The sequence below is a fragment of the Allomuricauda sp. NFXS6 genome, assembly GCF_040148835.1.
Taxonomy (GTDB): Bacteria; Bacteroidota; Bacteroidia; order Flavobacteriales; family Flavobacteriaceae; genus Flagellimonas.
This window is the reverse complement of sequence record NZ_JAGEMG010000005.1, coordinates 230,687-288,357: the sequence shown is the minus strand read 5'-3', so window position 1 is coordinate 288,357 and position 57,671 is coordinate 230,687. Positions and strand designations below refer to the sequence as shown.

Sequence of the window (57,671 nt, the reverse complement as noted above, 5' to 3'; positions counted from 1 at the left end):
ATTGTAATTGATCAAGCAGAATCAGCACTCTACGATTTACAGCAAGAGTTGAAACAGGCAGGATTTTTCAATTTTGTTGCTATTGTAGGAGACATAAGGGATAAAAATAAAATGAGGATTTTGTTTGATCAATATAGGCCGGACCGAATTTTCCATGCAGCGGCCTATAAGCATGTACCGTTGATGGAGCAGAATCCATATGAGGCTGTGAAAATCAATGTGGCGGGAACCAAAACAATTGCAGATCTTGCCCTTGAATATGAAGTTGAAAAGTTCGTTTTTGTTTCTACCGATAAGGCGGTGAACCCTACCAATATAATGGGAGCTACCAAACGTATTGCGGAAATGTATATAAGCTGTAAGCAACAAAACGGTGGAACCAAGTTTATTACAACTAGATTTGGAAATGTGCTTGGGTCTAATGGGTCGGTAATACCCTTGTTCAGAAAACAAATTGAAAAAGGAGGCCCATTAACAGTGACCCATAAAGATATAACAAGGTATTTTATGACTATACCAGAAGCATCTCAATTGGTTCTAGAAGCTGGAGCTATGGGTAAAGGGGGGGAGATTTTCATATTCGATATGGGTGAGTCGGTAAAAATCATGGATTTGGCCAAAAATATGATTCGTCTTTCTGGACTACAATATCCTGATGATATTGATATTGAGATAACTGGTTTAAGGCCAGGTGAAAAGTTATATGAAGAGCTTTTAGCCAATGGTGAAAACACGCTTCCTACGTACCATGATAAAATTATGATTAGCAAAGTTAGGGAGATCAATTATACCAAGATTCGAACTATGATCGACGAGCTTTGCATATCTAATCTTTTCTTTAAGGATAATGTGGTTCAATTGATGAAGAACATTGTTCCGGAATACATTTCCAACAATTCAGATTTTTGCAAATTAGATAAGAATGAAAACACTACTTTTAAAGACAAAGTCATAATTAAGGAAAAGCAACCCCACAGTACATTAAATTAAATAGCTTAACACTCATTTTCTCATGATAAAAAATAATTCGAAATTATTCGTTAGGGCAATATTTGTTTGTATTTTGACTCTGCTTTCATCCTGTGCTTCCAGAAAAGATGTGGTCTACTTTCAAGATACTGGAAATTTTGAAACTTTGGTGAATGATAATACATTTGTTTCAAGGTTTAAAGTTGATGATTTAGTGTCCATTCATGTATCTTCGTTGAATCCAGAAGCTAGTACCCCTTTTAATTTGTATAGAGGTGCTTCCGAAGGAGGTTTTCGAGCCGAACAGGTAGATTATTTAGTAGATCAGGCAGGAGAAATTGATTTTCCGGTTATTGGAAAACTAAAAATTGAAGGACTTTCCCCAGAAGAATTGCGTGTCCTTTTAAGAGAGCGACTATCAGTTTACCTAAAAGACCCCATCATAAATATAAGATTGCGTAATTTCACGGTAACCGTTTTGGGAGAAGTTCTAAGACCTGGTACCTACCCCGTGAATGGAGAACAAATAACTATTCTGGAAGCTTTGGGACTTGCGGGTGATTTGACATTGCGAGGTGTTAGAAATAATGTCTTGGTTATTCGGGATTTTAATGGCACCAAAGTGTATTATCGTATTGATCTGACCTCCAAGGATATTATAAAATCGCCCGTCTTCTATTTGACCCAAAATGACGTAGTTTATGTAGAACCCAACAAATCAGGTATCAAGGAAACTTCTCTTGATGCAAGAGCTTCAATTTATGTTTCCATTGCATCTGTGCTGATTACCTCTACTGTTTTGTTACTTACACGAAATTAATATTGCGATTTTAAATATGCAGACAGAAAAACAAATAAGCCCCAACAATAATGACATTAGTAACCTAATTAAGCCGTATGTAAAGAATTGGAAATGGTTTGTTGTTTCAGTTATTGTATCAATTACTTTTGCCTTCCTATACATAAGGTACACGGTGCCAAAGTACGCTATTAATGCGAAGGTTAAAATATTGGAAGACCAAAACTCTACCTCAGAACTAGGTGCATTTACGGATTTAGGAATTTTGGGAGGAACCGGGAATAATGTTCTAGATGAAATAGAAACTATAAAATCTAGAACCAACCTTATTGAGGTGGTAAAGGAACTTGGATTAAATAAAAGAATAATAGCTCTCGGAAATATAAAGAATACAGAGTTATATGATAATCCTCCATTTAACATCAACTTTTTGGGGCCGGACTCCCTTGTTCAAAAAACTGAACACGAATTCTACATTAGATTGATTTCGAGCACGAAGTTTCAATTTGCCAACATTGAGAACGAAGTATTTAAAGAGTATTCTTTTGGAAAGGCGATACCTGCATCCTTAGGTGATTTAATTATAACTCCCAATGGCTCTTTAGATATGGAATCCTACAGCGGAAGGGATTATCAGGTCAAAGTCAGTCCATTGGCAACCATGGCAGAATACTATCAACAGAATATAATAATAAAAGTTACGGGAGAATTTTCCAATATAATTTCAATAACACTAAATGACGCGATTAAAAAAAGAGGAAAGGACATTATCAATACTTTGATAAATAAGTACAATCAGAATGCTGTTGATGATAAAAAAGCAATTGCAGACCGAACCTCTAATTTTATCAATGAACGAATAGCTGAAATATATGGAGATTTGTCCACGGTAGACCAGAGTGCGGAGGACTTCAAGGCTGACAGGGGAATAGCTGATATTGCCTCTCAAACAAATGTAAATTTGGAAATTGGAGCAGCTAATCAACAAGAACTGCAAGAGGCAACTGTTCAATTAGATATAGCTTCTTCTATGAAAGATTTTATAGATAGCCAAGATGGTTATGAGTTACTTCCAGCCAATGTGGGCTTGGCGGATCAGACAATCGCCAATACAACCGCGCGGTACAATGAATTAGCCTTGGAGAGAAGAAGACTCCTGGAAAGTTCGAATGAGAAAAATCCAATCATTGTTAATTTAGACCAACAGTTGGATGGTTTGAAGCGAAGCATGAAATCAAGTTTGAACAGTGTTACCAATAATCTATCACTTCAGGTTAATAGTCTAAGCAATCAATTGTCCAGCATTAATTCTCGAATCTATTCTGTTCCTAAAAATGAGCGTGCACTTCGCGATATCACACGTCAACAACAAACAACAGAGTCACTGTATCTATATTTATTACAGAAGCGTGAGGAATCACAGATTACGTTCGCATCCGCATCACCTAAGTCCAAAATTATTGATAGTGCATATCTTTTGAGTAAATACCCAGTATCTCCCAAGAAGTCAATTGTGTTTTTAGCTGCTATTATTCTTGGTCTATTGGTGCCTTTTTCCATTATATATTTAAAGGATTTGCTGGATGACAAGGTCCACAACAAGTTGGATTTGGAAAGAGTATCCCAAGATATCCCAGTTATTGTAGAAGTACCCAGACTGGGCAGAAAGGATGATAGATTGGTAACGAAACAGGACCGATCTGTACTGGCAGAATCCCTAAGAATATTGAGAACCAACCTGAACTATATTCAAAAATCCCATAAATCTACTCCTAATAATATTATTTTCATTACCTCGAGTGTGCCAGGAGAAGGAAAAACATTTATTTCTTCGAACTTGGCTGCCATTTATGCGAACACTGGTAAAAAGGTTTTACTTATTGGAGCTGACATAAGAAACCCCAAGTTGTATGATTTTTTTACAACGGACGATATGATTCAGACCGATAAGATGAAGCCAAAAAGGAGTACCAAGGATGGTTTGACGGAATATCTTGTTAATTCAAACTTAAATGTGCAAGACATAACGATTCCCGCCCAGGTAAATGAAAATTCCATTGATATTATCTTTTCGGGAAAAATACCCCCAAACCCGACAGAATTGTTAATGAACGATAGAATGGGTGAGCTATTTAAAAAAGTATCTGAACTTTATGATTATGTCATCGTGGATACCGCACCCTTGATGGTGGTGACCGATACATTGTTAATTAGCGAATATGCCAGTCAAATTCTTTATGTGGTAAAGGCGGGAGGCACAGAGAAAAAAGTGCTTAACTTCCCTGTTAAGCTTAAAGCTGAAGGAAAACTCAAAGGTCTGTCTTTTGTGGTCAACAATGTTAAGCAGTCCAACCTAGGTTACGGTGGAAAATACGGTTATGGCTACGGAAAATCTGTTAAAAAATGGTGGAAATTCGCTTGATCAATAAAAAGTTTGAATCGTATTTTCTATAACAGGTAGTACGTTGTTCAAGACCTTTTTGGAAACCTTGGTTTCTTTTAATAAACCAAGTTGCCTGATGTTGTGAACATCTGTTCCCACAAAATCTATTAAGCCGTCTTTTAATAATTTTTCAGCGACCTTTTGCACATCTGAACCATAGGATTCGGAGCTAAGCGAGAGTAAGTTCAGTTGGAACATAATACCATTGGATTTCATCGAAGGATACTTGCCATATTTTCCATGATAGTACATATAACGCTCTGGATGTGCCAAGATGGGAAAATACTTGTGCTTCGCTATTTCTTCCACGGCAAGATCAAAATTGAAAGAGGGTTGCAGGTAGGACATTTCCACTAACAAATACTGCTCCTTTAACGGCATAACCTGCTTTTTCTCCAAAATGCCTTCAAAATTGTCATCGATCATATGTTCCGCCGAACAGTCTAGTTTGATATCCCTCATGCTTTTTTTATCCAATACCCCCGATAGCTCATCAAAGGCCTTTTTTATGGTTTTGGGCGTATTGTCATAATGGTTGTGCATGATATGCGGCGTGCAGATAAAGTTGGTCACCCCAAAGGCTGAAAAGCCCCTTATTAAATCCACTGAGTCATCAACTGTTTTTGCACCGTCATCAATACCGGGAAGTATATGGTTGTGGATATCCACCAACCCGTGTAAATAATCCACTAAGAATTCTTGCTTTTGAAAAAAACTGAACATGCATAAAATTTGGATTGCAAAGATAAAGGATATGTTTGCTCAATTGGTATGACAGAAGTCAAATAACAAGATCTTGTCCTAAAATAAAAAGACCGGCCTCCAAGAAACCGGTCTGTAAGATTCACTACTAATGTTGTTAACTAAACTCGAGTACTAAGATAAGCCTTCACCCAGTGCAAAGCGGTTAACAAAAGATCAAAAAGGTTAATGAAAGATTAATAGGGTTAACCATTGGGTAAATAGCTGGCGATTTTTTGTTTATTTAGCGGTATGCTGACCAAGAGAAATCTGTATGTATCTGTTTTTGTAATTGCCGTAATTGGCCTTTTGGTGGTGCAGTACCAATATTTGAGGGTAGGTTTGGGCTTGGCAAAAGCCCAATTCTCGGATAAAATCGATAAGGCGCGGGAAAACATCAACAGCGAGCTGTCCGAAGTAAACTCACTCACCTATACCCTTGGAAATGCCATTAGAAAAGATACCACAGAGGTCAACATTGGGTTGGACAGTTTGGAAAAAGCATCCCAATATTATCTGAATGATTATATCTCTTATCAATTGAACGTTTCGGGAATCGATGCCCCATTTTCCTATAGTTTATATTCCCGTGACTCCATAAGCTATATGAGTTCGGTTCGACCGCATCTTAAGGCCAACAATAATTTGACCTACCCCATCCAAATCAAAGGATATTTGCCGGAGCTGTTGGAAAAGGAAATTGTTCTGGAAATCGGATTTGAAGATTTGAACAAGTATTTCTTGGGCCAAATTCGAGGTTTGATAATTCCGGGGCTGCTATTTCTTTTTATGATCGTTATAGTTGTAATCTGGGTGTTGCGCTCATTTTATTTGCAGCGAAGCATCAATACCACCACGAACGATTTCATCAACAACCTTACCCACGAACTTAAGACCCCCGTCTTTTCCATTGGCTTGGCCAGCAAGATTTTGGAGGAGGATGTCCCAGATAACAAAAAGGCCGTGGTGGAGCTCATCCGTTCAGAATCGGACAGATTAAAAAGGCATATTGATAAAGTTTTGGAGCTGGCCGGTATGGAGTCTGGCAAAAAACTGCTGCAGTTCACGGTAATTGACTTTAAACCCGATTTAGATCGTATTTGTGAAGGATTTTCCCTGCTCTCCCAACATGATGCTATTGAGTTTGATTATGAACTAGGGGAGGGGCCCTATTACATTCGGGCAGAAAAGTTTCATTTGGAGAATGTGGTGGGCAACCTTTTGGAGAATGCCAGAAAGTATTCGGACCAGCCTAAAGTTAAGCTGACTGCCATCACCCAAAAAGGATGGTTGCACATAAAAATTTCGGACAATGGCCAAGGTATTGCCCAAGAGGACATCAAAAAAATATTCAGAAAGTATTTTAGGATCAAGAACGGCAATGTCCATAAGGTAAAAGGGTATGGACTTGGATTGTACTATGTACAAAAAATTATTAAAATGCATCGGGGAAAAATTTCGGTGGATAGCAAATTGGGAGAAGGAACCACCTTTACCATTTCCCTTAAACTCATTAAAAATGGATAAAAAGTATAACTTGCTACTGGTAGAGGATGATAACTCCCTCGGGTATTTGCTCTCGGAATATCTGGGAATGAAGGGTTTTGCCGTTACATGGGCCAAGGATGCTTCGGAAGGTTTACAGAGAACAAAGACGAACGTGTTCGACCTTGCCATTTTGGATGTTATGCTTCCGGATATGGATGGTTTTGAACTTTCCCAAAAAATCAAAAGCATCAACCCAGAGCTGCCCTTTATTTTTTTAACGGCACGTTCGCTCAAAATAGATGTGTTGAAAGGGTTTTCCCTGGGAGCGGTCGATTACCTCAAAAAGCCCATAGACGAGGAAGAGTTGGTGGTCCGTATAAATGCCTTATTGTCCAGACTGGTGCCCGATGGAGAACAAGAAGTACAGGTGTCCCAATATGAAATAGGCGATTACAAACTCAATATGGACAATTTTGAGCTCAACTATCAAGGAAAACCGATAAAACTGACAGGCAAGGAGTTCGATCTTTTAGCGCTCTTGGCCAAAAACAAGAACCAACTTTGCACGCACAAGGAAATATTGACCACTGTTTGGGATAAGAACGATTATTTCAATAAAAAAAGTTTGAATGTCTTTATCTCGCATTTGAGGAAACACCTATCCAAGGACCCCAAGCTTAGTATTGTTAATGTAAGTCGTCGCGGTTTTATGCTCCGGGTTGAAGGAGAATAGATAGGTTTTTGGCTTGGTTTTTGAAGCTGTTTTTGAAAAATCTGTTTGCCGTTTTATGTTTAAGCTTTTTAAAAATAGCCATAAAAAACCTTCCTTGCACCAATTGGACCAGCTTTATGGCCAAGCCATATGTAAATGTCCGTTACAAGAACAGATTTCCTACTGTCAAAGACTTATCGAAAGTTCCCGATTTCAATTGGAACATTCCTGTCCCAAAAAGGACTCCAATTATTATACAAAGTTGATTGAAGCTGCCCATGCGGAAATCGAGCGTTTACGTTCCAAAGGAATATCCCGATGAATCAGCTGTAGAAAGCCCTAAAAATTAGTAACTTTAAGATTGAAATAAATCTGAAATGAAAAAATCAATCCTCTTCCTAGCTTTACTATCTATTTGTATGAACGCATTTGCCACCGAGACCAAGCTCATGGTCAGGGCAAAGGCCAAAGATGCCAAGTTTGTGGGAAGTTCCATAGGCGGGGCCCATGTTATTGTTCGCAATACATTGAACGGTGAAATTTTGGCAGAAGGAAATACAGTCGGAAGTACGGGCAATACCAATATTATAATGAAAAGTGCCCATGAACGGTATACTCAACTCTCCGATGATAAAACTGCTGGATTTTTGGCAGTTGTAGATATTGACGTACCTACTTTTGTCCGAGTGGAAGTATTGTCCCCTATTAACAGAAAAAATGCACAGGTGCACGCCAGCACCGAATTGTGGCTTATTCCCGGAAAACATATCATGGGCGATGGTATTGTCATCGAGATTCCCGGTTTTGTGATCGATATCTTAAAGCCCAATACCCATCAATATATTGCATTGGAATCCATCCCGGATACTGGACTGGATATAGAAGCCAATATTGTGATGATGTGCGGTTGCCCCATTGAAAAAGGCGGTATTTGGGATTCCAACCTTATGGAAGTAAAAGCCATTATCCATAAAGATGGCGAGTCATTTGGAGAAATCACGCTCAAAAATCCTTCTCAAAACACCTTTAAGGGCAGTTTAAAAATAACGGAGGGCGGATATTATCAAATTACGGTGTATGCTTTTAACGCTAAAACAGGTAATACCGGTGTGGAAAAAATTAATTATGTGGTAAGGGGCTAGATACCGCCCCCTGCATAAGCTTTCAAAGATTGGGATGCGGAAAAATAGGTGCCTTTTAAGTAGCAAACCCAACCCTGCTGTTATGAAAAACAATATCGTGTTCTTCCTTGTTTCGGTAATCCTTGTTGCCGCATGTGATTCCAGTCCTAAAGTAGATTTGTTGGCAGAGGGCATTCCCTTGAAAATGGCCCAATACCGAGTCAATCAGGTGTCCAATGTAGTGTATACCTTATCTTTTGATATTCCCTCGGAAAAGGAGGAGCCAATACCTTCTCGATTAAAACTGAATTTGGATGTCCATGATTTTTCACAGCCGCTCTACCTCGATTTTAACGCCAACGCTTCTTTGCTAAAAACCGTTCAGGTAAACGGGGAAGCCCAAGAAATTAACCATAACAAGGAACATATTATTATCAAGGACAACCTGAAAGAAGGCCCCAATACCATTGAAATAAGTTTTGATGCAGGGGAACTGTCCTTAAACCGAAACGATGACTTTTTATATACCCTTTTGGTACCGGATAGGGCCAGTACATTGTTTCCTTGTTTTGACCAACCCAACATCAAAGCACGGTATATTTTAGATGTTACTGCTCCCGGAGGATGGAAAGTATTATCTAGCGCATCTTTGGCAGAAAGCGCCAAGAAAGGAGATAAGGTTCACCATAGCTTTGATGAGAGTGATCCCATGAGCACCTATTTGTTTTCTATGGTCGCTGGAAAATTTGAATCCGTTACCGAAAACCCGGGTTTGTTCGATATGACCTTGCTGTATCGCGAAACAGATTCGGCAAAGATTGATTACAGTCTCCCGAATATTTTTGATATACATCAGCGTTCTATAGATTTTCTAAAGGATTATACCCGTTATGAGTTTCCTTTTCAGAAATTGGATTTTGCTGCTATTCCCGGATTTCAATACGGAGGAATGGAACATGTTGGGGCCATTCAATACCGGCAATCCTCGATTTTTTTGGATGAAAGCGCTACGGAACGGCAACGGATGGGCAGTGCTAAACTAATTGCCCATGAAGCTTCCCATATGTGGTTTGGGGATATGGTTACCATGGACTGGTTCAACGATGTTTGGATGAAAGAAGTGTTTGCCAATTTTATGGCCGATAAGATTATCAATCCAGCCTTTCAGGACATCAATCACAACTTACAATTTCTGATTTCCCATTACCGGGGCGCTTACGGAGAGGATAGGACCCGAGGAACCAATCCTATCCGTCAAAGATTGGATAATCTAAAAAATGCGGGTAGTCTTTACGGTGGGATTATTTATAACAAGGCACCCATAATGATGCGCCAATTGGAAGCTGCGATAGGGGAGAAGGCCTTTAGGGAGGGCATACGCGAATATATTTCTACCTATGCTTATAGCAATGCCACTTGGAACGACCTGGTGAACATTTTGGATGAAAAGTCTCCAAAGGACTTGAAAAAATGGAGTGAGGTATGGGTCAACCAATCGGGTAGGCCCGTTTTAACGGATGAAATCAGCTATGAAAATGGAAAAATAACAAGTTTTACCATTTCCCAACATGCCGAAGATGGTAGTGACAAACTATGGCCACAGTCTTTTGAGGTGACTTTGGTCTACCCGGATAGCATTAGAACCCTTCCGGTGCATATTGCAGGAAGTAGTGTAGATGTACAGTTGGCCGTTGGATTGCCTGCACCGATTTCCATTATATATAATTCCAATGCCTTCGGATATGGTGTGTTTCCCTTGAATGCTTCGGATTTGCTCGTTATCCCACAAATAAAGGATGAAGTTGCCCGTGGCTATGCCTATGTAAATACTTACGAAAATGCGGTATCCGGCAACATTTCACCTCTGCAGGCTTTCGATTTATTCCGTGAGGGCGTCCTGAATGAAGAAAATGAGTTGGTCCATGGAATGGTATGCAATCAAGCAAGCGCTATATTTTGGAATTTTTTGAGTGAGGAACAACGCGAGGGGAAGCAATCTTTTATGGAAGACCTGCTTTGGAAGGAATTGATAAAACGGGACTATGGACCAAATATCAAAAAAAACCTATTCGGACTCTGGAAGGACTTGGCCTATTCGGAAAAAGGGAAGGAAAGACTGTACCGTATTTGGAAGAAAGCTATCGAGATTCCCGATTTAAGGCTAAACCAGGATGATTACACCGATATGGCCATGTTCCTTGCTCTTTATCAACATGATCAGGCCGAAACCATTTTGGAAAAGGCGAAAGCAGCACTGAAGAATCCTGATAAGGTAAAGCGTTTTGAATATTTGTTGCCAGCGCTATCTTCTGATGTTACTGTGAGGGATACCTTTTTTGAATCATTAAAAGATCCCAAAAACCGGGAAAAAGAGTCATGGGTGGTTACTGCTTGTTCCTATATACATCATCCTTTGCGCCAACAAACTGCAATCAAGCACTTGCCTTTGGCCCTAGATCTACTGGAAGAAATCCAGAAAACAGGGGATATTTTCTTCCCCAAACGATGGCTCACTGCCACTGTGGGACAATACCAATCAATGGAGGCGTATCAAATAGTGGAAAATTACCTGAAAGAGCATCCAGAGCTCCAACCGTCACTCAAAGGAAAACTGTTGCAGGCTTCGGACGACCTGTATCGATTTGTAAATCAAGGGTAAAAGAAATCCTTCTTGGCGCTATGTAACATAAGTTACTTAAAAATGAATTTAAATAATTGGTTTTCAGAGCCTTGATGACGCAGGTCATTGTGTCTGCGCAATGGTGGTGGTACTTTAGTTCCAATTAATTTTATAAAAACGAGTACCATGAAAAAGATTTTTTTAATGTTGGTGTTTGTTGTTTTTGGAACAATGGCACTAATGGCACAGGACAGGGATAAGGACAGAGTCCAAGATTCCGATCAAGACAGAGACCGTTTAATGTTGGTCGACGGCGATGTACTTCAAATTCGTGATCGCGACCAAATTCGTTTGCAAGATCCCATTACGCTAAACGATGGAACGGTTGTTAACCCAAATGGAACCTATTTTACCCGAGATCAAGATAGACTTAGGTTAAGAGATGGCGAATGTTTGGATAGTGATGGAATAAAGTACCGTAATGAGTATCAGTATCGTTACAAAGTGATGCAATCCGACAAAGGACTTACCGATGCACAGGTTCAGCAACGCAATCAAAACAGATACCAATTGATGCTTATTGACGGAGATGTCTATCAAATTAGAGCACAGTCACAAAATAGATTGCAACAGCGACTTGAACTAGCAAATGGAACCACGGTTAATCCAGACGGTACCTACATGAATCAAAATCGTCAGCAATTGAGGCTTCAAGACGGCGAATGTTTGAATTCGAATGGTGAAAAGTTCACAAACATGTATAAGCATCGTAAAATGATGGTCAACAAGAATATGAATATGAAGTCCAAAAAATCCATGAACAAGGCAGCCCTTAAGAAAAAAAAGGGAGTCATGTGATGGTACTATATCAAGGGCTTGACCTCTGGTTGGTCGAGCCCTTATTTTCATCTGTAAATGATTTATCATGAAACGGTATGCACGCTTAAGCTTACTATTATGTTTGGGTATCATGGCAGGTGCATTTGCCCAAAAGACCAATAAGGAAAAGGTAAATAGGGAAGATTCTTATGTTTTGATGGATGTTAGCTATATGAACGATGCGGTATTTATGGGTAGGCGTGATTCCATAACGGCCCCTTACCTATTACCTTCCATTGGATATTATGACAAGTCGGGATTGTTCATTGATGCGACTGTATCGTATTTAACAAGTTCCGATGAGCAACGTGTGGACCTTTTTTATTTAACTGGAGGGTATTTGTTTGATTCCAATAATTGGAGCGGAGGTGTTTCGGGAACAGCTTATTTTTACAATGAAGAGAGTTATAATGTACAATCCGAGGTGGTCGCGGATATTACGGGTTTGATCAGTTACGATTTTAGATTACTGGAACTATCAGTTTATGGCAGTTCCTATTTCAATAAGAATAGCTCACCCGATATATTTTTGGCTTTTATGGCCGATCATACGTTTAGGGCATTTAACGATCATTTGTTGTTTGCCCCTCGATTTTCGGTTTATGCTGGATCTCAATACTTTTATGAAGAATATTACACTACCAGCCGATTGGGCAATAGAAAGAGTGGGAGTAATGGACAGGGTAGTGGTCCGGGAGGTTCTGTAGACTCCGGAACCGAGGTTACGACAGTGCAAATTGCCGAAGCTTCTAAATTTAATCTACTGAATATGGAGCTGAGTTTTCCCTTTCAATACCATTTCGACCAATTTATTTTATCGTTTACACCTACTTGGGCATTTCCCCAGACTCCTGCAACCCTCACAACAGATACGGGTACATTTGAAGAGGATTTGGAGAATGTATTTTATTGGTCTGTGGGACTCTCTTATTGGTTCAACACAAAAAAGAATCAATAGAAAAAATACGCTATTCGATCCATTCATGTATTGGGGTAGCATAAAGCATCAAAGCTGTGTAGGGGAGTTGACAACAAAAAAACCCCTCACTTTAGTGAGGGGGCTTCTTTGCTTCAGTAAGTAACTGTAATTAGTTCTGATCTGCTGGTGACAAATTCGGGTTGGCATCCAATTCCGCTTGTGGAATCTTAAAGATCCAGTCGTCGTTTACAGAAGGTCTTTCCACTTGAAATGCCTCCTGATAAAGTACGGCCGATGCTCCGGAACCTCCATCTGCAGCATGGTCAATGCCTTCATCCCATCGGATTTTGTCGGTGTAGCCGAAACCTTCTCCCCATAGTTCCAATCTTCTTTGGAACTTGATGTGCTCCATCATGGACTCTTGCGTGTTGAAAATGGTCACATCGTAAGCACTGTCACGCTCTTCTCCCAATGGTCTTAGAGCTTCTTGGGCACCTGGGATGTCGTTCAACATCGCTTTGGCCTCCGCCTCGATCAAGTACATTTCGGAAGTACGCATATAGATTACATCGTCAGGGTCAATAGAACCAGGATTGGCATTCTTCAACTTAAAGTGCATATAAGGGTGCTGGTTGAATGAATTGGTAATTCCATATGTTGCATTGATTTCCTCTCTTCTGGCATTGAATGCATCCTCATCATCATAATTTGGGTCGTTGCCGAATCCACCTTCTCCATTGGCAGCAGAGCTGTTGGTGTTTGGTGCATCGATTATGAAAACATCTTTTCTGTAATCTGTATCTGGAATGGCATCTACCAATCTACGATCCGCAATTTTTGGATTGTTTCTGATCTGGCTACCGTTAAAGGTATTACTTGCCAAATAGAAGTAAGAACGGAAAAACGTGGTCTCCGCAGCAATCACATTACTTCCCCAAATGACCTCAGAAAGGTTGTTGGAGTTGAAACCGGACTTCCAATCATCCTCGCCCATCAAAGGAAAGCCCTGACGTGCCATAACGGCGGCATCGGCAGCAGTTTGCCAGTCACCTTTTGAAAGTGCTGTACGGGCCAAAAGACCGTAAGCAACATTGATGTTCAATTGGGATTTGGTCTCCGCACCTCCACTTGGTCTACCAGATCCTTCTTCAAAACGATCGATGGCAGCAGCTAGGTCAGACTCGATCTGGTCGTAGATCTCCTGAACTGTAGACCTTGGCTGACTGGTAAACGGTGATTCGGAAGAGAACAACAATGGTACACCTGGGTCAGTTGCCGGATCACCGATCAGGTAACCTTTAGCGTAGTGCTGCACCAAAGAAAGATAGGCGTAAGCTCTATAGGTATAGGCCTGACCTAAAATCTCGTTCAATTGTGGCGATTCCACCAAAGTACCGTCGGTTCCTCTGTTAATCAAGAGGTTGGACCCCAAAATGATGTTGTACCTATGGTACCACAACAACTCGCAGGTCAATGAAGTCTGGTCTGTATGTGAGTTCCACTGCATTTCGGTTCTCCAGCCTAAGTTGTTCGCATTGGCAGAGTGGATCAATCCACCGGAAAGGTTGTCGCCCAGTGGTACCCAGTAGTGGTTGTTTGCCCTAGAAGTATCACCACCAGGGAAAATGGTCTGAGACTGTGAGTACAGTCCACGGTGCAGCCCGTTCAATATCAGCTGCATGTTGTCTTCATTGGCCAACGCATCAGCCGCCGAAATGGCATCTGTAGGCGTTGTTTCCAAAAAATCGTCGTCGCAAGAAGTTATTGTAATCCCTAGGAATACCAATAACATTAAATTTATTTTTCTTAACATAATTTTATTTTTTTAAAAAGTTACGTTCAACCCTAAAGAAATGATTCTCGGAGGATTAAAGTCGTTACCTGAACCTGTTCCAGCTAGGTTAAACTGTGGGTTGAGTCCTTTTCTTTCACTCTTGGTGTAAAGATTTTCCCCAGTAAGTGTTACGCGCAATTGGTCAAGGCCAAGTTGCTTGGCTATCCTGCTTTCAAAGGTATAGCCCAAGTTCACGTTCCTCAATGCCCAGAAAGAGGCATCGGTCAAAAAGCGCTCGGACTGTGTCCTTACCAAGTTCGGATTACCATTTTCCATTCGAGGTACACTGGTGATATCACCTGGTTGTCTCCAAGCGTTCAAGATGTCCGGGTGCAAGGAACTTCCGTAATTTCCACTGTGCATCATGGCGGAGTAGGCATTGTCCAATACGCTACCGCCGATACCGTAGTTGATCAAGAAATCAAAGGAGAAACCTTTGTAACTGATACTGTTGGCCACAGAACCCAAAAGGTCAGGAATGGAGCTGTCACCGGTGTAGGCACGTTCGGTTTCCTGCCAGTCGTTGGTAGTGGCGATTTCACCATTACCATCCAATACGGGAACACTGTCCCCATTCTCATCCAATTCGTATTGGAAGAACAATTGGTCTCCAGTTTGTGGATCAACGCCTGCAGTTCTCAAAATATAGAAATCATAACGTGAACGTCCCTCTTCCCAACGCTTAGATCCATTTACAAATGGATCGGGCAAGCTGGTAATCTCATTTTTAAATGTGGATGCCTGTAAAGTTACATTCCATCTAAAATCATCCCTGTTGAACAGGTTTGCTGTTAGGGCCATTTCCCAGCCGGAGTTGTACATGTCACCGGTGTTGACCGGTACTTCGTTTAGACCATTACTTGGCGCAATGGGCAGGTTGTACAAAAGGTCGGAAGAATTTCTCTTGTAGTACTCTACGGAACCATCCAAGAAGTTGTTGAACAAGGTGAATTCCAAGGCAACATCAAAGTTCTCGATGGTTTCCCACTGCAAGTCCCCATTACCTATATCGGTATAAATAATGGCAGGATTGGCTGCGTTCGAAGTAATCGAGAATCTTGGCTGGGAAAGGAAGAAATCCAATAGGTCATCGTTACCTACCTCACCATAAGAAGCTCTCAATTTCAATTGGTTGACCACTTCAGAACCTTTCAAGAAGTTTTCTTGGTCAATTCTCCAAGAACCACCTACCGAGTAGAACGTACCCCATCGGGTATCAGAATCAAATACCGATGAACCGTCACGTCGAACAGATCCACTGATGTAGTACTTGTTCTTATAGTTGTAGTTAACTCTTGAGAAATAACCTTCAAGGGATTTTCTTTCAGAATAACCGTCCAAGTCCACGATGTTCGAGAAATTAGCATATTCGTAGATACCATTGGCAGCTTGAATGGTTTTCAAACCACTGTTCTCCGTATAAGTATTATCAAAATTTTCGTGACCAGCGGTAATATCTAAGTTGTGGTCGCCGAAGCTCTTGTTATAAGTGATGATCTGGTTAAAGTTCTCCACCTGTCTTCTGCTTCGCTCTTCCCCATACCTTCCGTCAGGTTGGGCATCACCGATTACGGCATTTTCGTATTCTTTTGTAAGACCTTCATTGATATCCCTACCGTAGTTCAATCGTACGCTCAGACCATCAATGATCTCTTGCTCTGCAAAGAAACGGAAACCATAGGTGTTGTTCCTGTTGCGTTCATCGTTCAACAACAGCTCTTGTAGTGCGTGACGTCCTTGACTGATAGGTCTAGAGCCGATATTGTATTCAGGGAAGCCTTCACCACTGTCGAACACAGGGTTACCGAACACATCCCTTACGATATTACCTTGAAGGTCGTTCACATATACAGGATATACGGAACCGATATTCTTGGCAAAACCAAATGGGTTCACAATACTCCCGGTACCAGCAGAGCTAGGTGCTGCAGCTTCGGTAATGGCAATGTTTGCGCTACCTCCAATGGTTAATTTGTCGTTCACATCGAACTCTGCGTTCAAACGTGTGGTAAGACGATTAAAGTTAGAAGTGACCACATAACTATCTTCATCCAAATAAGAGGCTGAGAAGAAAACTTTATGGTCCTCGCCACCACCGGAAACGTTTACGTTGTAGTTCTGACGTACACCTGTTCTTGCTAATTCATCGTACCAGTCAAGGCTTTGATAAAGTACTCTAGCATTCGGATTCAATTGACCATCCGTACCCACAATTTGATCATTGGGCACGTTGAACGGGTTGTATCCCAAATTGTTATAGATATTGGCCGAAGCAAAAGCTGGATCGCCTCCACCTGCACTGGAATTTTTCAAAGCTTCCCACATGGTTTCATAATAATCGCCAGGGGAAAGTTCTGGATAGAAAGGAATGGAAGTGTCCACTAGGCCATACTGCATGGAGGCATTTACCTGAATACCACCTTTTCTACCACTTTTTGTGGTGATGATTACCACACCGTTTGCCGCTCGGGAACCGTATAGGGATGTTGAAGCGGCATCCTTTAGGATGGTGAATGATTCGATATCCTCTTGGTTGATGGTGTTCAGGGCACCTTCGTACTGCACACCGTCCACAATAAAGAGGGGATCGGTGTCACCGTTAAGCGTTCCCACACCACGGATCACGATTCCAGGTGATGAACCAGGACCAGTTGCAGAGGTAAACTGTACCCCTGTGGCACGACCTTCAATGGCGGCTATGGGCGAGGTAACGTTCCTTATGGCAAGGTCTTCGGCCCCTACGACACTCGCAGAACCTGTAAATGCTTCCTTAGTACTAGTACCGTATGCTGTTACGATTACTTCCTCGAGGGCTTGAGCATCTTCTTCAAGCGATACATTGATTACCGATTGGGAACCTACGCTCACCTCTTTGGTTTTTAATCCTAGATATGAAAAAACCAAGGTTTGTCCATTACTAGCAGAGATGGAATAATTTCCATCAAAATCTGTCTGCACTCCATTGGTGGTACCTTTAACGATAACATTCGCACCAGGTAGTGGCAGACCATCAGTCACGGATGTCACCGTTCCTGTGATTGTCCTACTTTGTGCAAACGAGGCCTGCACAAACAACATTAAAAGCAGTACTAAAACTGCATTTGTTTTTGTCTTCATTAGAATGATTTTTGAATTAGTCAGCTGCGAAAATCTTCTTTTTTGGAGTTAAATCCAATAAAATATTGGCAAAACTAAATTTTAACAATATTTGAAAAAAGGATTTTTATTATGAGTTTTATTGATAAAAAATCAATTTATTTTGATAATAAATAAGTATTGATCAATAAAAATTACTAATGGACGAGGTTGATAAAATTAATTAAGAAATGAAAAATGTGATTTTTTAACAAAACTATAAGAGTTGCTTTTTCCGTTAAGAATATTTAACAAACTCAACTTATTTGCGGGGCATCAATCAGTTGATGATATAATTGGATATTTGCAATATGACCTTCCCGGTTTTGGTATCCATGTTACGCATGGTTTTACGGTCTATTTGGGTATCACTTCCCATAAAATTCAGTGGGATTTTAAGCTTTTCCATAGCAAAAAACACCTCTACATAACTCGGTAGAATAGATTGTTTATTTTCATATTCCATGATTAGTTTGTACGTGCCATTTTTTTTGGTCGTAATTTCGGAAGCTGCTATACGTACATTTTTTACATCGAGGTACAACGTGGCAACAGCCATGTCCGAACGATCATCCGTAGGAATAACATTGACGACCTTTACTTCTTTGTTGTTTTTGATTTCAATTCCTCGATTAACCGTGATAAAGGGATGCTCGAACAATTCTGAAAAAGCGAAATCCAGACCACGTTTGGGCAAAACCACAAAATCATTACTGGAAAACTTTGTATCCTTCCCTTTTTTATAGTGCATGGAAGCAAGCTTTGTGGGCATATTAATAAAGGGAGCTTCGAGATCTAGTTGTAGATCGGCAGAAAATTGCACAATAGCGTCCATACGATTCTTGATTCTCATCAAATCGGCATCCATTTCTTGGGCAAGAGTACCTGTAAAATATAGCATCCAAACGAAAAAGCACAATAATCTAATCATCCTATATCCTGTTTTTTAAAAAGATAAACCCCAATAACAGCGGCTACGCCCGTGTAAACTATCAGCAGTAAGTTATCAAATAAAATGGATGGAAAATTTAGTTGATAATCAAAGAACCGTTGCCACGAATTGGTAAGTTTTGGAAAAAAGTAACGTTCCATCTGCCCAAGACCAAAATCGGCTTTTAAGAGCAAGGAACTTAGAATAAGAAAGAATGCCGAAGCAATCCACGTTTTGGCAGGATCTTTTAAAAGAATTCCAAGAGTAACGCTCACAGTGGTAAAAAAAATCATACTTAATGTTCCAGATCCAAAAGCAAAACAAATACGTTTAAAAGCTTCTTCGGACGGAAAGAAGTTAAGGGTGCCCAAATAGACTACTAAATCCCCATTGCCAAATATGCTGTAAGCCAATGCAAAGGTGGTGCTCATAAGTAGTAATAGCACGGTTAGCGTGAAAATCAATGAAGTTAAGTATTTTGCCGTAATCAACTGCCATTTGCTCACTGCCTGAAGCATGATTGTTTTCAACGTACCGTTTTTATACTCTTCGGTAATCAAGGCCGAACTCACGATCATAAGGATTAGGGGCAGGTTAAACCATAGGGAATTTAATATAATGTAAATCAGCAAATTTCCATTTAAGAGATTGCCCTCAAAATAGAAAGATTGTTTCAAGTTATCCAGCAGCAGGTCCAAAATCGTGGTTCCTTGGTAATAGGCTGCGAAAAGGATGATCAATTCAATCAAAAGTACGGCTCCAATGGCGTACCAGGTCTTACTTTCCTTGAACAACTTAAACAATTCAGCTTTTAGCAGGGGCAGCATCATTTAGGGGAGGGGGTTAAAAGTTGTTCCAGTGTTATTTCTGGAACACAAGATGTTACTTGATAACCACTTTGTAATAGGTTCTGGAGTATGTCCGGCATTAGTTGTCCACTACATTGTAAAGTTGCCTTGTCTTTTTCGGTATCAATTGCATAGGGTTGAATAGCTTCTGCCTCGTTTATATTGACAGCGGATATGCTATAAAAGTTTATATGTTCGTCAATCAATTCTTGGGTGCTACCTTGGTTTACAATTTCCCCATCATCAATAACGTAAAGAAAATCGCAACATTTATACAGTTCGGCCATAAGGTGCGAAGAAATAAGGATGGCAATGTTTTGACGGGCAAGGTTTTTTATTAGTTTAATCAACGAAGCTACACCGGTAGGGTCAAGTCCGGAAAAAGGTTCGTCCAAAATCAGTATTTCAGGTTGGTTGAGCAAGGCAATGGCTATGCCCAAGCGTTGCTTCATTCCCATGGAAAAATTTCGAACAGGGTCTTTACGGTCCAAGGGCAATCCAACTTCCTTAAGATAATTTTCCAAAGATTTTTTGTCGGTGGGCGCTCCTTGAATCTGTGCAAATATTTTTAGGTTTTCATAAGCATTCAAATACTTATATAAGCCCGGCTCCTCGATAACGGCTCCAATCGGCTTAGCGCATTTGGACATAATGTTCACCGTACCTGAATCGGGGGTGACCAATCCGCATAGAATCTTGAACAAAGTTGTTTTGCCAGCACCGTTTCTGCCTAAAAGTCCACTAACAAGCCCTGGTTTAAGGTGAATTGAGGCATTGGACAAGGCAGCTACGTTGTTATACGATTTGCTCAGCTGTTTTGCTTCTAACATCGGCCGGTATTTTGTGGGCATTTCTAAATTGAAATTTTGGCTCGTAATACTTCTCCAGAAAGGTCCTGGACCAAAAATGTTTTTTAAAAGGGAATAATGGGTCCTGAATCATAAATTGCGGTACAAAATGGAACCATTTTATACCGGATTTTCTGAAATGTTCTTTTATTTTATCCTCTATGCCCAATTCTTTTGCGGCTGTGGTAAGTGCCATGCGTTGACATTTGCTCCCTTTGTAATAATCCACGATTTTAGGGGAAAATCCGTGTTGAAACAAGTGATCTTTAAACCTTTTGTAATTTTGGATGCGCGACCAAATGTCCATAGAGACCAAAAAAATATGGATAAAGGAAAACATTAGGGACCATAACCAAAAACCAATCACCCAAAGCGGTTTCTCCATGTAAGCTTTTTGAAACATTGCGCAATAAAAAATCGTTTCAAGAACAAAAAGAAATAAAGCACCGTAAAGCAGTTTGCCTACGTTCCAGTAGGAAACAAAAATGCTGGGTTGCCTGGGTAAATCAATAAATTGCATTGCAGTATGGGTGCTGTTACTACAATTATAGCAATTATTCGGTTACGAGCTGCTGTTGATGAACTACGAATTTTTATTTTCCTTAATTGAATGTCCGTAATGTGTCATAATATCACTAACGTAACCCTGAACTTGATTCAGGGTCACGTGAAGATGCTTATATTCTGCAGAATGAGATGTTGAAACAAGTTCAACATGAAGCCAAAACACCCATTATAACATTAAACGTATAATCAGTTCCTTAACAATTGGCTGCATTATTCCAAATATTCCTTCAATAGCCCAACTTTGGAGGAGTTCCTTAACCGAGCCAAAGCTTTCACCTTGATTTGTCTGACCCTTTCGGTCGTCAATTCTAAATTAAGGGCAATTTGTTCTAGGCCCATCGTATCCTTGGCACCAATTCCAAAGTACATTTTAATAATGAAAGCCTCACGATAGGGAAGCATTTCCAAAACATCATCTATTTCCAATCCCAATGAACCTTTGAGCAAGTTTTGGTCTGGATTAATGCTGTCATCCGAATGCATAATATCGTGCAAGTTAAAGCCATCTTCCCCAACTTTTAATGATTCGTCCATGGATATGGGCCACGATGAGTGCTTTAAACAAAGTTTAATTTCCGACAAAGAAGAATCGATCAATTCTGATATTTCTTCTGCCGTGGGAGGTCTCTGATTAACTTGCTCAAAATGGGAGGAGGCCCGATTTATTTTATTGATGACATTGATTTTGTTCAGCGGCAACCTCACCATTCTGGATTTTTCGGAAAGTGCCTGAATAATGCCCTGGCGAATCCACCAAACTGCATAGGAAATAAATTTGAAGCCCCGCGTTTCATCAAATTTTGTAGCCGCTTTTACCAGGCCAAGATTCCCCTCATTGATAAGGTCGTGAAGATTCATGCCCCTTGATTGGTATTGTTTGGCTACCGAAACCACAAATCGAAGATTGGATCGTACCAATTTTTCCAATGCGGGAACGTCACCATTTCGGATTCGAACGGCTAGCTCAACCTCTTCTTCCTCCGTAATCATCGGAATACGGGCAATATCGTTAAGATATCTGGTAAGGGAGGGGGTGTCCCTTTTGGTAATCTGTTTTGATATGGCTAGAGGTCTCATCGGCGTTATTATTAGGTTCTTGTCCTTACATAAATAAGGTTCCCATTGCCCTTAGGGTTTTTTCTGGAACCGATTTCAATTTGATTCAATGATTTCACCAAAGGCGTCAACTTTCGAAAACCATAGTTTCTTGCATCAAAATTGGGCTGTTTTTTTTGAAGGAGGGTGCCCACTTCGCCCAAGAATGCCCAACCTTCCTCATCTTCCACATCTGCTATGGTGGTCAATATCAGGTCGATCACCTTCGGGGTAATTTTGTCGACTTTGTTTTTATCGTTCTTCTGCGGTGCGTTGGATTCTCCCAAATGGGGTTTTTGTAGAATTTCCAGATAAATGAACTTATCGCAGGAAACGATAAATGGATCAGGGGTTTTTCGCTCCCCAATACCGAACACGGTCATTCCTGCTTCTCGCAGGCGTATGGCAAGTCTTGTAAAATCACTGTCGCTGGACACCAAGGCAAACCCATTTACCTTGCCAGAATAGAGAATGTCCATCGCATCGATGATCATGGCACTGTCCGTGGAATTCTTCCCAGTGGTATATCCGTATTGTTGAACCGGGGTGATGGCATTTTTTAATAGGACATCTTTCCATTTTATCAAACTTGGTTTAGTCCAATCCCCATAAATTCTCTTAATGCTGGGGTTACCATATTTTGCAATCTCCTCCAACATCTCTTTGACATATTTGGAAGGAATATTATCGCCATCGATTAAGACGGCTAGGTTTAAATCTTTATCCATAAAATTACTCCTCGTTCTTTTTCAGGTACTCATTTTTGTAGACGGCCTTTGCGAGAAGCTCTCTTTTCTCCTTGGATTTTTTGGTAAATTCTTGATTGTTCCTAATGTTTTTTAGTTGTTTAGTGTTTCGAACTTTGTTTCTGTATCTTTTCAAAGCTCTTTCTATGTTCTCACCAGGAACCAATTTAATTTTTAGCATATCTTATATTTAATTTATTCTTTTGAATACGGCCATAGAACGACGCTTTTTTCTAAAGCATAGTGTTCTTCCAAAGAAATACATAGTAATTCCTTGACCAGTAGAATTTTAGACTTTGGCCTCACTGGCCTTTGATGAGGATATTGTTACAAGCAAAAAATAGTAAGAAACGACCCTGAATAATTGGAAATTAGTAACAGTGGGCCATCTTTTTATTTTAAGGATTGGAGCAATCGTTGTCCTTAATACATAATGGAATGTAAAGGAAAGGATTTAAATTGAGAGTAAAACCGTTTATTTGGTTTATTTTAAATCAAGTCTCTCCGTTTTTAGTTGACAACAAACTAATTGGAGTGTACGGTTTGATTACTTTCCAATGCAAAAATTTGAAAATATGTTACCCAATAGGTCATCGGTGGTAACACTTCCCGTGATTTCTCCCAAATGATATAAGGCTTGACGGATATCAATGGCCATTAAATCGCTGGAGAGTTCCATATCCAAACCTTCTTTTACTTTTTGGATTTCTTCCAGTGCCTTCAATAGGGCGTCGTAGTGCCTGCTATTGGTAATGATAGTGGTGTCTCCGCTCAATGCTCCTGAGTCCACCAAAGCAAGGAGTCTGCTTTCCAATTCGGAAATACCTTCTTTATATTTTGCGGAAAGAAAAAGTACGTTGGGTATTTCAGACTCAATTTTTTCCTTCTGATTTGGATTTAAGAGATCCATTTTATTGCAGATGGGCAACAATTGTTTGTTGGGATAACGTTGCTGTATTTGTTCCAATTCAGTTTTGTTAAAATCCATTCCGTCAAACAGATAAATTATGAGGCGGGCTTTTTCAATTTTGTCAAAGGTTCGTTCGATGCCTATCTTCTCTACAACATCTACCGTCTCACGGATTCCGGCGGTATCAATAAATCGAAAACCAATGCCTTTAATGCTGATATGGTCCTCGACCGTATCTCGCGTGGTACCAGCGATTTCACTAACGATGGCTCTTTCCTCGTTCAACAAAACATTGAGCAAGGTTGATTTACCAACGTTGGGCTGCCCTACAATAGCTACAGGAATTCCATTTTTGATTACATTACCTAGGGCAAAGGAATCAATTAATTTTTTAAGAACGTTACTGATTTTGGTAAGCAATTCGTTGAACTGGGTTCTATCCGCAAACTCCACATCTTCTTGGGAAAAATCGAGTTCCAGTTCAATAAGCGAAGCGAAATTCAGCAGTTCTTGTCGCAGTTCTTGTATTTCATTGCTGAACCCACCGCGCATCTGTTGCATAGCAATATCGTGGGCTGCTTCGCTATCGCTAGCGATAAGGTCGGCCACAGCTTCAGCCTGACTCAAATCCATTTTGCCATTAAGGAATGCCCTCAACGTATATTCGCCAGCAGATGCAGCACGACAGCCATTCCTCAGTAATAATTGAATAATCTGTTGTTGGATAAAAGGGGAACCGTGACAAGAAATCTCCACTACATTTTCACCTGTATAGGAATGTGGCCCTTTAAAAATGGACACCAACGCCTCATCCAGAATTTTATCACCATCGACAATATTTCCCAAATGGATGGTATGGCTTTTCTGTTCCACCAACTTTTTATCTTTAATGGACTTGAACAACTTATCCACTAAGATTATGGCATCTTGTCCTGAAACGCGGATTACAGCAATGGCCCCTGTTCCTGAGGGTGTTGCCAAAGCTACGATGTTATCTGTATACGACATGGGCACAAAAGTACAAATTAGCTGGTGTTTGTAACATTTTTAGTGATTTGTACACTAATAAGTTGAATCATCAAAATCAATCAAAAATGGAAGTTATAAATCAAAAAGCGGTCAGAACAGACAATACCTTGTTGGCCGTGACGCATCTTACACAACTGTTATCGTATGTAACCGGCTTCGGGAGCCTTATTGTTCCCTTGATTATTTGGTTGTCATCCAAAGATAAAGTCGAAGGAATGAACGAGCACGGAAAAGCCATTATAAATTTTCAAATTAGTCTGATACTTTACATCATCATCAGCATTCCTGCCATTTTACTTTTGGGCTTGGGCATACTAGGCTTGATAGGAGTGGGGATACTTGGATTTATATTGCCCATTGTTAATGCGGTAAAAGCATCGAATGGGGAATCACCGTCTTATTTTATGACGATTAGGTTTATATCGTAAATCAAAAAAGCTGGAACAAATTGCTCCAGCTTTTTCAATTATGATTGGGTAGTTAATTTAGTTGTTCAGCATCACCGGCATTACCAACATAGTAACATGCTCACCTTCATCCAGTCCATCAATAGGAGTAAGGATGCCCGCTCTGTTGGGTAAGCTCATTTCCAATGATACTTCGTCCGAAGATAAATTGTTCAACATTTCCAATAAAAATCTGGAGTTGAAACCAATCTGCATATCATCTCCTTGATACGAACAGGACAATCTTTCTTCAGCTTTGTTGCTGTAATCCACATCTTCTGCAGAAATATTCAATTCTGCGCCAGCAACTTTTAAACGTATTTGGTGTGTGGTTTTGTTGGAGAAAATAGAAACCCTGCGCACAGAACTCTGAAACTGGTTTCTAGCAATCGTTAATTTGTTTGGGTTTTCTTTTGGAATAACCGCTTCGTAGTTTGGGTATTTTCCGTCAATCAAACGACAAACCAATTCTGTGTTATCGAAATAGAACTTGGCGTTGCTATCGTTGTATTCGATGGTAACTTCAGATTCTGAACCTGCCAAAATACCTTTTAAAAGGGTTAATGGTTTTTTCGGCATAATGAATTCTGCTACTTCGGAAGCTGAAACATCTTGTCGCTGATATTTTACAAGTTTATGGGCATCTGTGGCCACAAAGGTCAGATTCTCTGGAGAAAACTGGAAAAACACACCGCTCATCACCGGACGAAGGTCATCGTTTCCTGCAGCGAAAATGGTTTTGTTAATAGCTGTTGCCAAAATATCGCCCAATAGGGTAGTGGAGCTCGGGTTGGAGACTTCCACTGCTTTTGGGAATTCAGCACCATCGGCATATGCCAAGGCATATTTACCGTGGTTAGAGCTGATTTCCACCGTATTGTTATCCTCAACAACAAAAGTCAAAGGCTGTTCAGGGAATGTTTTCAAAGTATCCAAAAGCAAACGAGCAGGAACGGCAATAGTTCCCTCAGAATCGGAATCCACTTCCAAAACCGTACTCATCGTAGTTTCCAAGTCGGAAGCGGAAACGGTTAGTTTACTTTCTTTAAGGTCGAACAAAAAATTGTCCAGAATGGGCAAGGTGTTGCTGTTGTTGATAACTCCTCCCAAAACCTGAAGCTGTTTCAATAAATATGTGCTGGATACAATAAACTTCATCAACGAAATACTTTAGTATAGTTGCTTTTTTAGCAATTTTCCCTTTGTAAAGGGTATGTAAAATCAATAAAAACAAATATATCCCAAATGGATTTAGCAGAGAAACAAATTTATTAACAGTTAGGCGGTAAACTTGCGCTTTCTGTAGTAGCTGAAAAACAGGCCGAACAATAAGGTTAAAACCACTGGAAATCCAATGTTTACAAGCTGCCACTTGGTTTTTTGTTCTGCTATTTTTTTGACATCCAAGAGTGGAATGGATACTTTCTTGTTTCGAATGTTAATAAGCCCCGTATTGTCCAAGAGGTAATTTGTGCTGTTCATCATGAATTCCTTGTTGCCATAGAAGCTGTTGGTCCATTTATCATAACCCAATTCCAAGGGTCTGCCATTACGTAATTGGTTCTTGATCACATCGCCATCGGAGATTACGATCATTTTGTTTTCGGGGCCTTCTTCCAAAGTATTTTGAAGTTTGAGCGGTTTCACCCTGTTCTTGTACATGGAGGTGAAACTCCCTTCAATAAGCACAGCAAGGGGCAGATTGCCATTGTTGTAGGTTTCCCGATCGGGTTGTTGATTGATCATATCCAAACTCACCACCCTAGGGATTCCATCGGTTTTGGAAAGTGGCGAACTCTGCAACAAGATGGTCTTCCGATAATCGTTTTCCAATACGTCCATTGGACTTGTAAACTGAAATCGAACTGCCTCAATATTCGTGTTGATTGGGTGGTTGTTCTGCGAAAAAACCATCGGATAATAAAACCAAGGCAGTGGATTGTACTGGGAATCGTTTCCCTCGCCAGAAGCCAAAACAATTTGGGTAAAATAAAGGTCGTTGACCAAAACGGGATTGATTCTGACCCCATATTTAAAAAATAAATCCTTCAAATTAAGGTCTCTGGGAATGGCAATGGCCTCGCCGCCGCCGGCATAAATGCTGTCCATTTCCATATTCACTTGATCCACCATCCAAATGGATTTACCCCCTTGCACCATATATTGATCCATCACATATTTTTCTTGGTCGGTAAATGCCTCTGTTGGCTTCGCAATGATGGCCAAATCAAAACTTTTGAGTTGATCCAATACATTTTGGGGATTGGTAGCTACCGAATCCAACGTAATGGCACCTATGTTGTAATAATCCCGAATCGTGGTCAGGTAATCGGCGATGTAAATATCATCTAGTTGGCCATTTCCTTTGATGACCGCAATGCTCTTTTTTTCTTCAATGCTCAATTTGGTAAAGGCATCGGCAAAGGCATATTCCAATTGCTGTACCGAATTGTTGATGCGATCCTCAGCCGTGGAACCCAATTTGTTTTTAAGTAATGGCACTTTTACGGTCTGGTCGTTAAAATTTACCATAGCCCAGGGGAAGACCAGTTCGTTGGATACTTTCCCGTTTTCCTCAACGGTAACATTGGCGGGCTGTAATCCCAAGCCTTGCAACTGAGCAACAGTTTCTTGTGGATTTTCGGTCCCTGCCAAAGGGTCCACCAAATTATATTTGATGTTACTGTTTTTTGACCCGAAGGATTCCAACAATTGAATGGTTTCAGCTTTCAATTTGGAGAACTCTGCAGGAATGTTTCCATCCAACAATACATCTACGATAACGGGTGTTTCAAATTTTTGGGCCACTTCAACGGCGGGTTCGGAGAGTGTATAGCGTTTGTCTTCGGTAAGGTCGAAACGGGTATAGACAAAACTGGCCAATAGGTTGATGACCACCACGGCCACAATCACTTTTACGATGGATACAAAAAACTTCCCCATTACCTTGGCAATTGTTTTAAACGTTGAAAAGTGAGATACAAAAACAACAATGTCAATGAAATAAAGTAAATTAAATCACGGGTGTCTATCACACCTCTTGCAATACTATCAAAATGTGATTTTGCCCCGAGTGACTGAATGGTTTGTTGCGTTTCGCCGTTCGAAAATAAAGAAGAAGTGGCATCAAAACCATTAAAAATCAGGAAACATATCAAAACCCCCACCAAAAAGGCAATGATTTGATTATCCGATAGCGTAGAAGCAAATATCCCGATGGAGGTATAACACGCCATCAAAAATAATAATCCAAAGTAAGAGCCCAATACTACGCCAAGGTCAAAATTGCCTTCTACCATTCCCAGCCCAGAGATGGCAAAAACGTACACTATGGTTGGAATAACGGCAATCACGCACAAAAGAAAGGCACCCCAAAATTTCCCGAGCACCAATTTCCAAATAGAGATGGGTTTGATCAATAACAATTCCAACGTGCCCATTTTTCGTTCTTCGGAAAAACTCTTCATCGTGATGGCGGGCACCAAAAAGATAAAAATCCAGGGAGCCAACAAAAAGAAGTTGCTCAAATCGGCAAAGCCGTAGTCAAAAATATTGTATTCGCCCTTGAAGACCCATAGAAAAAGTCCATTGAGCAATAAAAACGACCCCACGATCAAATAACCGATGGGCGATGTAAAAAAAGACCGTACCTCTCTCTTAAAAATTGCGAACATTAAGATGGGTTTGTTGATTGAATTTTATGAACGCTCCAAGCTTCGGGTTTATCGGAGAACAATTTTTTGGTATTGCTCCACACCCCTTTAAAGAAATCCGATTTTCTATAGTTGTCCAGATGCGCTTCCGTATCCCAAAAACTATAGGTGAAAAAAATGCTGGAATTATTGATGTCCTGATACAACTCTACCATATTACACCCTTCAAAAGACAAGATGCCATTTTTAGATTCTTCAAAGATTCGCTCAAAACTAGCAATATTTTCGGGTTTAAAAGTCAGTTTTACAATGCGTATCAACATTTAAAGGAAATTTACGGTTACGGTATCCCTGTAATTGAGTCCAAGTAGGGAGGATGCCCCTCCAACTGAATTCAAATCACTTTTATAAATCGCAAGCTCAATAAAGCCCGCAGAATTGAACAGGGCAAGTGCATCTCCGGGGCCCTTGCGTTGGTTTCGTTCCAGATTATAATTGATGATGCCATTATAGCTTTGATGCACCTGTCGTATTTTGGTGGTTCTCGCGATAATTTCAAAATCACGTCCGCTTCGGTAAGCTTCAAACAGGCTTTTTTGAATGTTGGTGACCACGTTTCCGTAGTTATCAATATAAATTACATTGCCTGTTATGGTCTTGCCTTCGTTGGTGATTCGTGGTTCAAAATCGCGTAGTTCTTTTAAACGCTCCAAAGGTTTGCCGATAACCTCCAGTTTACCGCCACGTGCAATATGGCAGGCCACCTGTACGAATATATTGAGCACGGGAAAAGCACTAGTCTCCGCATTCGGCAAATTGATTTCCACCACTTTTTCGGGTTGTACCTCAGAAGTTATCAAGGAAATGACACCGCTATTGGCACTCACAAAATAATGACCATCCACCTGAACAACGATATGCTCGTTTTCTGGCGAAATCTCTGAATCCACACCAACTATATGGACCGTTCCCTTCGGGAACGAGTGGTAGGCATTCCTTAGGATATAAGCGCATTCTTGGATATTGAAAGGACTTATGGCGTGCGAAATATCAACAACGGAAATATCGGGGATATTGCTCAGTATTGCCCCTTTCACAGCCCCAACAAAGTGGTCCTTATATCCAAAATCTGTAGTTAAGGTTATAATGGCCATGCAATACTGTTGATATGTTTTTCCGTGTTCAAATCGATTTTTAGTTAAGTTTGTTTGTAAAATTAGTCAAAAAAGAAAGAATAAAATTCTTCAAAAACAACTGTAACACCTCACATTTTTTGAACGAACTTGTAATAGAACTTACGGAAATCAGTCCCCAGGAATTTTTTGGACAACAAAATGCCAACATTGAGCTACTGAAAAAATACTTTCCAAAGCTTAAGATTGTGGCAAGGGGAAACAAGATAAAAGTATTTGGAGACGAAGAACTTTTGGAAGAGTTCGATAAGCGCTTTGATGAGCTGACCAATCAGTTTGCCAAATACAATAAGCTCGATGAAAATATGATCGAGCGGATACTCACCAGCACAAGTAAAGCGGATTACACTTCTTCCTCCAGCAGTGGGGATGTTTTGGTACACGGCGTGAGCGGCAGGTTGATCAAGGCTCAGACTGCCAACCAAAGACGTATGGTGGATGCCACCAAAGTGAACGATATGGTCTTTGCCATTGGCCCAGCAGGAACAGGAAAAACCTATACGGGAGTCGCTTTGGCCGTAAAGGCACTGAAAGAAAAACAAGTACGGCGGATTATTTTGACCCGTCCCGCAGTGGAAGCAGGGGAGAACCTCGGATTTTTACCGGGTGACCTTAAGGAAAAGCTAGATCCGTATATGCAACCTTTGTACGATGCCCTTCGGGATATGATTCCTTCGGAAAAATTGGAAAAATACATTGAGGACGGTACCATTCAAATTGCTCCGATGGCCTTTATGCGAGGTCGTACTTTGGACAATGCCTTCGTTATTTTGGACGAGGCCCAGAACACCACCCACGCCCAAATGAAAATGTTTTTGACCCGTATGGGCAAGAACGCGAAGTTTTTGTTGACAGGCGACCCTGGCCAGATTGATTTACCACGTAGGGTGATATCGGGGCTAAAGGAAGCTTTGCTTATTTTGAAGAATGTGGATGGTATCAGTATTATTTATTTGGATGATAAAGATGTAATCCGACACAAATTGGTGAAAAAAGTGATTGATGCTTATCAGAACATAGAGCACCAAAATCAATTCTAACACAATTATGGGAATGAATACGCTGATGTCCACGGATTTTAACTTTCCTGGGCAAAAATCTGTTTATAAAGGAAAGGTAAGAGAGGTTTATACCTTGGACAACGATATTTTGGTAATGGTGGCCACGGACCGTTTGTCAGCCTTTGATGTGGTAATGCCCAAAGGAATTCCATATAAAGGCCAAATATTGAACCAAATTGCCACCAAAATGATGGAGGCAACCGCAGACATAGTTCCCAATTGGTTGATGGCAACCCCAGACCCCAACGTGGCCGTCGGGAAAGCTTGTGAACCCTTTAAAGTGGAAATGGTCATCCGAGGCTATATGTCCGGCCACGCTGCCCGTGAATACAAGGCAGGGAAAAGATTGCTCTGTGGTGTTCCGATGCCCGAGGGAATGAAGGAGAATGATAAGTTTCCAGAACCTATCATCACACCTGCTACCAAAGCGGAAAAAGGAGATCATGATGAGGACATTTCCAAAGAAGATATTTTAAAGCGGGACATAGTTTCCAAAGATGACTACGAAGTGTTGGAAAAATATACCCGTGCCCTTTTCCAAAGAGGAACAGAAATAGCGGCCAAAAGAGGATTGATTTTGGTGGATACCAAATATGAATTCGGGAAAACGAAAGATGGGGAAATTGTATTGATCGATGAGATTCACACTCCAGATTCATCACGCTATTTTTATGCTGATGGGTATGAAGAGCGTCAAGAAAAAGGAGAGTCTCAAAAACAATTGTCCAAGGAGTTTGTGAGACAATGGCTCATTTCCAATGGTTTTCAAGGCTTGGAAGGTCAGTCCGTTCCCGAAATGTCGGATGAGTACATCGAATCGGTATCCAACCGCTATATCGAACTCTATGAGAATATTACAGGAGATACCTTTGTGAAAGCTGATGTTTCTAACCTTCAGGAACGCATCTTGACCAATGTAAAAGCATATATGTCAAAATAACCGCCAGAGACTTGTTATCTAACCAATAAATGAAAGGGGATTCTGTGAATTCCCTTTTTTTATTGCTTGTTTGTTCATATTTGTTTAATCAATTTTGATATATTGATGCCGCGCAATTTCAAATAACTAAACCAACCAATACGATATGTCCGAAAAACAAAAAAAAGCAACCGCCTATTGGAGGGAGAACATCAGATATTTGGTCATCCTTTTGATGATATGGTTTCTGGTTTCCTACGGAGCAGGAATCCTTTTTAAAGATGCATTGAACAACATTCGAATAGGCGGATTTAAAATAGGGTTTTGGTTCGCACAACAAGGCTCCATCTACGTTTTTGTCATACTCATTTTTGTATACGTACGCCTCATGAACAAATTGGACAAGAAATACGGCTACAACGAGGAATAAATCAATCCCAACTGAATAAAACCACAACTAATGAGTGATGTACAAATTTGGACCTATGTGCTGGTCGCATTGTCCTTTGGTCTCTATATAGGAATTGCCATCTGGTCGAGAGCCGGTTCCACAAAAGAATTTTATGTAGCTGGTGGAGGAGTTTCCCCATTGGCCAATGGAATGGCTACGGCAGCAGACTGGATGTCGGCGGCTTCTTTTATCTCCATGGCGGGAATCATATCCTTTGCCGGTTATGATGGTGCCGTATATTTAATGGGATGGACAGGAGGCTATGTGCTTTTGGCGCTGCTATTGGCACCCTACCTAAGAAAGTTCGGAAAATTTACCGTGCCCGATTTTATCGGAGAGCGCTATTATTCCAAAACAGCCCGTGTTGTGGCGGTCATCTGCGCCCTTATCGTTTCCTTTACCTATGTGGCCGGACAAATGCGCGGCGTAGGCATTGTGTTTTCGCGATACTTGGAAGTTGATATCAATACAGGTGTAGTTATCGGAATGGTGATTGTGCTGTTCTATGCCGTACTCGGTGGGATGAAGGGAATCACCTATACCCAAGTGGCACAATATTGTGTGTTGATATTTGCCTTTATGGTGCCCGCAATCTTTATTTCCATTCAGATGACGGGAAACCCAATTCCACAACTTGGTTTTGGCGACACCTTATCCGATGGTTCCGGAACCTATCTTTTGGATAAATTGGATGGTCTTTCCACGGAACTTGGCTTTGCAGCCTATACGGATGGTTCAAAAAGTACGATTGATGTCTTTGCCATTACCCTCGCCTTGATGGTCGGTACCGCTGGATTACCGCACGTAATCGTTCGCTTTTTTACGGTAAAACGAGTGCGTGATGCCAGAAAATCGGCAGGTTTGGCCTTGTTGTTCATTGCGATTCTGTATACCACAGCACCTGCCGTAGCCGTTTTTGCCAGAACCAATCTTATTGAAACGGTTAGTGGGAAAGAGTACGATAATATGCCCGAATGGTTCAGCCGTTGGGAAAAAACAGGACTCATTGCCCATGAAGATAAAAACGGTGATGGGAAAATTCAATATGTGGCTGCACCGGAAATAAACGAGTTGACAGTTGACCGGGATATTATGGTACTGGCCAATCCGGAGATTGCCGATTTACCGGCATGGGTCATCGGTTTGATTGCCGCCGGAGGATTGGCCGCAGCTTTGTCGACAGCCGCGGGATTATTACTGGTGATTTCTTCTTCGGTTTCTCATGATTTGATTAAAAACGTATTAAAACCAGACCTCTCAGAAAAGCAAGAACTTTGGGCTGCCCGAATTTCTGCAGCGTTAGCTGTTGTTGTTGCCGGATACTTTGGAATCAATCCGCCCGGTTTTGTGGCTGCGGTAGTTGCTTTGGCCTTTGGCCTTGCAGCAGCATCGTTCTTTCCAGCCATTATTTTGGGGATTTTCTACAAAAAGATGAACAGCAAAGGAGCCATATCGGGAATGATTGTAGGTCTTTGCCTGATGCTTTTCTACATGCTGAAATTTAAGTTTGGAATTTTTGACGGCGGAAAGGAAGCTGTCGGAAACCTTCAAGAAAGTTGGTGGTTTGGTATTTCGCCAGAAGGTTTTGGAACCGTAGCGATGCTTGTCAACTTTATTGTGGCCATTGTGGTGAATCAATTTACAGCTGAACCACCTGAAGAAGTGCAGGAAATTGTTGAAAATATTCGTGTCCCCAACCAAGCTGGCAAAGCATCTGAACATTAAAATGACTGTGAAATGGCTTTCTTTTTCCTTATTTTTAAAGCATCATAAAATTTAATTACACATAATGAGTAACTACCACATAAAACACTTGGAGGAGTATTTTCAGGTGTATCGAAAATCCGTGAGAAACCCCGAGGGATTTTGGGAAGAAGTTGCCGAAGAGCACTTTCATTGGCGAAAAAAATGGGATTCCGTCTTGGAATGGGATTTTAGCAAACCTGAGATAAGTTGGTTCAAAGGCGCCAAGTTGAACATTACTGAAAACTGTATCGACCGTCATCTTAGCATTAGAGGGGATAAAACCGCAATTCTTTTTGAACCGAACGACCCAAAGGAAGAGGCAGGGCATATTACATATAATCAGCTTCATGAGCGTGTTTGTAGGTATGCCAATGTTTTAAAAAATAAAGGTGTCAAAAAAGGGGACAGGGTAGTAATTTATTTACCTATGATCCCAGATTTGGCCATAGCATTATTGGCCTGTGCCCGTATCGGGGCAATTCATTCCGTTGTGTTTGCTGGGTTTTCATCAACTGCTTTGGCAACAAGAATCAACGATTGTGGAGCTAAAATGGTACTTACGTCGGATGGTTCTTTCCGAGGAACCAAGGTAATAGATCTAAAAGCCATTGTGGATGAAGCCTTGGATAGCTGCCCTGATGTAGAAACCGTTTTGGTCACCAAACGTACAGGAGGTGATGTTACCATGAAAGAAGGTCGTGATGTTTGGGTACAACCGCTGTTGGACAAAGCATACTTGGACTGTGCACCTGAGATTATGGATGCTGAAGACCCTTTGTTCATCCTTTATACTTCTGGTTCTACCGGACGCCCCAAAGGAATGGTGCATACAACAGGAGGATACATGGTTTATACCGCATATACATTTAAAAATGTATTCCAGTACAAAGAAGAGGATGTGTATTGGTGTACGGCCGATATCGGCTGGATTACAGGACACTCTTATATTGTATACGGCCCCTTGGCCAATGGTGCTACTACAGTAATGTTCGAGGGTGTTCCTTCATACCCTGACTTTGGGAGGTTCTGGGATGTGGTCCAAAAACACAAAGTGAACCAGTTTTACACTGCCCCAACTGCAATTAGAGCTTTGGCCAAGGAAAATTTGGATTTTGTTGCGGAGTACGATCTTTCAAGTTTAAAAGTTTTGGGAACTGTAGGAGAGCCTATCAATGAGGAAGCATGGCACTGGTATAACGATCACGTTGGAGAAAAAAAATGTCCTATTGTAGATACTTGGTGGCAAACGGAAACAGGGGGAATCTTAATTTCACCAATTCCGTTTTCTACCCCAACAAAACCGACCTATGCTACTTTGCCCATGCCAGGGATTCAACCTGCCCTTATGGATGAAAATGGTAAGGAAATTAAGGGTAATCAAGTTGATGGAAGATTGTGCATCAAATATCCATGGCCATCCATTGCCAGAACTATTTGGGGAAATCACCAACGATATAAGGATACCTATTTCTCTGCTTTTGAAGGAAAATATTTTACTGGCGATGGAGCCCTTAGAGATGAGGTAGGTTATTACCGAATTACGGGTAGGGTAGATGATGTGATTATCGTTTCCGGGCATAATTTGGGAACAGCACCTATAGAAGATGCTATTAACGAACACCCAGCAGTAGCTGAATCGGCAATTGTTGGTTTCCCTCACGATATCAAAGGAAATGCATTGTACGGGTATATTATCTTGAAGGAAACGGGTGAGGACCGTAACCGTGATAATCTCAAAAAGGAAATCAATCAATTAATTACAGACCATATTGGACCCATTGCCAAATTGGATAAGATTCAGTTTACCGAAGGATTGCCAAAAACACGAAGTGGTAAGATCATGAGAAGAATTCTTAGAAAAATTGCATCTAAGGATACCAGCAACCTAGGGGATACGTCAACTTTGTTGAACCCAGAAATTGTAGAATCCATTATGAAAGAAAGCCTTTAGTAGCTTTTGGTGAATAAATATACTAGGACCTCTTTATCTAAGGAGGTCCTTTAATTTATTGGGTTTTAATTTTTCTACTATTCTCAAGAAAGCAATGGCGGTAATAAAAGCATCGCCCAATGCCGTGTGTCTGTCCTTGCAAGAGATACTAAACTTTTTAGCCAAATCATCCAAAGAGTATCTTTCTTTTCTTTGCACTACAGTAGAAATCAACAAGGTTCTAACATAAAGGGATTCGGTGTCCAACGTTTTATTCTTCAATTTGGGCAATCCATTTCTTTTTAAAGCGGCATTGATCATATTAACATCGAACATTACATGGTGCCCAACAAGGATATGATTTTTCGCATAAGCCAGAAACTGTTTCAAAGCTTTGAGCTCAGAGATGCTGTTCCTTTTACTTTTCTTCAGAATTCCATGGATTTCTGCACTATCTTTATTGTAATGTTCCTGTTTAATATAGACTTCAAAGTTATCTTTAACCACAATATTGTTGTCCATTAGTTTGAGTGCCCCAATACACAACATCCGATCTTTGGTGATGCTAAACCCCGTGGTTTCTGTATCCAATACAACAAAGGTATTCTCGTGAATATCCTCCGGAAGCTTTTCCTTGAAATAGGCCTCATACTCCCGCCAAAAATCGGGAAGCTCCAATTTTATCTTGCTAGAGAACGGCCACATTAGCGCAACAGATTTTTTACTTGGAACCTTACTTCAATCAAAGATTGTATATCCTTCACCGTCTTAAAGGTTCGTTTAAGTTTAATTTTCTCCTCCTTGTTCAATTGATCCAAGGCAATATACCTACCCGAATCGTTGTGCAGTAAACCCTGTCTAGTCCTAAATTTGAGCAATGCCTTGCTAGCGTAGGAACAAGCAAGATATAGTTCTTTATTATTGTGTTCCAGCTCCGCCAGTTTTTCGTAGCGCTCCGCAGTATTGTTTATGGATTTGATGGAATGCGAAAGTATAAGCACCCTAGCCGCATCGATAATAGGCATTAAGGCACGGAGTTTTAAGTCAAAAAAGTCCTTGTGCTCTCCATCTTGCTCTACTAAAAAGTCTCTAAAGAATCCTGATGGTGAGGGGTTTTGTAAGGCCCCGCTCGCTAAATGGGTGAAAAATTGCGGGTAGTGGTTGGCATGATCGAAAATGCTATGGGAAAGCTCATCTGCCAGAGCTTTCTCTCCATAGGTCACATTGTAATCAAAGAAAATGGAAGACAACAATATTTCATCGGTCCCCGGATTGTGGATCCATTGTGCGGTGACGTCTTTCCACTCACTTAAACTATGGCACCAAGAAGGGTTCGAGGCCATCATATCTGCCGGGCAATACTCAAAACCTATGGTGTTGAGCATTTTGGCAATGCGTTCTCCCAGTTTTAAAAAATAAGTTCGAGTTGTTTCCAATTGTTCTTTGGGAACGTCTTCAAAAATAATGGCATTGTCTTGATCTGTATTCAACAATTGTTCCCCACGACCTTGGCTTCCCATACTGAGCCAAGTAAATTTTACGGGGGGTTCTTCCTCCATTTTGGACAATGCAATTTGTATGACTTGTTTGGTCGATGCATCATTGAGTTCTGAAATTATTTTGGAAACCAATCCCAAAGGGATGTTTTGATCCAAATACCCCTGCAACAAGTTCATGATACCATGTCGAATGCCTCGTAATCTTTTGGCGCTGGTCGCTCTTTTGATAGCTCGGAGCAATACTGCTGGATTGTTGCCGACCGCTAACATTATATCGTGTTTGGACAGAATACCTACGGATTTGGTATCCGTAGTACCATCCTCGGTAAGAACAAGGTGACTGATGTTGCTCTTCATCATGGCCATTTGTGCTTGTGCCAACGTAAGCCCTTTTGGGTAGGTGATAATGGGGGAGGACATAATGGTTTTGGCTGTTGCCGTGATGGGAAACAGCCCTGTGGCCACTTTTTTTCTGATATCCTTATCGGTAATGATTCCAACCGGTAAATTGTCTTTTTCCACCAATATGCTGCTTACATTGTGCTTGGTCATTTTGTTGGCAATGGTCTTGATCTTTGTGCCTTTTTTGCAAGTGATGAGGTTTGTGGAATATTTTATGGGCTGTAAGTCCAATATTTTATCACTGGAATATTGATTGGAATCACTGCTGTCTCCATACAGCTTGCCGCGGTGTTTGATAGAGTAGGGGTTCCCGGTATTGGAAGCAAAGCTTTCTATCAAAAAATTACCGATACGCTTGTTCTCCAGGGCCAAAGGTTTAAAATCCTTTATGGGGATGGCATAGAGTATGGTCTCTTCGTAAGCCTTGGCCTCCAATTTATAGCTCTCGTTGGCCAACAAAGGGCGGAGTCCAAAAACATCACCTTCGTCGCAGATATCCAAAATTTGACTGGATCCTGTTTTGGAAAGGGCAACAGCTCCTTTGTTCACCACATAAAAATGGGCGTGCGGGCTTTCGTTCTGGGAAAAAACAATGTTGTTGGTATCCTTGTGGATAATTACCACCTCAAGGGACAGTTGCTCCAGTTGAGCCGATTCCATAGCGTTAAATGGCGGATAGTTTTTTAGAAAGTCGGCAATGCGTTCGGAGATGGTGTTCTTCATATCACAAAAGTAAGGTTTGAGCAGCATTTTTGAGGGTCACTTTTTATGGAAATCTTCCATCCGTCAGATCGGAAAGGGGTTTTGTCAATTCATAGGGGGCATCCGTCAATTGGGATAAATATGGCACAGGATATTTTACTTTATTTATAACAGAGTTTGTTCACGGACACACAGCGAGCAAGTAAACTATATGATTGTCTTTTTATGTTTGATTGGAAAGAGCAAGCTTTATGAAAGAACAAATGTTGAAAACAATAAAATATGCTTCCTGCAAAATACATTGACGAAAAGAGTTTTCCGAATGGATTTTATAGTATGATTTCATGGCGGATTCCGAAAAGCCATAATAGAGTAGGATGTAAATAAATATCGTAATTATGAAGAATTTCAGATTTAATCTTGATGAATTCCAAGAAGTCGAACTGTCTAAAGATAATTTAGAAAAAATAGCAGGGGGTGACATTCATACAGAATGGGCTAATGGAACTACAGGAGGCTCTGATCGTGTAACTGAGGAAGGTTACTTGTTCAAATCTTTTGAGGGAGCCATTTGCTAAGAAGCTTTTATTGATTATAAAATGTGATTTTCAGTCATGAAAATCACATTTTAATTTAGCTCTTTTATAATTTTTTACATTTTGAATACTAGAATCTTTTTTTATATAATACTTTTTTTTGGGAATATCTCCATTAACCAAGAAAAAACCCAGAATGGCTGTTTAGAATATTACGAAATAGCAAACAAAGCTTATTGCTCATATTTATCAAAAGATTTTGACTCATCAATTAAATTCTATTTAGATGCTTTTGAAGTGAGGCCACAAGGATGCAATCCTACTCCACACAGGAACGATCAATATTTATTGGCAAAAGCGTTTTTCCAAAAAAAGAAATATCTAGAAGGTCTGGACTTTTTAGAAGATGCAATTACAAATGGAGGTTTAAAGTGGGAGATAATAGCCGAAGATTCCATTATTAAGAATTTGCCTGACAATTATAAAATTACAAAAACACGTTTCAATAACCTTTTTTCAATTTGGGAAAATAAAGTTGATCAAAAACTGAAAAAGGAGGTAAATAAAATGATAACTGATGACCAATTTTATAGGAAGAAAGCTAAATTCTTTTTTGAGTCGGAAATAGATTCAATAAAAGAATTACAAAAGAAATTGGATAGTATTAATGCCATCAAATTAAAAAAAATTATCCTTACTCAAGGGTTTCCTAGTTTTTCTAAGATGGGACATGATAAAGCCGCAGGTATTCTACTACATACTTCCAGAAACTTCAGGCAAATTATTTTTCCATATCTATTAAAGGAAATAGACAAAGGAAACATTAGCCCCGCATATGTAGGGCAAATGCTTGATCAAGAACTATATTTAAGAATAAATCGCCAAAGCATGGGTTTTTTTCTTCAATTCGATGAAAACTATAATAAGGACTATGTAGCATTTGAAACCAACGATATTGATTCAATAAATATCAAGCGTAATAGAATTGGTGCCGTTTCATTAGAGTGCTACTCAAAAGAAACTGGCGCTAACTTACCTATTTCGATCAAGTTGAATTTAAAATATAACCCGAAAAATTGATTCGATTTGATTTTAATATTCAGTATATCAACAGATGTTACTACTGATTTTGTTGTAATGAGATTGAAGACTAAATATATTCGAATTAACACGGATATAGACGATGTACAAACTTCTATTGAACTATGTAATCAAAAAAAAACTATATGGTTTAAATTGAATAACGGGGATTTTAAATTCAAGTTAAATGATATAAAAAAAATCTGGTACAGGAGGGGACATATAATGAAGGATGTTCCGTATGACAGTTTTTCAAACATGTTTAATTTTTATTTTCATACCAATGTTGATACAATTAGGAATTTTATTTCAAGAAGAACAGAGTTAAAGACGTTGGGGTCGTACTCTCATGAAATGCATGTAAACAAATTATTGAATATACATCGTGCAAGTGATGCTGGAATTCTTGTGCCGCCAACCTTGATTACATCCCACAAAGAGGAAGTTCAAACTTTCTTGGCCCTTCATAAGAAGATAATAATTAAACCAATTAAACATCCTTTCAGTATTTTGTTTAGAGATGAAATTATTACTCCAAGTTCAGGTATTATGTTGTTTGATAATTTAAATGAATTCTCTGAATTGTTTCCTCTCACTCTGTTTCAAAAGTATATTGAAAAAAAATTTGAATTAAGAATTTTTTTTATTGGTGATGAATTTTTCACTGCGGCAATTTTCAGTCAATCACATGAAGATTCTAAAATTGATTATAGGGATGGAAATCCTAGAATAGTAAGAATGGTACCATTTAAATTATCGGAACATATAGTTAAAAAGCTAGTGGAGTTTAGAAATTCCGTTGGTCTAAATACTGGGAGCATTGATATGATAATAGACCCCAATGACGACTATTATTTTTTAGAGGTTAACCCATCAGGACAATTTTTAGGTTTGTCACAGAATTGCAATTATAAGTTAACAGATAGGATAGCAAGATTCCTAGATTCAGAATAATACTTCAAATGGAAAACGAAGAAGAAAAAGGTGAAATTGGAATTCCCCCAAATCTTAACATATTAGATTTAGAAGATTTAACTAATCAAAAGCCTAATATTGAAGAAAAGGCTAAAACTTTTTTTGATGATATAAAATCATCTTCATTATACCATATTAGGTTTCATAAAAGGGTTTCGTCTATTTACGAATGAAATAAATTGTTATGGCATCTCCATTAAAATATGTATTGTTATATCAAAATTGCCTCATTGTCAAAGGTGCTCAAAATAATATTATTTGTGACCTACAATTAGAAAGATATATAAATATTCCTGATAATTATGTAGAAATTTTAGAATTATTAAGTAAAAAAAAACTTAATGAACTTAAAGAGGATTATGATAAGAAAAGCTGGGAGAACATTTTGTTATTTTTGTATTATCTAGAAAGCAAGAATTATCTGTTTTTTTCCAGTACCCTTGATAATTGGCCTAAACTAAACCTTAGTTGGGATTCTCCTTCCAAGATTACAAACTCCATTATAGATCTTGACAATAGTTCCATCTTTTTTAAAATTTCTAAAAGTATTTATAAAGAACTAGTTTCATTAGGGTGCAGACATATTCAATTAAGAATTTTTGAACCGATTACCTTAAAAAAGCTAAGTACGGAACTCAATAAAATTGAAAGTTCAAACATTTTTTCGGTTGAAGTTTTAGTTAGGTACAGTTCGGAAATGGAGCTACAAAACCTTAAATTGATTTGTCAGACAAATATGAAAGTAAATTTTGTGCTTTTTAATTGTAAATTAAATCCAAAGCTTGAAACCCCTAAGATAAAATTTGTCCAGAGCAATATTCTAAATGAAAAGTGTTGTGGTAAAGTTTCTATGTCTTTATTTGAAATCAATCTTGAAAAATTCACAGAATCTTTAAACAAAAACTCTTGTCTGAATAAAAAACTTTCGATTGATGTGAATGGCAATATCAAAAACTGTCCATCAATGCCTCGAAGTTTTGGAAACCTAACCAATACCACATTACAAGAAGCTTTGGACAATCCAGATTTTAAAAAATACTGGAACATCACCAAAGACCAAATTACTGTTTGCAAGGACTGTGAGTTTAGGTATATCTGTACAGATTGTAGAGCATATCTGGAAAACCCTAAAGATCAGTATTCAAGGCCCTTAAAATGCGGATATGACCCATACACAAACCAATGGGAGGAGTGGAGTACCAACCCATTAAAGCAAAAAGCCATTGAATATTATGGTATGCAAGACTTGGTAAAAAAAAATGCTTAAAGCGTTCCCAAATTACAAACAAGCAGATGCCAAAGATTGCGGTCCTACTTGTCTCAAGATCATTGCCAAACATTACGGCAATACCATTTCGCTGCAACAAGTCCGTCAATTAAGTGAAACCACAAGGGAAGGTAGTAGTTTATTGGGTTTAAGCGGGGCTGCGGAAAAAATAGGCTTTCGTTCTTTGGGAGTAAAAATCGATTCAAAAAGATTGGAGGAAGCTCCATTGCCTTGTATTGTATATTGGAACAAAAACCATTTTGTTGTACTATACAAAATACAAAAAGATAAATTTTATATTTCAGATCCAGCGTATGGTCTTTTGAGATACAATAAAGATGAGTTTTTAAAGAATTGGATAGGGAACAACGCCAATGAACAGACCCAGGAGGGCATTGCACTGTTGTTGGAACCCATGGCCAAATTTTTTGACACCGATTTCAAAGAGGACATAAAAACTTTTGGCTTTTCGTTCCTCAGCAGGTACATTTTTAAATACAAAAGGTTTTTATGGCAACTGGTCTTCGGCCTCATAGCGGCGAGTTTGCTTCAGCTTGTTTTTCCGTTCTTGACCCAGAGCATAGTGGATATAGGAATAAAAAATCAGGACATCCATTTTATCTACCTTATCCTATCTGCGCAATTGGCCCTGTTTATAGGTAGGACTTCAATAGAGGTCATACGAAGCTGGATTTTGTTGCACTTGAGTACACGTATCAATATTTCCCTCGTATCGGATTTTTTTATTAAGCTCATGAACCTGCCCATCGCTTTTTTTGATACTCGTATGACAGGTGATATTCTACAACGCATCAATGATCACAAGCGCATTGAACAAATCTTGACAAACTCGTCATTGAATGTACTATTTTCCATGGTCAATTTGGTGGTGTTCAGTTTTGTATTGGCTTATTACAGTCTGCAATTGTTCGTTATTTTTTTGGCGGGCAGTTTTTTGTACTTCCTTTGGATTACCATTTTCCTGAAAAAGCGTAAGGATATAGATTACATGCGTTTTTCCCAGATAAGCCAAGAACAAAGCAAGGTCATAGAACTCATAAACGGCATGCAGGAAATCAAGCTTCATAATGCCGAGAAGCAAAAACGTTGGGGTTGGGAGTTTTTACAGGCAAGATTATTTAAGGTCTCCATTGAAGGTTTGACCTTGGAGCAATACCAAAGTGTAGGTTCAGGGTTTATCAACGAGGTAAAAAATATACTCATAACCGTCTTGTCCGCAAAATTGGTCATTGATGGTGATATTACATTGGGTATGATGTTGGCGATCAGTTATATTGTAGGACAATTGAATTCTCCGATTACACAGCTCATAAATTTTATAAGGGAAGTCCAGGATGCCAAAATTTCCTTAGACCGTTTATCGGAAATACATAACAAGGAAGACGAAGAGCCCTCAGATGTTGATTTTGTGAGGGATATTGATCCCGAAGAGAGTCTATCGGTATCCAACCTTTCATTTCGGTATGTGGGGTCAGAACAAATGGTGCTCCAAGATTTGAACCTTGCCATTCCAGCCAATAAGGTAACGGCAATCGTTGGGGTAAGCGGAAGCGGGAAGACAACCCTAATGAAATTGTTGCTAAAATTCTATAATCCCAAAGAAGGACAAATCAAACTGGGGAATTATGACCTTAAAAATGTGTCCCAAAAAACATGGCGTCAAGAGTGTGGAGTGGTTATGCAGGAAGGCTACATTTTTAACGATACCATAGCAAACAATATTGCGTTGGGAGAGGATTACGTGGATAAACAAAAGTTGGCCCATGCGGTAGATGTAGCCAATATAAAAGAGTTTATAGAGACCCTGCCACTATCATATAATACAAAAATAGGTATGGAAGGCGTAGGCTTGAGTACTGGACAAAAGCAACGCCTGTTAATAGCAAGAGCTGTATATAAAAATCCGAATTTTTTGTTTTTCGATGAGGCAACTAGCGCATTGGATGCCAATAATGAAAAAGTCATTATGGAAAATCTCAACTCATTTTTCGAAAATAAAACGGTAGTGGTCATTGCCCACAGGTTGAGCACGGTAAAACATGCGCATCAAATCGTGGTACTGGATAAAGGAAGGATTGTTGAAGTTGGAAACCATGAAACATTGATAAATAACAAAGGGGATTACTATAATTTAGTGAAAAACCAATTGGAACTCGGTAAATAAATGCCCAATAGTAGCTTAGAAGATATAGAATTAAGAAGCGAAGAAGTACAGGAAATACTTAGTAAAGTACCAAACTGGATGTTACGGTGGGGCAATATGCTGTTCCTTGCCTTAATATTTTTGGTTTTGCTACTGTCATGGTTTGTAAAATATCCTGATATCATAGTTTCCGAGGCTACGATAACAACCCTCGACCCGCCCCAAAAAGAATATGCCAAGACCACGGGAAAATTTGATGCTATCTTGGTAAAGGAGAATGAATTGGTCAAGCCCGGACAGCCATTGGCGATTATAGAGAACACTGCAAACTATAGGGATGTCTTTTCATTAAAGGCGATGATGGATACCGTTCAGGTCAACACAAGGAATTTCAGTTTCCCCATTGATAGTATTTCCATTTTGTTTTTGGGCGATATTGAATCACAATACGCTTTGTTTGAGAACAGCTATATCCAATACCAGTTAAACAAGCAATTACAACCATTTGCAAGTGAAGCCACAGCAAATAGCTATTCCGTTTCAGAATTGAACAATAGGCTACGAAGTTTGCAATCGCAAAGAGATATCAATAGGACGGAACTGAAGTTTAAGGAAAAGGAATTGCAACGGAATAGATCCCTTTTCGATAAGGGTGTCATTTCTGCTCAAGATTTTGAGGGCAAGCAATTGGAATATGCCCAAGCCGAAAGGAACTTTAAGAATTTTGAATCGTCCATTTCACAAATACGTGAAGCCATAAGCCATGCCCATAAAACGTCCAAAGGAACAGAAATCAATCAGGTAAAGGAAGAAATGGCCTTGCTCAAGAACGTCATTCAATCCTTTAACCAATTGAAGAAAGCGACTAAGGAATGGGAATACAATTACGTCCTGCAATCCGAAATACAGGGCAAGGTATCCTTTTTGAAATATTGGAACGTAAACCAAACGGTTAGTCAAGGAGATTTGGTGTTCACTGTGGTTCCCAACGAGAATACATCCTATTTTGCCAAACTAAAAACACCGGCACAAAATTCAGGAAAGATAAAGGTTGGCCAACGTGTTAATGTCAAACTTGAAAATTATCCTGAAACTGAATTTGGGACATTATACGGTCAAGTCAAAAGTATTTCCCAAATTCCCGATGACGAAGGATTTTATTATATCGATGTAGCACTACCCGAAAAACTTCTTACCTCTTACAATAAGGAAATAGACTTTAAGCAGGAAATGAGAGGTTCTGCTGAGATCATTACAGAGGACTTAAGGTTGATTGAGCGTTTCTTCCATCAACTTAAATTTACTTTTAGTAGATAAACAGAATTTCTCAAAAATAATATAATCACCCTTCAAAACACTGCCTTAACCCACCGTAGGAATACTCACTTAATTCATTTTCCTTCATTTGCCTTATTATAAGCTCGTATCATAAGTATGGCCCAAATAGCAACCAGTACAACAACAAGAATGGAAAACCATAAAACGATATCATTTGCTGTCATTGTCCACAAGCTTTAAGTAAATCATGACACCTAAAAGAGTGGGTGCCCAAAGACCTATAAATATACCATGTTCGGGGTTACCATTAAGAAACAGGTACTCTGCCACAAGAATGATCAACGCACATAAAATCAGCATCAATATATTGGCAGTTCCTAACTTTTTGAAATAATTCATTCGAAGGTTGGTTTAAAGCCTTAAGTTATGAAAAAAAGACTTGGGAGAAAACAAAAAAGTCACCCAACTGAAATCCAGTTAAATGACTTTGTTTTTAGTAGCGAGAGGGGGACTTGAACCCCCGGCCTCCGGGTTATGAATCCTGAGTCTTTTGAATCCATTTGGGCTTATTTGATTTGATAATCAATTGTTTATAAGATATTTAAGGATGTTCAATTTTTATTCAAAGCCATAAAAATTCATATTAAAACATGATTTGTTGTACATATGTTGTACATAGATTTCGTATCTTTATAAGGCAAAAAATAACACTATGGCGACTGTAAAGATAGTATTACGCAAGAATTATCAGAAGAAGGACGGGACTTTCCCAATTGCCCTACGAATAACAAAAGATAGAAAGTCCAAGTTCCTTTTTACAGGTGAGTACATTCTTGAAAAGGATTGGGACCAAACAAAGGGGTTGGCTAAAAAAAGTCATCCTAATTCTTCACGCCTTAATAACATGCTTTTGAAAAAGATTACTGAAGCGCATGACATGGCTTTGGAAATTGAATCAAGCGAAAAAAAGCAATCTGTAGCTACAATCACTAAAAAGATTGTGGGAGAGGATAAATATGATTTTTTCAAAGTAAGTGAGGTTTTTTTGGCGAATCTCCTAAAAAGAAAAAAGTTCAATCAACAATACAATCAAGAAAAGAGGTTGGAGATTTTTAAAACTTATTTAGGGCGAAAAGAGCTTTCCTTTACCGATTTGGACGTCACCTTATTGAAAAGGTTCGAGGCATATCTTCTTTATGAACGAAAAGTCGCTCCAAGAACGGCGATAAACTATTTAATGCTTATCCGCACCATTTATAATTTTGCCCGAAAGGAATATCATGTTGATGATAGGAACTACCCATTTGGAAAAGGTAAAATACAGATTAAGTTTCCTGAAAGCGAAAAAATCGGATTGAACAAGGAAGAGGTTCAATTACTTGAAACCGCAGACAATTTGACAAAAGCACAGCTTCATGCGGTGTACGTATGGCTAACGAGCTTTTACTTTGCGGGTGTTCGGGTTGCTGATGTCATAAAACTAAAATGGTCCGACTTTAAAGATAATCGCTTATATTATCGTATGGGGAAGAACAGGAAACTTGTCTCATTGGTCGTTCCCGATAAGACCAAAGAAATTCTTAAGTATTTTGAGGCTCAAAAGAGGGGGAAGGATGATTTGGTTTTTCCTTTTTTAAAAGGCACCAATTTGAAAGATGACAAAAGAGTAGCAACTAGGGTTAAAACCGTAACCCGAAATTTAAACCGGCGATTGCAAATCGTTGGAGAAAAACTGGGTATTGAGAAAAAACTATCTATGCATATAGCCCGTCATAGCTTTGGAAACATTTCTGGCGATAAAATACCTATTCAAATGCTTCAAAAACTGTATCGTCATTCTTCGATTACAACAACGGTTAACTATCAATCGAATTTCATGCACAAAGAAACCGATGATGCCTTAGAAAAGGTAGTAAACTTTTAAGAACATCCAGTAGTTCGGGTATTTTGTCGAAAGATTTGAATACAATTGGATTATTAGGGTACCTTGTACTTTTCTATAATTGTATTCGATGCAAGTAGTTTGCCTACAAGAAGAAGCTTTCTATGCCTTGTTTGACAAGGTAGTGGAATATTTAGAGCAAAAAAGAGCTGATAAGCCAGAAAAATGGATTGACGGCGAGGAAGCAATGTTTCATCTCAAAATAAAATCCACCACCACTTTGCAAAAACTGCGGGACGAGGGTAAAATCAGGTTTTCCCAACCTCAAAAGAAAGTAATTCTGTACGATCGGGATTCTATTAATGAATATATCGAGGCACACGTTCGTGAAACTTTTTAGCCATGGAAGAAAATATAAAAATTGATGAGGAGTATAAAAAGGCATTCAATCTTGGATATGAATTGGCGAAAGAGTTGAATCTAAAAACTCCGATGTTCAAAAGTGTCGTGCCGACCGACGATCACATGAATGCTGTGCAAGCAGGAATGATGCAATACAGTAACGAACTAAATAAAAATCTACATAAAGGAAATGTCCAACATCAGGAATCAAATGTAAAACCACAAAATATTGCCAGTGTTCAATCAAACAAGAATAATAAGGATATGGGAAAAGGATTGGACTTTTCCAATTGAGAAGACCATTGCTCAATACCCTTTATCCTGAATTGAAAAATGATGAATCCGTATGGTAGTTGGAATTGGTAAAAAGGTTATTTCTTAAGTTTTGACGCAAAAGCGTAGACTACCAATTCTTCAGTCTTTCCAGTTTTTGCATAGGCGTTGCATCGATTTTTTTATATTTTTGTACCGTGAAATTTTTAACAATCATATTGTCCTTTTACTTTTTGGCGCTCAATGTAGTGCCCTGTGGCGATTCGGGCAAAGCTAAAGATGACGCCCAGGTCGTTTCGGTAATGGACTATGATGGCAATCACGACCAAGATTGTGAGCTGTGTTCACCATTCTGCCAGTGCCATTGTTGCCACGTGCATACAATTGATTTTGATATAGCCGAATTTCAACCGCTTCAATCCGTGATTTCTCAAGAAAACTTTGCCCATTTTGATAGCCTTGGCAAAGATTTTGCCCTTTCCCTTTACCAACCCCCTCAAGTATAATTCAGTTTTTTTAAGGATAGCTCTATCCTATCGTGATGCTTTCAACGTAAGCATCACATTCTAAATGCATTGCATCTCATTGCATTGCGATGTTTAAACTGAATTAATACTTTTTCTATGATTAACAAAATCATTTCATTTTCCATAAACAACAAATTTATAATCGGTTTGTTTATGGTTGCCCTAATAGGCACCGGAATATGGTCTATGGCCACTATAAATCTGGGTTCTGTACCTGATATTACCAACAACCAAGTACAGGTTATTACCGTTGCCCCAAATTTAGGTACTGAAGATATTGAGCAATTCGTGACCTATCCCGTAGAATTGGCAATGGCAAACCTTCCTGACGTTATCGAGCTGCGTTCGGTATCCCGTTTTGGATTGTCAGTTGTTACCATTGTCTTTAAGGATGAAGCAGGTACCTATCTGCCCCGGCAATTGGTGCAGGAGAAATTAGCTGAAGTTGCTGAAGAAATTCCCGAAGGTTTTGGTACACCATTTATGGCACCCATAACTACAGGTTTGGGAGAAATCTTTCAATATACCTTAAAAGTCGAGGAGGGCTACGAAGACAAATACGATGCTATGGAGCTTCGTACCATTCAGGACTGGCTGGTAAAAAGGCAAATGGCCCTAGTGCCCGGCGTAGTGGAAGTAAACGCGTTTGGTGGGTATGTCAAACAGTATGAAGTTGCCCTAAATCCCGATAAGCTAAAGAGCTTTGGCATCACGATGGGCCAGGTATTCGAGGCACTTCAAAAAAATAATGCAAATACCGGAGGTGCCTATATTGAAAAAAATCATCAAGCCAATTTTATTCGGGGCGAAGGACTCGCAAGAAGTCTTGAAGACCTAAAAAATACCGTGGTCACGACTCAAAACGGGACCCCCATACTGGTAAGCGATGTTGCAGAAAAAGTAGGCTATGGCAACCAGGTGCGCTATGGCGCCTTTACACAGGACGGGCACGAAAGCGTGGGCGGGCAGATTTTGATGCTCAAGGGCGAGAGCCCGAGCAATGTCATCGAAAATGTGGAAGGGCGAATCGCTGAAATACAAAAATCACTTCCCGAAGGCGTTACTATAGAACCTTTTCTTTCACGAAGTGAACTTATAGCGCGAACTACCAGTACCGTAAAGAAGAACCTCGTGGAAGGCGCGTTGATCGTGATTTTTGTACTTGTCCTGCTATTGGGTAGTTTTCGTGGGGGCCTTATTACGGCATCGGTCATCCCGCTTTCATTGTTGTTTGCATTCATATTGATGAGGCAGTTCGGCGTTTGGGCAAATCTGATGAGCCTTGGTGCCATCGACTTCGGTATCATTGTAGACGGGGCCGTCATCATTGTGGAAGGTATGGTGCACCATATACAGATGCGGCTGAAAAAATCCAAGGCCGTATTTACGCAAGTAGAGATGGACGAACTGGCCTATGAATCGGGCAGTACAATGATGAACTCGGCCTTTTTCGGTCAATTGATTATCCTGATTGTTTTTACCCCTATCCTCTTCCTTACTGGAATAGAAGGCAAAATGTTCCGTCCAATGGCCTTCACCTTCGGTTTTGCCGTTTTGGGGGCAATTATATTGTGCCTCACCTACGTGCCGATGATTTCCGCCCTGTTCCTACGTCCCGCCAAAAACCCAGACCACTGGTTCGCCAAGTTTGAACATAAGATTGAAGGTTTCAGCGATAAAATTATGGCAACCTTGCACAAGGGGTATCAACCGCTGTTGAATTTTGCTCTACGGTTCAAGGCTGGTGTAGTGTTGGGCGCCGTCGCCCTATTTGCCATTGCGGTATTTATATTCAGTGGTATGGGGGGTGAGTTTATTCCTAAACTCGATGAGGGCGATATAGCGATGCAGGCCCTTATAAAACCTGGAAGCAGCCTAACGGAATCCATTGAAGCTTCCAAAAAACTACAAAACCTGGTAAATGAATTTCCAGAGGTCAAGACAATGATTTCAAGGATTGGAGTTGCCGAAATCCCTACGGATCCGATGCCAATGGATATCGCCGATAGCTATGTTATCCTAGAAAAGGATAAAAGTAAATGGACGAGTGCCGATAGTAAAGAAGAATTGATAGAAAAGATAAAGGAGAAAATATCGGTCATCCCGGGGGTGAACTTCGTGTTCACCCAACCGGTCGAGCTGCGGTTCAACGAGTTGCTAACCGGAGTAAGGGAAGATGTAGCCATAAAACTCTATGGAGAAGATTTGGACATTCTGGCTGAAAAAGCCAACGAAATGGCATCCATAATTCAGACCGTGCCGGGTGCCGGTGATGTAAGGGCAGAGGCCACTAGCGGTTTGCCTCAAATGACCGTTGTCTATAATCGTGCGAAAATGGCACAGTACGGAGTTACAATTGAAAAGCTCAATGATTACGTGAGCGCGGCCTTTGCCGGTGAAGCGGCCAGTGTCATCTTTGAAGGGGAAAAACGGTTTGAAGTGGTAATACGATTGGCGGAAGCCTATCGTAAGAACATTGACAATCTTAAAAACCTGTACATCGATTTACCCAATGGCAACCAAGTTCCATTAAAAGAGGTTGCGGATATTAGTTATAAACCGGGGCCGATGCAGATATCGCGTGATAATACCTATAGAAGGATTTATGTTGGTGTAAACGTTAGGGGCAGGGACGTTAAGTCAATGGTCGAGGAAATACAGGCAAAACTTGATGAACAACTGGAACTGCCTCCTGGGTACTATATTACCTATGGTGGTTCATTTGAGAATTTACAGCGTGCAACAGACCGTCTTATGGTGGTGGTACCCATTGCCCTGGTATTGATTTTTATCCTACTGTACTTTGCCTTGAAATCATTTTCACAATCGGTGATGATATATATGGCAGTACCGTTGGCAGCTATTGGTGGGGTCTTTGCCCTTTGGTTACGTGGTATGCCCTTCAGTATCTCGGCCGGAGTGGGATTCATCGTACTCTTTGGCGTGGCCGTCCTCAATGGACTAGTGCTCATCAACAAATTCAACGATTTAAAAGAAGAAGGAATGACAAATATCAAAAAACGCATCGAAGAGGCCACCCACGAGAGATTGAGGCCAATATTGCTTACGGCTACGGCAGCCATTATGGGTTTTGTGCCAATGGCGGTCTCCACGTCGGGGGGTGCTGAAGTACAAAGACCGTTGGCCACTGTGGTAATTGGCGGTTTGATTACGGCCACCTTGTTGACACTTGTGGTGGTGCCCGTCCTCTACAACTGGCTCGAGAGCAGAAAGCAGCGCAAACAATCCGACAACGGAGATACCGGATATGTAAAGAACAGTCTGCCTATGCTCGGGATTCTACTTGCCGTAAGTGGTTTTTTGTCATCGGGTACGGTGGTTGCCCAAGAACCTGATCCTGTCCAGACCCTTACCCTGCAACAGGCCGTTGACAAAGCCAGGGAGTATTACCCAACCTTAAAACAGGGCGAGGCCTTCATTGCACGGGAGAAGGCCTTAAGGGGCACAAGCTTCGATTTGGGGAACACCCAAGTATTTACCGGTAAGGAAGAAACGGGCAGCGGTGTGCCCGGCGTTCAGACCGTGATTGGTGTTCAACAGGGAAATATCGATCTACTGTCGGGCTTTTCCAAATCCAAGTTTTTCAAGGAAAGGGTAGCCTTGGGAGAAAAACTGTATGAGCTCAGCGAACAGCAATTGGTACGCAATGTGATGCTGGCCTACAACCAGATACAGTACAATACCGCCCAGCTGCGCTTTGCCGAGCGCCTTGACAGCGTCTATACAGACTTTGAATCGGCCGCAAAGCTGCGGTACGATACCGGTGAGACGGGAAAATTGGAATACATTGCGGCCTCTTCGGAATACCAGCAGATACAGGTACTCAGGCAACAGGCCTACGATGATATCGAGATTGCCAAAAGGCAGCTGAAGCAATATCTGGGCATTAATGACCCCATCGACATAGCTGACGAACCTTTTACCGCTTGGGCGGAAAGGTTTCTGGATTCACCCTCGGAGAATATAAATAAGAACCCTTTGTTACAGTTTGCCGAACAGAATGTGGCCGTAAGCGAAGCCAATGTAGAGGTAGAGAGATCACAGTTCCTGCCCAAGTTCAACCTAACCTATGGAAGGCAAACAGTTGACGACGTTTCAGGCTTTAACACCTATCAAGTGGGAATAAGTATTCCCCTGTGGTTCTTACCGCAAAAGAACAGGGTGAAAGCGGCAAAGGCCGATGCGATTTTGGCCGAGAGCCAATACCTTGAACAGAAGGCGATGACCGAAAGCACGTTGGCCCAATTGGTTAAGGCTCTGGAAAAAACCCAAAAAAGTCTTGAGTATTACGAAAAAGGGGCACTGCGGTTGGCCGATGAACAAATTGCCACGGCAGAACTGGCATCCCGGGAAGGCGAGATAGACTATGTAAACTATATCACTATCCTTAATAGTGCCATACGCATAAAACAGAACCACTTACAATTTATAAATCAGTATAACCAGCAGGCCATTGAAATTCAATATCAACTGGGCAACCTATAATTTAAAAGAAAAAGAAATGAAAAATATAGCAATTACATTGACATCAATCCTGGCCTTGACAGCGTTCCTTGTTTCCTGCAACGGTAGGCAAAAGGGAGAATTAGGCCATGATGAGGGCAAAGCGACCACTAAAGAGACGTTACAGGAAGGGGAAGAAGGGCATGGTAATGAGGCCCATGCAGAAGAGGGCGGCCATGAGGAAGAAGAAGGTTCCGTTGAAATTACCCAACAGCAGGCGGAAACCATCGGCCTCGAAATGAAACCTTTGGAAGAACGTAGCCTGGGCAACAACATCAAGGTAACGGGCAGACTCGAACTTTTCCCACAGGACAGGGCCAATATAAGCCCCTTTGTGGGCGGCAATATAAGCTCGGTACTTGTTATAGAGGGTGATAAGGTGCGCAAGGGACAGGTTCTCGCCTATTTGGAACACCCCGATATCATAACGATGCAACAGGAATTTCAGGAGAAAAATGACGAACTGGTCTTTTTGGATCAGGACTACGAACGAAAAAAAACCCTCTATGACAAAGGGGTCTCATCCGGCAAGGAATTTCAGATGGCACAATCCAAATATCGTTCCACGACCTCTTCGGTCAATGCAATGCGGGCAAAACTACGGCTATTGGGCTTTAATGTTGACGAAATCGCCAATGGTAAAATATATCAGGGTGTACCCGTTATAAGTCCCATTAGCGGTTTTGTCGATGAGGTGTTGATAAGCCTTGGCGATTATGTGGCACCACAATCCAAGATGTTTGCCGTAAGCGACAATTCTAAGATACACGTGGATCTAAAGGTATATGAAAAGGACATCCCGAGGGTCAAAGAAGGGCAAAAGATTTTTTTCAGTGTTGCCTCGAGACCAGACGAGCTGCTTACCGCTGAGGTACATTCCATAGGCAAGACCTTCGAGGAAGATCCCAAGGCCGTGCATATCCACGCCCATATAGAAAATCCCGAAAGGGATTTATTGCCTGGTATGTATGTAGAGGGCAGGATTGTACAGGATGAAAAAAACACTCTGGCAGTACCCGAGGAAGCGGTCATCAAAGAGGGTGAAAAGTCGTTCATTTTTGTACTTGACGATGGCGATGCCCAGGAAGAAGGCAAGCTCAAATTTAAAATGGTGCAGGTATCGGTAGGGGTTATCGATTTGGGCTTTGTTTCCATAAATCCCATGGAACCCCTTCAATATGGTTCAAAAGTGGTTATCAATGGGGCCTATACCCTTTCTTCAGAAATGGTGAAAGGCGAATTGGAGCACGGACATTAATTCTCTAAAAAATCAAGGATTTTGATTCCGGGTTTGTTTATCATCTTAATTAGTTAGTTAAAAATTAGAAAACATGCCCGGTTCAAAATCGATTAAAAATTTAAACATTTTAAAAATGAAAGAAATAAAAGCATTTGTTAAACCGAACAGGATACAAAGGGTCATCGAAGCCCTTAGCGATAACGGTTTTAAAAGTATGACGCTTTCACAGGCGGAGGGTACCGGGGCGTTCAAAGCAAAAGGAGCAAGACCCTCCCTTGATTTTAATATAACCGATAGCCCGGTGGTAAAAGTGGAGTTGGTATGTCAAAATGAGGAGGCGCAATCAGCCATAGATATCATATTAGAAAATGGTAAAACGCCCGAACCTGGGGATGGAATCATTTATCTATCCTATATTGAGGATGCCTTTCAGATCAAAACAGGAAAATCCCTTAAACGCTACGATCTTTAACCCCTTTTAAAATGGAAAGAATTGTCAAAAAACTGGAAAGCAAGGGAATACGGCCCACACCGATGCGACTGTTGACCTATAAAAAGTTACTGCAAAGCGAGGTAGCCATCAGTTTGGGAGAGCTAGAGAATTTTTTCGAGAAATCGGAAAGGAGCACCCTTTTCCGGACGATGAAAACATTTGAGGAAAAAAATATTGTACATCAGATAGCGGACGGTACAGGGATTATGAAATATGCACTCTGTGAGGAAAACTGTGGATGTGAGGTGGGCAGCGACCTGCACCTACATTTTCACTGCACCCAGTGTAACGAGACCGTTTGTTTGACCGATCGTAAAATCCCACAGGTAAACCTGCCTCAAGGATATATGGCAGACGATATCAATCTGGTCGTAACGGGAGTATGCAATAAATGCAGTGGCAATTTGGAGTAGCCTTAAAGGCCAATAACATCAAAAGAATACGACGATGATAGCAATCTATAAAAAAGACCAAATCATATATACCATCGCAGATCAAGAAATGGATGCCGATGATGGGGCGACCTTGGTCAAGGCCCTGAATGAACATTTGAAAAGCAATGAACAAGCCGCTTGGTATATGGAAATGGAGCCTCGCAAAAAAGGAGTGAAGAAAAGCAGCGGTGAGAGGTTGGATTTTTCCTTTCCCGAAGAAACACGGCTTAAGAAAATAGCCTTGGTGGGCGAAAAAACTTGGCAAGAACGGTTTACCGAATCGCTATTGCCGTTTAGCGAAGCCCACATAAAATATTTCGGACCTGAAGATGGAAACATGGCCAACAACTGGCTCGAACAAACAAGCAATTTCAATAGTAACTGAAACATGAATCTTTAAATCTAGAAAATTATGATGGACGATTGGTATTTTGGGGGAATGCACTGGATATGGTGGGGGTTATGGATAATCCTCATCTTCTGGATATTTTTAATTCCCTACCCCACACCGGGACAGAAAAGAAAAAGGGACACCGCAATGGAAGCCCTGAGAGAGCGGTACGCCCGGGGCGAAATCGACGAAGAGGAATTTGAAAAACGAAAGACGTTCCTGTTAAAGAACAAAAAATAACAGTGTTTTGCTTTTGACCGAACGACCATAACACCGTTATCTATGCAAAGAAGAAAAATAGGGATATGGCTTTTGGCAGGCTTTGCCTTTGGGGTATTTATACTGCAACCCTTGGGCCTATCCCTTTTTCTCTTTGACCGGTCGGGCGATTCCGGTCACTGGTCAAGCTTTTTTCTTGAAGCCTTCAAAACCGTATGGAACGTTGTCGATGTTGACCAAATTCTTAGAAACCTGTTGTTCGGGACAATGGGAAGCAGCCTTGCCCTGATGGTCTTTTTCAGAAAAAAGATTTTTCAACTGAACAGGCAACGGATGGACAGGCAAACCGTTCTCGAACTCATAAACAAGGGAGAGAGCAGCCGGGTGGAATTCAAGTCAAGCTTGCGATGGGATGTACGGCAGGGCAAGGTAAACAAACAACTTGAGCTTATCATTGCAAAGACCATTGCCGGGTTTATGAACACCGAGGGGGGCAAGTTGCTCATGGGTGTCGATGACGGGGGAACCATTCTGGGCCTGCAACAGGATTTCGATACGCTTAAAAAGCCGGACAGCGATGGCTTTGAGCAGTATTTGATGCAATTGATCGCTCAAAAACTGGGAACCCATCTTTGTACGCTAGTGAACGTAGCATTTTTTGGGTTTGGTCAAAAGCAAGTGTGCTGTATCGAGATTTTACCAGCCCAAATGCCGGTATATGTGAACCTTGAGGGACGGTCACGGTTTTATATACGCACGGGCAATGCCACGCGCGAACTAGATTTGCCCGAAGCCCTGGTGTATATAGGTAAGGAAAAGGCACAGTGCAACTAGAAACAGGAGGTTATTGGGCCATGCAGGAAGGGTTATTGGCACTTCCGTTGCACGTTTGTTTTAATTAGATTGATTAAAAAATATACAAAAATGGTACAGATAATAAACTTAGAACAGGAACATCTTATTGCCGCTAAAATCAGCGGGAAACTTACGGAAAAGGATATGGAAAAGATGCATCCGCTCATCCACAACATCATAGAAAAAGGCCATAAAGTGGATTTCTATATTGAAATGGAAGATTTTGAAGGCTATACCCTTAAAGGCTTTTGGGAAGACCTAAAAATTGATTCGGCACACTTGGGAGATTACGGCAAGATAGCCTTTGTGGGTAACAAAAAATGGCAGGAGTGGGTGGCTAAGGCAACTGATTTTTTCACTAGCTCGGAAGTTAAGTATTTCGATATTTCCGAGAAATCACAAGCCCAAAAGTGGATTAAATCTTAATTAACGATAACAAAACGATTAATAATATGAATGACAAGGAAAAACATAGTAATGACGATGGCCACAATC

At 40.4% G+C, this 57,671-nt stretch carries 54 protein-coding genes (2 of these 54 running past the window's edge); 36 read left to right on the top strand and 18 right to left on the bottom strand.

Going from position 1 to position 57,671, the window contains the following annotated elements; genetic code table 11:
* The 3 genes in view from J4E06_RS10030 to J4E06_RS10020 are tightly spaced (at most 22 nt apart) and all read left to right on the top strand, a layout consistent with a single transcriptional unit that may run on beyond the window.
* A protein-coding gene (locus J4E06_RS10030) for a polysaccharide biosynthesis protein (protein ID WP_349523770.1) crosses the window boundary here: on the top strand, positions 1 to 990 show its 3' portion. Its footprint begins 963 nt before the window's first position; only the last 990 of its 1,953 coding nucleotides appear in the window; the start codon falls outside the window, past its left edge; its stop codon occupies positions 988 to 990.
* A gap of 22 nt (positions 991 to 1,012) precedes the next feature.
* Positions 1,013 to 1,789: a polysaccharide biosynthesis/export family protein gene (locus tag J4E06_RS10025; RefSeq protein ID WP_349523769.1), complete on the top strand. Its 777-nt coding sequence runs from the start codon at positions 1,013 to 1,015 to the stop codon at positions 1,787 to 1,789.
* 16 nt (positions 1,790 to 1,805) lie between these two features.
* The gene (locus tag J4E06_RS10020; protein WP_349523768.1) at positions 1,806 to 4,190 is read left to right on the top strand and encodes a GumC family protein; all 2,385 of its coding nucleotides are present in this window, start codon (positions 1,806 to 1,808) and stop codon (positions 4,188 to 4,190) included.
* On the opposite strand, the gene J4E06_RS10015 is transcribed toward J4E06_RS10020, so the two are convergent.
* On the bottom strand, positions 4,191 to 4,934 hold the full coding sequence (locus tag J4E06_RS10015) for a tyrosine-protein phosphatase (RefSeq protein ID WP_349523767.1): 744 nt from the start codon (positions 4,932 to 4,934) through the stop codon (positions 4,191 to 4,193).
* A 270-nt stretch (positions 4,935 to 5,204) separates the two neighbouring features.
* Between J4E06_RS10015 and J4E06_RS10010 the strand changes: the two genes are divergently transcribed.
* From J4E06_RS10010 to J4E06_RS09980, 7 genes are all read left to right on the top strand, one after another.
* Entirely contained in the window at positions 5,205 to 6,479 is a 1,275-nt protein-coding gene (locus tag J4E06_RS10010) for a sensor histidine kinase (RefSeq protein ID WP_349523766.1), read from the top strand.
* Positions 6,472 to 7,173: a response regulator transcription factor gene (locus J4E06_RS10005; RefSeq protein ID WP_349523765.1), complete on the top strand. Its 702-nt coding sequence runs from the start codon at positions 6,472 to 6,474 to the stop codon at positions 7,171 to 7,173. Before J4E06_RS10010 ends, J4E06_RS10005 begins: the two co-directional genes overlap by 8 nt.
* Positions 7,174 to 7,228: 55 nt before the next feature.
* Positions 7,229 to 7,474, top strand: a complete 246-nt coding sequence (locus tag J4E06_RS10000; RefSeq protein WP_349523764.1) for an HNH endonuclease family protein — start codon at positions 7,229 to 7,231, stop codon at positions 7,472 to 7,474.
* A 55-nt stretch (positions 7,475 to 7,529) separates the two neighbouring features.
* A complete protein-coding gene (locus J4E06_RS09995; RefSeq protein WP_349523763.1) occupies positions 7,530 to 8,294 on the top strand; it encodes a hypothetical protein in 765 nt (254 codons plus the stop codon).
* A gap of 82 nt (positions 8,295 to 8,376) precedes the next feature.
* Positions 8,377 to 10,932: a M1 family metallopeptidase gene (locus tag J4E06_RS09990; protein WP_349523762.1), complete on the top strand. Its 2,556-nt coding sequence runs from the start codon at positions 8,377 to 8,379 to the stop codon at positions 10,930 to 10,932.
* Between the two features lie 147 nt (positions 10,933 to 11,079).
* Positions 11,080 to 11,751 carry a DUF6799 domain-containing protein gene (locus tag J4E06_RS09985; protein ID WP_349523761.1) on the top strand — a complete coding sequence of 224 codons (672 nt, stop codon included), beginning with the start codon at positions 11,080 to 11,082 and terminating at the stop codon, positions 11,749 to 11,751.
* A gap of 67 nt (positions 11,752 to 11,818) precedes the next feature.
* A complete protein-coding gene (locus tag J4E06_RS09980) occupies positions 11,819 to 12,730 on the top strand; it encodes a hypothetical protein (protein ID WP_349523760.1) in 912 nt (303 codons plus the stop codon).
* Positions 12,731 to 12,860: 130 nt separating this feature from the next.
* Here J4E06_RS09980 and J4E06_RS09975 read toward each other — a convergent pair whose 3' ends face one another.
* From J4E06_RS09975 to mnmE, 10 genes are all read right to left on the bottom strand, one after another.
* Entirely contained in the window at positions 12,861 to 14,504 is a 1,644-nt protein-coding gene (locus J4E06_RS09975) for a RagB/SusD family nutrient uptake outer membrane protein (RefSeq protein ID WP_349523759.1), read from the bottom strand.
* A gap of 12 nt (positions 14,505 to 14,516) precedes the next feature.
* Positions 14,517 to 17,642, bottom strand: coding sequence for a SusC/RagA family TonB-linked outer membrane protein (locus tag J4E06_RS09970; protein WP_349523758.1), 3,126 nt, complete (start codon positions 17,640 to 17,642; stop codon positions 14,517 to 14,519).
* 298 nt (positions 17,643 to 17,940) lie between these two features.
* Complete coding sequence (locus tag J4E06_RS09965) at positions 17,941 to 18,591, bottom strand: hypothetical protein (protein WP_349523757.1); 651 nt, start codon at positions 18,589 to 18,591, stop codon at positions 17,941 to 17,943.
* Positions 18,588 to 19,421, bottom strand: a complete 834-nt coding sequence (locus J4E06_RS09960; protein WP_349523756.1) for an ABC transporter permease — start codon at positions 19,419 to 19,421, stop codon at positions 18,588 to 18,590. Before J4E06_RS09960 ends, J4E06_RS09965 begins: the two co-directional genes overlap by 4 nt.
* Positions 19,418 to 20,269, bottom strand: coding sequence for an ABC transporter ATP-binding protein (locus J4E06_RS09955; RefSeq protein WP_349523755.1), 852 nt, complete (start codon positions 20,267 to 20,269; stop codon positions 19,418 to 19,420). The genes J4E06_RS09960 and J4E06_RS09955 overlap by 4 nt, the downstream gene beginning before the upstream one ends.
* Positions 20,235 to 20,672: a hypothetical protein gene (locus J4E06_RS09950; protein ID WP_349523754.1), complete on the bottom strand. Its 438-nt coding sequence runs from the start codon at positions 20,670 to 20,672 to the stop codon at positions 20,235 to 20,237. The genes J4E06_RS09955 and J4E06_RS09950 overlap by 35 nt, the downstream gene beginning before the upstream one ends.
* A gap of 392 nt (positions 20,673 to 21,064) precedes the next feature.
* The gene (locus tag J4E06_RS09945; RefSeq protein WP_349523753.1) at positions 21,065 to 21,931 is read right to left on the bottom strand and encodes a sigma-70 family RNA polymerase sigma factor; all 867 of its coding nucleotides are present in this window, start codon (positions 21,929 to 21,931) and stop codon (positions 21,065 to 21,067) included.
* Positions 21,932 to 21,942: 11 nt separating this feature from the next.
* On the bottom strand, positions 21,943 to 22,677 hold the full coding sequence (locus tag J4E06_RS09940; RefSeq protein ID WP_349523752.1) for an NYN domain-containing protein: 735 nt from the start codon (positions 22,675 to 22,677) through the stop codon (positions 21,943 to 21,945).
* A gap of 4 nt (positions 22,678 to 22,681) precedes the next feature.
* Positions 22,682 to 22,876, bottom strand: a complete 195-nt coding sequence (locus J4E06_RS09935) for a small ribosomal subunit protein bS21 (protein ID WP_349523751.1) — start codon at positions 22,874 to 22,876, stop codon at positions 22,682 to 22,684.
* Positions 22,877 to 23,242: 366 nt separating this feature from the next.
* Positions 23,243 to 24,613, bottom strand: a complete 1,371-nt coding sequence (gene mnmE, locus J4E06_RS09930; protein WP_349523750.1) for a tRNA uridine-5-carboxymethylaminomethyl(34) synthesis GTPase MnmE — start codon at positions 24,611 to 24,613, stop codon at positions 23,243 to 23,245.
* 86 nt (positions 24,614 to 24,699) lie between these two features.
* On the opposite strand from mnmE, the gene J4E06_RS09925 reads away from it, so the two are divergent.
* Positions 24,700 to 25,062 carry a DUF4870 domain-containing protein gene (locus J4E06_RS09925; protein WP_349523749.1) on the top strand — a complete coding sequence of 121 codons (363 nt, stop codon included), beginning with the start codon at positions 24,700 to 24,702 and terminating at the stop codon, positions 25,060 to 25,062.
* A gap of 57 nt (positions 25,063 to 25,119) precedes the next feature.
* Here the strand turns inward: J4E06_RS09925 and dnaN are convergent, their stop codons facing one another.
* The 5 genes from dnaN to J4E06_RS09900 form a co-directional block, all read right to left on the bottom strand.
* Positions 25,120 to 26,238 carry a DNA polymerase III subunit beta gene (gene dnaN, locus J4E06_RS09920; protein WP_321411538.1) on the bottom strand — a complete coding sequence of 373 codons (1,119 nt, stop codon included), beginning with the start codon at positions 26,236 to 26,238 and terminating at the stop codon, positions 25,120 to 25,122.
* Positions 26,239 to 26,358: 120 nt separating this feature from the next.
* Positions 26,359 to 28,023 (bottom strand): gliding motility-associated ABC transporter substrate-binding protein GldG, encoded by a 1,665-nt coding sequence (gldG, locus tag J4E06_RS09915; RefSeq protein ID WP_349523748.1) that lies wholly within the window; start codon positions 28,021 to 28,023, stop codon positions 26,359 to 26,361.
* Positions 28,023 to 28,754 (bottom strand): gliding motility-associated ABC transporter permease subunit GldF, encoded by a 732-nt coding sequence (gene gldF, locus J4E06_RS09910; RefSeq protein ID WP_349523747.1) that lies wholly within the window; start codon positions 28,752 to 28,754, stop codon positions 28,023 to 28,025. Before gldF ends, gldG begins: the two co-directional genes overlap by 1 nt.
* Positions 28,754 to 29,056: a putative quinol monooxygenase gene (locus J4E06_RS09905; RefSeq protein ID WP_349523746.1), complete on the bottom strand. Its 303-nt coding sequence runs from the start codon at positions 29,054 to 29,056 to the stop codon at positions 28,754 to 28,756. The genes gldF and J4E06_RS09905 overlap by 1 nt, the downstream gene beginning before the upstream one ends.
* Positions 29,057 to 29,887 carry an SAM hydrolase/SAM-dependent halogenase family protein gene (locus J4E06_RS09900; RefSeq protein WP_349523745.1) on the bottom strand — a complete coding sequence of 277 codons (831 nt, stop codon included), beginning with the start codon at positions 29,885 to 29,887 and terminating at the stop codon, positions 29,057 to 29,059.
* A gap of 119 nt (positions 29,888 to 30,006) precedes the next feature.
* Here J4E06_RS09900 and J4E06_RS09895 point away from each other — a divergent pair, with 119 nt between their 5' ends.
* The 5 genes from J4E06_RS09895 to acs all read left to right on the top strand — a co-directional run bounded on the left by J4E06_RS09895 (position 30,007) and on the right by acs (position 36,054).
* Positions 30,007 to 30,966, top strand: a complete 960-nt coding sequence (locus J4E06_RS09895; protein ID WP_349523744.1) for a PhoH family protein — start codon at positions 30,007 to 30,009, stop codon at positions 30,964 to 30,966.
* Between the two features lie 7 nt (positions 30,967 to 30,973).
* Positions 30,974 to 31,927: a phosphoribosylaminoimidazolesuccinocarboxamide synthase gene (locus tag J4E06_RS09890; protein WP_502877345.1), complete on the top strand. Its 954-nt coding sequence runs from the start codon at positions 30,974 to 30,976 to the stop codon at positions 31,925 to 31,927.
* 145 nt (positions 31,928 to 32,072) lie between these two features.
* Positions 32,073 to 32,336, top strand: coding sequence for a DUF4212 domain-containing protein (locus J4E06_RS09885; RefSeq protein ID WP_349523743.1), 264 nt, complete (start codon positions 32,073 to 32,075; stop codon positions 32,334 to 32,336).
* Between the two features lie 30 nt (positions 32,337 to 32,366).
* Positions 32,367 to 34,082, top strand: coding sequence for a sodium:solute symporter family protein (locus J4E06_RS09880; RefSeq protein WP_349523742.1), 1,716 nt, complete (start codon positions 32,367 to 32,369; stop codon positions 34,080 to 34,082).
* Positions 34,083 to 34,146: 64 nt separating this feature from the next.
* Positions 34,147 to 36,054: an acetate--CoA ligase gene (gene acs, locus J4E06_RS09875; RefSeq protein ID WP_349523741.1), complete on the top strand. Its 1,908-nt coding sequence runs from the start codon at positions 34,147 to 34,149 to the stop codon at positions 36,052 to 36,054.
* A 33-nt stretch (positions 36,055 to 36,087) separates the two neighbouring features.
* Here acs and J4E06_RS09870 read toward each other — a convergent pair whose 3' ends face one another.
* Both J4E06_RS09870 and J4E06_RS09865 read right to left on the bottom strand, forming a co-directional pair.
* Positions 36,088 to 36,738 carry a 3'-5' exonuclease gene (locus J4E06_RS09870; protein WP_349523740.1) on the bottom strand — a complete coding sequence of 217 codons (651 nt, stop codon included), beginning with the start codon at positions 36,736 to 36,738 and terminating at the stop codon, positions 36,088 to 36,090.
* On the bottom strand, positions 36,738 to 38,657 hold the full coding sequence (locus J4E06_RS09865; RefSeq protein ID WP_349523739.1) for a DUF294 nucleotidyltransferase-like domain-containing protein: 1,920 nt from the start codon (positions 38,655 to 38,657) through the stop codon (positions 36,738 to 36,740). The genes J4E06_RS09870 and J4E06_RS09865 overlap by 1 nt, the downstream gene beginning before the upstream one ends.
* A gap of 377 nt (positions 38,658 to 39,034) precedes the next feature.
* Between J4E06_RS09865 and J4E06_RS09860 the strand changes: the two genes are divergently transcribed.
* From J4E06_RS09860 to J4E06_RS09765, 20 genes are all read left to right on the top strand, one after another.
* Positions 39,035 to 39,214, top strand: a complete 180-nt coding sequence (locus J4E06_RS09860; RefSeq protein ID WP_349523738.1) for a hypothetical protein — start codon at positions 39,035 to 39,037, stop codon at positions 39,212 to 39,214.
* An 81-nt stretch (positions 39,215 to 39,295) separates the two neighbouring features.
* On the top strand, positions 39,296 to 40,252 hold the full coding sequence (locus tag J4E06_RS09855) for a hypothetical protein (RefSeq protein ID WP_349523737.1): 957 nt from the start codon (positions 39,296 to 39,298) through the stop codon (positions 40,250 to 40,252).
* Positions 40,253 to 40,258: 6 nt separating this feature from the next.
* A complete protein-coding gene (locus J4E06_RS09850) occupies positions 40,259 to 41,206 on the top strand; it encodes an MvdC/MvdD family ATP grasp protein (RefSeq protein WP_349523736.1) in 948 nt (315 codons plus the stop codon).
* 8 nt (positions 41,207 to 41,214) lie between these two features.
* A complete protein-coding gene (locus tag J4E06_RS09845) occupies positions 41,215 to 41,400 on the top strand; it encodes a hypothetical protein (protein ID WP_349523735.1) in 186 nt (61 codons plus the stop codon).
* 11 nt (positions 41,401 to 41,411) lie between these two features.
* Complete coding sequence (gene gwsS / locus J4E06_RS09840) at positions 41,412 to 42,494, top strand: grasp-with-spasm system SPASM domain peptide maturase (RefSeq protein WP_349523734.1); 1,083 nt, start codon at positions 41,412 to 41,414, stop codon at positions 42,492 to 42,494.
* Positions 42,487 to 44,679: a peptidase domain-containing ABC transporter gene (locus J4E06_RS09835; RefSeq protein WP_349523733.1), complete on the top strand. Its 2,193-nt coding sequence runs from the start codon at positions 42,487 to 42,489 to the stop codon at positions 44,677 to 44,679. The genes gwsS and J4E06_RS09835 overlap by 8 nt, the downstream gene beginning before the upstream one ends.
* Complete coding sequence (locus tag J4E06_RS09830) at positions 44,680 to 45,975, top strand: HlyD family secretion protein (protein WP_349523732.1); 1,296 nt, start codon at positions 44,680 to 44,682, stop codon at positions 45,973 to 45,975.
* 673 nt (positions 45,976 to 46,648) lie between these two features.
* Complete coding sequence (locus J4E06_RS09825) at positions 46,649 to 47,860, top strand: site-specific integrase (RefSeq protein ID WP_067035995.1); 1,212 nt, start codon at positions 46,649 to 46,651, stop codon at positions 47,858 to 47,860.
* An 88-nt stretch (positions 47,861 to 47,948) separates the two neighbouring features.
* Complete coding sequence (locus tag J4E06_RS09820) at positions 47,949 to 48,218, top strand: helix-turn-helix domain-containing protein (protein ID WP_067035991.1); 270 nt, start codon at positions 47,949 to 47,951, stop codon at positions 48,216 to 48,218.
* 2 nt (positions 48,219 to 48,220) lie between these two features.
* Positions 48,221 to 48,514 carry a hypothetical protein gene (locus J4E06_RS09815; RefSeq protein WP_067035988.1) on the top strand — a complete coding sequence of 98 codons (294 nt, stop codon included), beginning with the start codon at positions 48,221 to 48,223 and terminating at the stop codon, positions 48,512 to 48,514.
* Between the two features lie 176 nt (positions 48,515 to 48,690).
* Complete coding sequence (locus tag J4E06_RS09810) at positions 48,691 to 48,999, top strand: DUF6660 family protein (RefSeq protein ID WP_067035985.1); 309 nt, start codon at positions 48,691 to 48,693, stop codon at positions 48,997 to 48,999.
* Between the two features lie 117 nt (positions 49,000 to 49,116).
* A complete protein-coding gene (locus J4E06_RS09805) occupies positions 49,117 to 53,526 on the top strand; it encodes a CusA/CzcA family heavy metal efflux RND transporter (protein ID WP_067035983.1) in 4,410 nt (1,469 codons plus the stop codon).
* A gap of 16 nt (positions 53,527 to 53,542) precedes the next feature.
* Positions 53,543 to 54,802 carry an efflux RND transporter periplasmic adaptor subunit gene (locus J4E06_RS09800; protein WP_067036003.1) on the top strand — a complete coding sequence of 420 codons (1,260 nt, stop codon included), beginning with the start codon at positions 53,543 to 53,545 and terminating at the stop codon, positions 54,800 to 54,802.
* Between the two features lie 115 nt (positions 54,803 to 54,917).
* Entirely contained in the window at positions 54,918 to 55,256 is a 339-nt protein-coding gene (locus J4E06_RS09795) for a P-II family nitrogen regulator (RefSeq protein ID WP_067036000.1), read from the top strand.
* Positions 55,257 to 55,267: 11 nt separating this feature from the next.
* Entirely contained in the window at positions 55,268 to 55,690 is a 423-nt protein-coding gene (locus tag J4E06_RS09790) for a Fur family transcriptional regulator (protein WP_067035981.1), read from the top strand.
* 34 nt (positions 55,691 to 55,724) lie between these two features.
* Positions 55,725 to 56,096: a SpoIIAA family protein gene (locus J4E06_RS09785; protein WP_067035978.1), complete on the top strand. Its 372-nt coding sequence runs from the start codon at positions 55,725 to 55,727 to the stop codon at positions 56,094 to 56,096.
* Positions 56,097 to 56,123: 27 nt separating this feature from the next.
* Positions 56,124 to 56,342 carry an SHOCT domain-containing protein gene (locus tag J4E06_RS09780; protein ID WP_067035975.1) on the top strand — a complete coding sequence of 73 codons (219 nt, stop codon included), beginning with the start codon at positions 56,124 to 56,126 and terminating at the stop codon, positions 56,340 to 56,342.
* 42 nt (positions 56,343 to 56,384) lie between these two features.
* Positions 56,385 to 57,155, top strand: coding sequence for an AlbA family DNA-binding domain-containing protein (locus tag J4E06_RS09775; protein ID WP_067035972.1), 771 nt, complete (start codon positions 56,385 to 56,387; stop codon positions 57,153 to 57,155).
* Between the two features lie 90 nt (positions 57,156 to 57,245).
* Positions 57,246 to 57,602, top strand: a complete 357-nt coding sequence (locus J4E06_RS09770) for a SpoIIAA family protein (RefSeq protein ID WP_067035997.1) — start codon at positions 57,246 to 57,248, stop codon at positions 57,600 to 57,602.
* Positions 57,603 to 57,628: 26 nt separating this feature from the next.
* On the top strand, positions 57,629 to 57,671 hold the 5' end (the start) of the coding sequence (locus tag J4E06_RS09765) for a heavy metal translocating P-type ATPase (protein ID WP_067035970.1). Its footprint extends 1,946 nt past the window's final position; 43 of the gene's 1,989 nt are visible here — the first part of the coding sequence; it begins with the start codon at positions 57,629 to 57,631; its stop codon lies off the right edge, out of view.

Bases quoted from the DNA above. Each gene is read 5' to 3' on its own strand.
- J4E06_RS10025 (WP_349523769.1), top strand. From the start codon at position 1,013: ATGATAAAAAATAATTCGAAATTATTCGTTAGGGCAATATTTGTTTGT.
- J4E06_RS10020 (WP_349523768.1), top strand. From the start codon at position 1,806: ATGCAGACAGAAAAACAAATAAGCCCCAACAATAATGACATTAGTAAC.
- J4E06_RS10015 (WP_349523767.1), bottom strand. From the start codon at position 4,934: ATGTTCAGTTTTTTTCAAAAGCAAGAATTCTTAGTGGATTATTTACAC.
- J4E06_RS10010 (WP_349523766.1), top strand. From the start codon at position 5,205: ATGCTGACCAAGAGAAATCTGTATGTATCTGTTTTTGTAATTGCCGTA.
- J4E06_RS10005 (WP_349523765.1), top strand. From the start codon at position 6,472: ATGGATAAAAAGTATAACTTGCTACTGGTAGAGGATGATAACTCCCTC.
- J4E06_RS10000 (WP_349523764.1), top strand. From the start codon at position 7,229: ATGTTTAAGCTTTTTAAAAATAGCCATAAAAAACCTTCCTTGCACCAA.
- J4E06_RS09995 (WP_349523763.1), top strand. From the start codon at position 7,530: ATGAAAAAATCAATCCTCTTCCTAGCTTTACTATCTATTTGTATGAAC.
- J4E06_RS09990 (WP_349523762.1), top strand. From the start codon at position 8,377: ATGAAAAACAATATCGTGTTCTTCCTTGTTTCGGTAATCCTTGTTGCC.
- J4E06_RS09985 (WP_349523761.1), top strand. From the start codon at position 11,080: ATGAAAAAGATTTTTTTAATGTTGGTGTTTGTTGTTTTTGGAACAATG.
- J4E06_RS09980 (WP_349523760.1), top strand. From the start codon at position 11,819: ATGAAACGGTATGCACGCTTAAGCTTACTATTATGTTTGGGTATCATG.
- J4E06_RS09975 (WP_349523759.1), bottom strand. From the start codon at position 14,504: ATGTTAAGAAAAATAAATTTAATGTTATTGGTATTCCTAGGGATTACA.
- J4E06_RS09970 (WP_349523758.1), bottom strand. From the start codon at position 17,642: ATGAAGACAAAAACAAATGCAGTTTTAGTACTGCTTTTAATGTTGTTT.
- J4E06_RS09965 (WP_349523757.1), bottom strand. From the start codon at position 18,591: ATGATTAGATTATTGTGCTTTTTCGTTTGGATGCTATATTTTACAGGT.
- J4E06_RS09960 (WP_349523756.1), bottom strand. From the start codon at position 19,421: ATGATGCTGCCCCTGCTAAAAGCTGAATTGTTTAAGTTGTTCAAGGAA.
- J4E06_RS09955 (WP_349523755.1), bottom strand. From the start codon at position 20,269: ATGTTAGAAGCAAAACAGCTGAGCAAATCGTATAACAACGTAGCTGCC.
- J4E06_RS09950 (WP_349523754.1), bottom strand. From the start codon at position 20,672: ATGGAGAAACCGCTTTGGGTGATTGGTTTTTGGTTATGGTCCCTAATG.
- J4E06_RS09945 (WP_349523753.1), bottom strand. From the start codon at position 21,931: ATGAGACCTCTAGCCATATCAAAACAGATTACCAAAAGGGACACCCCC.
- J4E06_RS09940 (WP_349523752.1), bottom strand. From the start codon at position 22,677: ATGGATAAAGATTTAAACCTAGCCGTCTTAATCGATGGCGATAATATT.
- J4E06_RS09935 (WP_349523751.1), bottom strand. From the start codon at position 22,876: ATGCTAAAAATTAAATTGGTTCCTGGTGAGAACATAGAAAGAGCTTTG.
- mnmE (WP_349523750.1), bottom strand. From the start codon at position 24,613: ATGTCGTATACAGATAACATCGTAGCTTTGGCAACACCCTCAGGAACA.
- J4E06_RS09925 (WP_349523749.1), top strand. From the start codon at position 24,700: ATGGAAGTTATAAATCAAAAAGCGGTCAGAACAGACAATACCTTGTTG.
- dnaN (WP_321411538.1), bottom strand. From the start codon at position 26,238: ATGAAGTTTATTGTATCCAGCACATATTTATTGAAACAGCTTCAGGTT.
- gldG (WP_349523748.1), bottom strand. From the start codon at position 28,023: ATGGGGAAGTTTTTTGTATCCATCGTAAAAGTGATTGTGGCCGTGGTG.
- gldF (WP_349523747.1), bottom strand. From the start codon at position 28,754: ATGTTCGCAATTTTTAAGAGAGAGGTACGGTCTTTTTTTACATCGCCC.
- J4E06_RS09905 (WP_349523746.1), bottom strand. From the start codon at position 29,056: ATGTTGATACGCATTGTAAAACTGACTTTTAAACCCGAAAATATTGCT.
- J4E06_RS09900 (WP_349523745.1), bottom strand. From the start codon at position 29,887: ATGGCCATTATAACCTTAACTACAGATTTTGGATATAAGGACCACTTT.
- J4E06_RS09890 (WP_502877345.1), top strand. From the start codon at position 30,974: ATGGGAATGAATACGCTGATGTCCACGGATTTTAACTTTCCTGGGCAA.
- J4E06_RS09885 (WP_349523743.1), top strand. From the start codon at position 32,073: ATGTCCGAAAAACAAAAAAAAGCAACCGCCTATTGGAGGGAGAACATC.
- J4E06_RS09880 (WP_349523742.1), top strand. From the start codon at position 32,367: ATGAGTGATGTACAAATTTGGACCTATGTGCTGGTCGCATTGTCCTTT.
- acs (WP_349523741.1), top strand. From the start codon at position 34,147: ATGAGTAACTACCACATAAAACACTTGGAGGAGTATTTTCAGGTGTAT.
- J4E06_RS09870 (WP_349523740.1), bottom strand. From the start codon at position 36,738: ATGTGGCCGTTCTCTAGCAAGATAAAATTGGAGCTTCCCGATTTTTGG.
- J4E06_RS09865 (WP_349523739.1), bottom strand. From the start codon at position 38,657: ATGAAGAACACCATCTCCGAACGCATTGCCGACTTTCTAAAAAACTAT.
- J4E06_RS09860 (WP_349523738.1), top strand. From the start codon at position 39,035: ATGAAGAATTTCAGATTTAATCTTGATGAATTCCAAGAAGTCGAACTG.
- J4E06_RS09845 (WP_349523735.1), top strand. From the start codon at position 41,215: ATGGAAAACGAAGAAGAAAAAGGTGAAATTGGAATTCCCCCAAATCTT.
- gwsS (WP_349523734.1), top strand. From the start codon at position 41,412: ATGGCATCTCCATTAAAATATGTATTGTTATATCAAAATTGCCTCATT.
- J4E06_RS09835 (WP_349523733.1), top strand. From the start codon at position 42,487: ATGCTTAAAGCGTTCCCAAATTACAAACAAGCAGATGCCAAAGATTGC.
- J4E06_RS09830 (WP_349523732.1), top strand. From the start codon at position 44,680: ATGCCCAATAGTAGCTTAGAAGATATAGAATTAAGAAGCGAAGAAGTA.
- J4E06_RS09825 (WP_067035995.1), top strand. From the start codon at position 46,649: ATGGCGACTGTAAAGATAGTATTACGCAAGAATTATCAGAAGAAGGAC.
- J4E06_RS09820 (WP_067035991.1), top strand. From the start codon at position 47,949: ATGCAAGTAGTTTGCCTACAAGAAGAAGCTTTCTATGCCTTGTTTGAC.
- J4E06_RS09815 (WP_067035988.1), top strand. From the start codon at position 48,221: ATGGAAGAAAATATAAAAATTGATGAGGAGTATAAAAAGGCATTCAAT.
- J4E06_RS09805 (WP_067035983.1), top strand. From the start codon at position 49,117: ATGATTAACAAAATCATTTCATTTTCCATAAACAACAAATTTATAATC.
- J4E06_RS09800 (WP_067036003.1), top strand. From the start codon at position 53,543: ATGAAAAATATAGCAATTACATTGACATCAATCCTGGCCTTGACAGCG.
- J4E06_RS09795 (WP_067036000.1), top strand. From the start codon at position 54,918: ATGAAAGAAATAAAAGCATTTGTTAAACCGAACAGGATACAAAGGGTC.
- J4E06_RS09790 (WP_067035981.1), top strand. From the start codon at position 55,268: ATGGAAAGAATTGTCAAAAAACTGGAAAGCAAGGGAATACGGCCCACA.
- J4E06_RS09785 (WP_067035978.1), top strand. From the start codon at position 55,725: ATGATAGCAATCTATAAAAAAGACCAAATCATATATACCATCGCAGAT.
- J4E06_RS09780 (WP_067035975.1), top strand. From the start codon at position 56,124: ATGATGGACGATTGGTATTTTGGGGGAATGCACTGGATATGGTGGGGG.
- J4E06_RS09775 (WP_067035972.1), top strand. From the start codon at position 56,385: ATGCAAAGAAGAAAAATAGGGATATGGCTTTTGGCAGGCTTTGCCTTT.
- J4E06_RS09770 (WP_067035997.1), top strand. From the start codon at position 57,246: ATGGTACAGATAATAAACTTAGAACAGGAACATCTTATTGCCGCTAAA.